At 36.2% G+C, this 57671-nt stretch carries 44 protein-coding genes and 1 tRNA gene (1 of these 45 only partly in view); 30 read left to right on the top strand and 15 right to left on the bottom strand.

The annotated features are described in order from the left end of the window. The 6 genes from ACK4R1_RS03840 to ACK4R1_RS03815 all read right to left on the bottom strand — a co-directional run. Positions 1–440: the 5' portion of a thioredoxin family protein gene (locus tag ACK4R1_RS03840; protein ID WP_409683854.1), read on the bottom strand. 28 nt of this gene lie to the left of the window's left edge; the window shows 440 of its 468 coding nt (coding positions 1–440); its start codon is at positions 438–440; its stop codon lies off the left edge, out of view. A 54-nt stretch (positions 441–494) separates the two neighbouring features. After that, positions 495–2006 carry a peptide MFS transporter gene (locus ACK4R1_RS03835; protein WP_409683852.1) on the bottom strand — a complete coding sequence of 504 codons (1512 nt, stop codon included), beginning with the start codon at positions 2004–2006 and terminating at the stop codon, positions 495–497. Position 2007: 1 nt separating this feature from the next. After that, positions 2008–3666 (bottom strand): peptide MFS transporter, encoded by a 1659-nt coding sequence (locus ACK4R1_RS03830; protein WP_409683850.1) that lies wholly within the window; start codon positions 3664–3666, stop codon positions 2008–2010. Between the two features lie 77 nt (positions 3667–3743). Then, positions 3744–5435 (bottom strand): peptide MFS transporter, encoded by a 1692-nt coding sequence (locus ACK4R1_RS03825; RefSeq protein ID WP_409683848.1) that lies wholly within the window; start codon positions 5433–5435, stop codon positions 3744–3746. A gap of 28 nt (positions 5436–5463) precedes the next feature. Beyond that, a complete protein-coding gene (locus ACK4R1_RS03820; protein ID WP_409683846.1) occupies positions 5464–7632 on the bottom strand; it encodes a S9 family peptidase in 2169 nt (722 codons plus the stop codon). Positions 7633–7969: 337 nt separating this feature from the next. After that, positions 7970–8042 (bottom strand) — tRNA-Phe (locus ACK4R1_RS03815). A 101-nt stretch (positions 8043–8143) separates the two neighbouring features. On the opposite strand from ACK4R1_RS03815, the gene ACK4R1_RS03810 reads away from it, so the two are divergent. The 7 genes from ACK4R1_RS03810 to ACK4R1_RS03780 all read left to right on the top strand — a co-directional run bounded on the left by ACK4R1_RS03810 (position 8144) and on the right by ACK4R1_RS03780 (position 15625). Continuing rightward, entirely contained in the window at positions 8144–8872 is a 729-nt protein-coding gene (locus ACK4R1_RS03810; protein ID WP_409683844.1) for a type III pantothenate kinase, read from the top strand. Next, positions 8869–10128, top strand: a complete 1260-nt coding sequence (locus ACK4R1_RS03805; RefSeq protein WP_409683842.1) for a hypothetical protein — start codon at positions 8869–8871, stop codon at positions 10126–10128. The genes ACK4R1_RS03810 and ACK4R1_RS03805 overlap by 4 nt, the downstream gene beginning before the upstream one ends. An 11-nt stretch (positions 10129–10139) precedes the next feature. Beyond that, positions 10140–11414 (top strand): tetratricopeptide repeat protein, encoded by a 1275-nt coding sequence (locus ACK4R1_RS03800; RefSeq protein ID WP_409683840.1) that lies wholly within the window; start codon positions 10140–10142, stop codon positions 11412–11414. Further along, positions 11414–11965, top strand: a complete 552-nt coding sequence (gene lptC / locus ACK4R1_RS03795; protein ID WP_409683838.1) for an LPS export ABC transporter periplasmic protein LptC — start codon at positions 11414–11416, stop codon at positions 11963–11965. Before ACK4R1_RS03800 ends, lptC begins: the two co-directional genes overlap by 1 nt. A gap of 2 nt (positions 11966–11967) precedes the next feature. After that, entirely contained in the window at positions 11968–12159 is a 192-nt protein-coding gene (locus ACK4R1_RS03790; RefSeq protein WP_409683836.1) for a hypothetical protein, read from the top strand. A 3-nt stretch (positions 12160–12162) separates the two neighbouring features. Then, the gene (locus ACK4R1_RS03785) at positions 12163–13422 is read left to right on the top strand and encodes a hemolysin family protein (protein WP_409683835.1); all 1260 of its coding nucleotides are present in this window, start codon (positions 12163–12165) and stop codon (positions 13420–13422) included. A gap of 109 nt (positions 13423–13531) precedes the next feature. Further along, on the top strand, positions 13532–15625 hold the full coding sequence (locus tag ACK4R1_RS03780; protein ID WP_409683833.1) for a peptidylprolyl isomerase: 2094 nt from the start codon (positions 13532–13534) through the stop codon (positions 15623–15625). A 53-nt stretch (positions 15626–15678) separates the two neighbouring features. Here the strand turns inward: ACK4R1_RS03780 and ACK4R1_RS03775 are convergent, their stop codons facing one another. The 7 genes from ACK4R1_RS03775 to ACK4R1_RS03745 all read right to left on the bottom strand — a co-directional run bounded on the left by ACK4R1_RS03775 (position 15679) and on the right by ACK4R1_RS03745 (position 29524). Beyond that, positions 15679–16593 (bottom strand): GYDIA family GHMP kinase, encoded by a 915-nt coding sequence (locus tag ACK4R1_RS03775; protein ID WP_409683831.1) that lies wholly within the window; start codon positions 16591–16593, stop codon positions 15679–15681. A 2-nt stretch (positions 16594–16595) separates the two neighbouring features. Beyond that, complete coding sequence (locus tag ACK4R1_RS03770; protein ID WP_409683829.1) at positions 16596–17912, bottom strand: hydroxymethylglutaryl-CoA reductase, degradative; 1317 nt, start codon at positions 17910–17912, stop codon at positions 16596–16598. Between the two features lie 78 nt (positions 17913–17990). Beyond that, positions 17991–20762 carry an AsmA family protein gene (locus tag ACK4R1_RS03765; protein WP_409683827.1) on the bottom strand — a complete coding sequence of 924 codons (2772 nt, stop codon included), beginning with the start codon at positions 20760–20762 and terminating at the stop codon, positions 17991–17993. Between the two features lie 120 nt (positions 20763–20882). After that, the gene (locus ACK4R1_RS03760; protein WP_409683825.1) at positions 20883–23756 is read right to left on the bottom strand and encodes an alpha-amylase family glycosyl hydrolase; all 2874 of its coding nucleotides are present in this window, start codon (positions 23754–23756) and stop codon (positions 20883–20885) included. Between the two features lie 58 nt (positions 23757–23814). Beyond that, entirely contained in the window at positions 23815–24933 is a 1119-nt protein-coding gene (locus ACK4R1_RS03755) for a SusE domain-containing protein (RefSeq protein WP_409683823.1), read from the bottom strand. Between the two features lie 19 nt (positions 24934–24952). Continuing rightward, a complete protein-coding gene (locus ACK4R1_RS03750) occupies positions 24953–26575 on the bottom strand; it encodes a RagB/SusD family nutrient uptake outer membrane protein (RefSeq protein WP_409683821.1) in 1623 nt (540 codons plus the stop codon). A gap of 12 nt (positions 26576–26587) precedes the next feature. Then, a complete protein-coding gene (locus ACK4R1_RS03745) occupies positions 26588–29524 on the bottom strand; it encodes a SusC/RagA family TonB-linked outer membrane protein (protein ID WP_409683819.1) in 2937 nt (978 codons plus the stop codon). Between the two features lie 218 nt (positions 29525–29742). Here ACK4R1_RS03745 and ACK4R1_RS03740 point away from each other — a divergent pair, with 218 nt between their 5' ends. The 12 genes from ACK4R1_RS03740 to ACK4R1_RS03685 all read left to right on the top strand — a co-directional run bounded on the left by ACK4R1_RS03740 (position 29743) and on the right by ACK4R1_RS03685 (position 46785). After that, the gene (locus tag ACK4R1_RS03740; protein ID WP_409683817.1) at positions 29743–30762 is read left to right on the top strand and encodes a LacI family DNA-binding transcriptional regulator; all 1020 of its coding nucleotides are present in this window, start codon (positions 29743–29745) and stop codon (positions 30760–30762) included. A gap of 187 nt (positions 30763–30949) precedes the next feature. Next, a complete protein-coding gene (locus ACK4R1_RS03735) occupies positions 30950–32479 on the top strand; it encodes an MFS transporter (protein WP_409683815.1) in 1530 nt (509 codons plus the stop codon). Beyond that, entirely contained in the window at positions 32472–33125 is a 654-nt protein-coding gene (pgmB, locus tag ACK4R1_RS03730) for a beta-phosphoglucomutase (RefSeq protein WP_409683813.1), read from the top strand. The genes ACK4R1_RS03735 and pgmB overlap by 8 nt, the downstream gene beginning before the upstream one ends. A gap of 34 nt (positions 33126–33159) precedes the next feature. Continuing rightward, complete coding sequence (locus tag ACK4R1_RS03725) at positions 33160–35466, top strand: glycoside hydrolase family 65 protein (protein ID WP_409683811.1); 2307 nt, start codon at positions 33160–33162, stop codon at positions 35464–35466. Between the two features lie 83 nt (positions 35467–35549). Beyond that, positions 35550–35957 carry a GxxExxY protein gene (locus ACK4R1_RS03720; protein WP_409683809.1) on the top strand — a complete coding sequence of 136 codons (408 nt, stop codon included), beginning with the start codon at positions 35550–35552 and terminating at the stop codon, positions 35955–35957. Positions 35958–35995: 38 nt separating this feature from the next. Next, entirely contained in the window at positions 35996–37825 is a 1830-nt protein-coding gene (locus ACK4R1_RS03715) for a glycoside hydrolase family 13 protein (RefSeq protein WP_409683807.1), read from the top strand. A gap of 93 nt (positions 37826–37918) precedes the next feature. Continuing rightward, entirely contained in the window at positions 37919–40282 is a 2364-nt protein-coding gene (locus tag ACK4R1_RS03710) for a TIM-barrel domain-containing protein (RefSeq protein ID WP_409683805.1), read from the top strand. A 1-nt stretch (position 40283) separates the two neighbouring features. Then, a complete protein-coding gene (locus ACK4R1_RS03705; protein WP_409683803.1) occupies positions 40284–41945 on the top strand; it encodes an alpha-amylase family glycosyl hydrolase in 1662 nt (553 codons plus the stop codon). 98 nt (positions 41946–42043) lie between these two features. After that, positions 42044–42691: a glycerophosphodiester phosphodiesterase gene (locus tag ACK4R1_RS03700; RefSeq protein ID WP_409683800.1), complete on the top strand. Its 648-nt coding sequence runs from the start codon at positions 42044–42046 to the stop codon at positions 42689–42691. Continuing rightward, positions 42688–43905, top strand: coding sequence for an NAD(P)/FAD-dependent oxidoreductase (locus ACK4R1_RS03695; RefSeq protein WP_409683797.1), 1218 nt, complete (start codon positions 42688–42690; stop codon positions 43903–43905). Before ACK4R1_RS03700 ends, ACK4R1_RS03695 begins: the two co-directional genes overlap by 4 nt. Then, positions 43902–44399 carry a nuclear transport factor 2 family protein gene (locus ACK4R1_RS03690; RefSeq protein ID WP_409683794.1) on the top strand — a complete coding sequence of 166 codons (498 nt, stop codon included), beginning with the start codon at positions 43902–43904 and terminating at the stop codon, positions 44397–44399. Before ACK4R1_RS03695 ends, ACK4R1_RS03690 begins: the two co-directional genes overlap by 4 nt. Positions 44400–44469: 70 nt before the next feature. Continuing rightward, positions 44470–46785, top strand: coding sequence for a T9SS type A sorting domain-containing protein (locus ACK4R1_RS03685; RefSeq protein ID WP_409683792.1), 2316 nt, complete (start codon positions 44470–44472; stop codon positions 46783–46785). Positions 46786–46834: 49 nt separating this feature from the next. Here the strand turns inward: ACK4R1_RS03685 and ACK4R1_RS03680 are convergent, their stop codons facing one another. Then, positions 46835–47311 (bottom strand): TspO/MBR family protein, encoded by a 477-nt coding sequence (locus ACK4R1_RS03680; RefSeq protein WP_409683789.1) that lies wholly within the window; start codon positions 47309–47311, stop codon positions 46835–46837. An 88-nt stretch (positions 47312–47399) separates the two neighbouring features. Between ACK4R1_RS03680 and ACK4R1_RS03675 the strand changes: the two genes are divergently transcribed. From ACK4R1_RS03675 to ACK4R1_RS03650, 6 genes are all read left to right on the top strand, one after another. After that, positions 47400–48497, top strand: coding sequence for a diphosphomevalonate/mevalonate 3,5-bisphosphate decarboxylase family protein (locus ACK4R1_RS03675; protein ID WP_409683786.1), 1098 nt, complete (start codon positions 47400–47402; stop codon positions 48495–48497). Further along, positions 48494–49432, top strand: coding sequence for a mevalonate kinase (locus ACK4R1_RS03670; protein ID WP_409683784.1), 939 nt, complete (start codon positions 48494–48496; stop codon positions 49430–49432). Before ACK4R1_RS03675 ends, ACK4R1_RS03670 begins: the two co-directional genes overlap by 4 nt. Before the next feature lie 10 nt (positions 49433–49442). Beyond that, complete coding sequence (locus ACK4R1_RS03665; RefSeq protein WP_409683781.1) at positions 49443–50369, top strand: geranylgeranylglycerol-phosphate geranylgeranyltransferase; 927 nt, start codon at positions 49443–49445, stop codon at positions 50367–50369. 169 nt (positions 50370–50538) lie between these two features. Then, entirely contained in the window at positions 50539–51438 is a 900-nt protein-coding gene (locus ACK4R1_RS03660) for a pseudouridine synthase (protein ID WP_409683778.1), read from the top strand. A gap of 64 nt (positions 51439–51502) precedes the next feature. Continuing rightward, positions 51503–51865, top strand: coding sequence for a nuclear transport factor 2 family protein (locus ACK4R1_RS03655; protein WP_409683775.1), 363 nt, complete (start codon positions 51503–51505; stop codon positions 51863–51865). 67 nt (positions 51866–51932) lie between these two features. Next, positions 51933–53699 carry a DUF885 domain-containing protein gene (locus tag ACK4R1_RS03650; protein WP_409683772.1) on the top strand — a complete coding sequence of 589 codons (1767 nt, stop codon included), beginning with the start codon at positions 51933–51935 and terminating at the stop codon, positions 53697–53699. A 36-nt stretch (positions 53700–53735) separates the two neighbouring features. On the opposite strand, the gene ACK4R1_RS03645 is transcribed toward ACK4R1_RS03650, so the two are convergent. After that, entirely contained in the window at positions 53736–54500 is a 765-nt protein-coding gene (locus ACK4R1_RS03645) for a hypothetical protein (RefSeq protein WP_409683769.1), read from the bottom strand. 339 nt (positions 54501–54839) lie between these two features. Between ACK4R1_RS03645 and ACK4R1_RS03640 the strand changes: the two genes are divergently transcribed. From ACK4R1_RS03640 to ACK4R1_RS03620, 5 genes are all read left to right on the top strand, one after another. After that, the gene (locus ACK4R1_RS03640) at positions 54840–55244 is read left to right on the top strand and encodes a hypothetical protein (RefSeq protein WP_409683766.1); all 405 of its coding nucleotides are present in this window, start codon (positions 54840–54842) and stop codon (positions 55242–55244) included. Next, a complete protein-coding gene (locus ACK4R1_RS03635; protein WP_409683763.1) occupies positions 55241–55624 on the top strand; it encodes a hypothetical protein in 384 nt (127 codons plus the stop codon). Before ACK4R1_RS03640 ends, ACK4R1_RS03635 begins: the two co-directional genes overlap by 4 nt. A gap of 3 nt (positions 55625–55627) precedes the next feature. After that, positions 55628–56044, top strand: coding sequence for a protein-export chaperone SecB (locus ACK4R1_RS03630; RefSeq protein ID WP_409683760.1), 417 nt, complete (start codon positions 55628–55630; stop codon positions 56042–56044). Between the two features lie 165 nt (positions 56045–56209). Next, the gene (locus ACK4R1_RS03625) at positions 56210–56461 is read left to right on the top strand and encodes a hypothetical protein (protein ID WP_409683757.1); all 252 of its coding nucleotides are present in this window, start codon (positions 56210–56212) and stop codon (positions 56459–56461) included. A 1-nt stretch (position 56462) separates the two neighbouring features. Next, a complete protein-coding gene (locus ACK4R1_RS03620; protein WP_409683754.1) occupies positions 56463–57455 on the top strand; it encodes a hypothetical protein in 993 nt (330 codons plus the stop codon). Positions 57456–57671 lie beyond the last annotated feature (216 nt).

Genomic DNA, 57671 nt, shown 5'->3' with positions numbered 1-57671 from the left:
TTAGCACCTTCCAACCAAGGCGTAGGCCCACCGGCAACATAACCTGTACTTCCTAATTGTTCTAAATTGATTTTGCCATCTTTTTTAGTAGCATTTACAAACCAAACTGTTGGGTATCCTCTAACGCCTAACGCTTGTTGTAATTCCATGTTTTGCTTTTGGATTTCCGGTTGTTGTGGTGTTCTTCTTGGAAAATCCAACTCTACTAAAACTACATTGTCTTTCGCCCATTTAGCAAATTCGGGAGTTTTTAAAACTTCTTTTTGCAAGCGAATACACCAACCGCACCAGTCACTTCCGGTAAAAAACAACATCAACGGTTTTTTAGATTTTTTTGAAATTTCCATGGCTTTATTGATATCAGTTTGCCAGGTTAACTCTTGTGCTTGTATCGTTAATGACCCTAAAACAAGGAATAACGTAAGGATTGCTTTTTTCATGTGTTATTATTTTTTTTTACAAATATATACAAAAACAGTACCAAGAACTGTCGGTTATTTTACATCTTGCATTAATTTTTTAACTAATGGAGAAATTAAAATCAGCAATAAACCAGCAATTAAAGCATAGATTGCCAATTGTTCATAGCCATCAGCATAAACATTTAGTTTTTCTAAATTCGTGGCATTCTCGGAAGCTTCAGCAATGTTAGCGCCTAATAAACCGGCAAAGTACTGACCGTATGCGCTGGCCAAAAACCACATTCCCATAATTACCGCTTGTAGTTTTTGAGGTGATAATTTGGTCATTGCACTCATCCCGATTGGTGACAAACACAATTCTCCAAAAGTGATTACAAACCAACCGAAGGTGAAAAGACCTAATGAGGTTCTTCCACCAAAATCAGCAAAAAATTTGGTGTAATAAAACACCCAAAAACCTCCGGCAAGGAATAAGAACCCTAGACCAAATTTTACTACGGTATTAGGTTCAATTTTTCGTTTTGCCATCCATAACCAAACTAAACCAACTAAGGCTGCAAAAGCAATTACAAAAAAGGAGTTTGCAGAATTATTGACACCATTTGGACTTAATTCCAACCCTAATATTTCATTATTCAAGTTATTTGCAGCAAATAAACTCAACGAACCACCACTTTGCTCAAAAAATGCCCAAAAGAAAATAGAGAAAATAATAAATATTAATGCTGCCAAAAGTTTCTTGTTTTCAACTGATGAAAAATTCTTCATTTCATAAAATAAATACAAAATGGATGCTGGCCCGATAATCATCATAAAATAATCGGTATAGATTGTATTGGCAACCATTATGATTATTATGGGAACAATAGCTAACGAGCCTACAAAAGTCAATATTTCGTATAGTCTCTTTTTTGATTTCTCAATATTTAACAAAGGTGACAAACCAATATCACCAAGACTTTTTTGTGTTTGTGTAAACGTAAGTAAACTAATTATCATCACAATAGCTGCAAATCCGAAACCAACATTCCATCGAAGATTTTCCGGGACTATTGATTGCCACAATGAACCTTCAGCAACTGCAATACAAATGTAACCGCCTATCAAAGCGCCAAGATTCACTCCCATATAAAAAAACGAAAATCCTGCATCTCTCCTTGGATCACCATCTTTATACAACTGCCCAACCATTGAAGAAATGTTAGGCTTAAAAAAACCAGTTCCTACAATAGTAAAACCAATTCCGGTAAAAAAGAATTTTTGTGGATCTATTGCCAGAATTACACTTCCAACAATCATTAAAATACCACCCCAAAAAAGCGACTTTCTCAATCCTAAAATTTTATCAGCAAATAATCCACCAATAAATGTAAAGGCATAAACCCAGGCTTGGGTTGCACCGTATTGCAAATTGGCTACTTTTTCATTCATCCCAAGATGACCAACCATAAATACTACCAACATACCTCGCATTCCGTAAAAACAAAATCGTTCCCACATTTCGGAGAAGAATAAATACCATAGTTGCTTCGGATATTTTCCTTTAAAATCTTGAATTTGCGCTGCGGTCTGATTGGTTTCCATATTAGTTTATCCCTTTTTCTTGCATTACTTTATTCAATTTCTTCACTAAAGCAAACATCAGCAAAGTAGCAAACATCAGCAAACCGAAATTTACCCAGAAAAAGTCGGCTTTATCATCGTAAGTATCCCACATACTGGCCAAAACACCACTTAATTTGTTTCCGATAGAAGTGGATAAAAACCAACCGCCCATCATTAATGCAGTAATGTTTTTTGGGGACAATTTAGAAACTACTGACAATCCCATGGGACTTAAGAACAATTCTCCAATGGTGATTACTCCATAATTAGCCACCAACCACCAAACAGAAACTTTCTCGCTTCCGTTGTTGCCGATATGAACTGCTGCCACCATGACTAAAACTGATAAAGCGGAAATTAATAATCCGAAAGCGATTTTAGTTGGTGTACTAGGTTCTTTTTTTCTGCTGCGCAAATAAGTAAAAAAAGCTACGATTAATGGGGTTAAAATAATGACCCATCCCGGATTGATAGACTGACTTAAATTGGTTGCCCAAATACTGATTTTATTTCCTTCTTCGGGTTTCTTTTCTTCTTTTACGTTTCTGAAATAGATTGGATAATCAACAACCTTTTTTACTTCGCCATTTTCTTTTTGCAGACGGAATCCGGCGTCATATAATTCTGTTGAATCTTTCTTGTATTCGACTTCTTTCGACAATTTGAGGCCATTGAAAACTGTTTGTGTTGTTCCGGTTATTTCTCTGTCCGTATAACGATCTGCCCAAGTATTTAGCGCTGAACCGTTCAATTTGAATACTGCCCAAAACAAGATTACTACGGCAAAAATGGCCAACAAAGCCCCGATAGGTCTTTTGTCTTCGGCTTTGGCTTTGAAATATAAACTTCCGTAAAAGAATATCACCGGAATACAAGCGAAGATAAACGCATCAGTACTATCCGAACCAAAAATATAACTGTTAGGATTGGCATCAGAAGTTACTCCTTTTAAAAACCAACCGATTACTCCGAAAATAACCGATGGTACTAAAATAAAAAGTACAATTTTATAGAATGGCATATCGCCTTCTTGGATTCCTTTTTTTTCTGTTTTATCACCGTAATGTTTAGTTCCCATTAAGAAAACAACAACACCAATAAGCATTCCGACACCGGCAGCCATAAAAGCGTATTGCCAACCTAATAAGATTTGTAAAGCAGCGCCAAAGAAATTACAGATAAAAGCTCCGACATTGATTCCCATATAGAAAATATTATAGCCTTCGTCCTTCTTGTCCTTGTATTGCTCATCGTTGTAGAAGTTTCCTAAGAGTGTGGAAATATTGGGCTTAAAGAATCCGTTACCCAAAATAACCAAAGTCATGGCTATGTAAAGCATTGTAATATCATGAATTCCCATCAACATATAACCGGTACCCATCATTAATCCGCCAATGACAATTGATTTTTTGTATCCAAAATACCTATCGGCTACCAATCCGCCTATGAATGGTGTTAAGAACACTAAAGCGATGAAAGTACCATACAAATCGGACGCTTCTTTCTCGGTCATGGCAAATCCGGCCTCGACATCTTTGAGATAAAGCGTAAAAATTCCAATCATTAAATAGTACCCGAATCGTTCCCACATTTCGGATAAAAACAAATAAGGCAATGCTTTAGGATGACTTTTCCACATAATTTTTGATTTAAAAAAACAAACCTACAAGGATTTCTTGTAGGTTTGAAAGATATAAAAATATTTTTAATTGGTGATTATCTCACACCGTGCATCATTTTTTTGATTACTGGTGTCAATAAAAACAAGATGATTGAAGCAATTCCACAAAGCACTACAAACACCATAAAGAATTCATATAAACTTGTAATTTCAAATCCTGCAAATGAAGGATAATGGTCTGTAATTTGGTTGTCTGCCAACAATTTAGTTTGCTCTGCTGTTGGCACAACAGACTTGTCTAAAACACCTTGTAAATCAATTCCTAACTCAGACGCTTTTTTAAATTTGTCTCCTGTTGCCGGAAGAATTGAGCCTAAAGTTCCGGACAAAGCATATCCAGCAGCACTAGAAATAAAGAATACACCATACGCTAAAGAAGCAAAACGCTTTGGAGCTAATTTACCAACCAAAGACAATCCGATTGGAGACAAACACAACTCAGCAAACGTTTGAATCAAATACAATAGAATTAACCATTTGATGGCTAGCAAACCTGAGTTTCCTAAATCCTTTACATTATTGGCGATGATAAAATAACTAACTGCAATTAAAAGCAAACCTATTGATTGTTTAACTGTAGAAAGCGGCTCACTATTTCTTGCTCTCAACTTGTCCCAAAGCACACTGAATGGGAAAGCAAAGATTACCACAAATAAACCATTAAAAATTTGCACCATTGATGGTGGCATATTCCAACCAAAAATATTTCTGTCGGTTTGGTTGTCGGCAATAAATGTCAATGATGAACCTGCTTGTTCAAATGCAGCCCAAAAGAAAATAATAAAGAATGACATGATATAAATTACCCAAATACGCTGGGTTTCCACTTTTGTCAATGTACTATCTAACAATATTAAAGTAGCGAGTGAAACTCCACTAGCATAAATGAATGGGTAAATGTAAATTTTCACTACATTTTCTCCTTCTGTAAAATAGTTAAAAATAAAGAATACAACCGCAAAAACTGCCAATGCTGTAATTATAGATTTCATAGAGAAAACTGCTTTTTGCGATTCCCCTTCTTCGTAATCTCCTGCATCATGTCCTGACGGCTTTCCTCCAATTGGCTTGCCTTCCGGGGTAACTACATATTTATTTTTCAAGAAGAAGAAAATAGCCGTTCCAATAATCATCGCCATAGATGCTGCCAAAAATCCCCATTTAAAAGCATGTACATCTCTGATTCCGCCAGGATCTTTTACATCTCCAATTAGCGGACAAATAAACTGGCCCAAAAATGCTCCAATATTGATTCCCATATAGAAAATAGTAAAGGCTGTATCTAATTTTGATTTTTCTTGCTTTGGGTACAAACTTCCTACCATTGAGGAAATGTTTGGTTTGAAAAACCCATTACCAAAAACAATTACCCCTAAAGCTGTCCACATTAAAGTATTAGCTAAACCTAAATTGGTACTAAAAACGCTGGCACTGAAAAACAACATCAGTTGTCCAATCGCCATCATGGCACCTCCTAGCATGATACAATTTCTATTTCCGAAAAAACGATCAGAAATAAAGCCTCCTAACATTGGCGTCAAATAACAAAGTCCAAGAAATCCTCCATAAATAATAGAAGCTTCCTCTTCTTTCATCATCAATGAATTCACCATAAACAAGGTTAGAATCGCTCGCATTCCGTAGAAGTTGAATCTTTCCCACATCTCGGTTCCGAAAAGCACCCAAAGCCCTTTAGGATGTCCTGTTTTTACTGTAGTTTCACTCATAATATTGGTTTTAGTTTGTATTGGTTAGTTATAAATTCTCTTTGATAAAATTCGTCATTTTGTTGTACAATTGGATTCTGGTTTTGCCTCCGTAAATGCCATGGTTTTTGTCGGGATAAATCGCCCAATCAAATTGTTTGTTGGCTTGCACTAATGCTTCAATCATTTGCATGGTATTTTGAACGTGTACATTGTCATCGGCTGTTCCATGGATTAAAAGGAATTTACCTTTTAGTTTACTTACGTGATTAATGGGTGAATTGTCATCATAACCACTAGCATTTTCTTGTGGTGTTTGCATATACCTTTCCGTATAAATACTGTCATAGAATCTCCAATTGGTTACCGGAGCAACGGCTATTGCCATTTTGAAAACATCCGCGCCTTTGAAAAGACAATTACTGCTCATAAATCCGCCATAAGACCAGCCAAAGATACCGATTCTGGTTTTATCTACATAAGCATAATTTCCGATTACTTTTGCCGCATCGATTTGGTCTTCTACTTCAAATTTACCCAATTCTTTTTGCGTACATTTTTTGAAAGCTGCGCCTTTAAAACCGGTACCTCTTCCGTCAACACAAGCTACAATATAACCTTGTTGAGACAGCATCATAAACCAATAATCATTAGCATTTAACCATTGATTAGCGACTTGTTGTGAACCCGGACCGGAATATTGGAACATAAAAACGGGATATTTTTTAGTAGCATCAAAATCTTTAGGTTTGATCATCCAAGCATTTAACTTGTGTCCTTTTTCGGTGGTTAATTCGAAGAATTCTTTGTTAGGTAAATCGTATTTTTTAAGTTTTTCGGCTAAAGCATTGTTGTCAACAATGGATTGAATTTGTTTTCCGTCTTTAGAACTGTTCAAGGTATAAGCCGTTGGCTGGGTCGCACTTGAATAGGTATTGATAAAATACTCAAAATTCGGACTAAAAGTTGCGGCATTCGTTCCGACTTGTTGCGATAATTTCACTTTATTTTTTCCGTCTAAACCAATTCGGTAAACATCTCTACCGATTGAACCGTTCTCTACCGATTGATAGAAAACCGATTTCGTTTTTTCGTCAAAACCATAATAAGCTGTCACTTCCCAATTGCCTTTGGTCACTTGGTTTTTCAACTTACCGGTTTTGTCATATAAATAAATGTGATTGTATCCGTCTTTTTCTGAGGTCCAAATAAAACTGTTATCTTTTAAGAAGGTTAAATTGTCGGTCACATCAACATAGGCTTTGTCTTTTTCGTTCAAAACCACTTTGGCTGTTCCGGTCGTTCCATCAATAAAAAGCAAGTCTAAATTATCTTGGTGGCGATTTAACACTTGGGCCGAAAGCACATTGGCATCATTGGTCCATTTCATTCGGGCGATGTAAAAATCATTGTAATTTCCTAAACTGATGTTTTTTGAAGCAGTCGAAGTCACATCATAAATATGTAAAGAAACCAAAGCATTTTTTTCTCCGGCCTTAGGATATTTGAAAGTTTCGACCGTTGGATATAAATCTTTTTTAAAAACATTCATGGAAAACTCGGGTACTGCGCTTTCATCAAATCGGATGTAAGCTAATTTTTTGCCATCGGCACTCCAATCATAAGCTCTAACGAAGGCGAACTCTTCTTCATAAACCCAATCGGTAATTCCGTTGATGACACTGTTTTTCTTTCCGTCTGAAGTCACCTGAGTAACATTTGCGGAAGCAATATCGTAAATAAAAAGGTTGTTTGTTTTGGCGAAACCTATTTTTGTACCGTCAGGAGAAAAAGTTGGTTCTTGCGCTTGTTCCAAGACTTTGGTTAATTTTTTAGTCTCTAAATTATAAAGAAAATAATCTGCAGTAAAAGAGTGACGGAAGATTGGATTGGTATTATTGGCAATCAACAATTGTTTTTCGTCTTTACTAAAAACATAGCTGTCAATCCCGTTGGCTAATGCTGTAAAGTTTTTAGTGTCAATTAAGGTATTTACTTTTTTTAGCGTAGCAAAATCATATAAATCGATTTGCATGGTTCTCGTGGTTCTGTCAAAATTCAGCACTGTATACTGGTTGGTGTTTTTCATGGCGATGAGTTCGTCCATGCCTTGTGCTCTGAATGCTCCTGTGTAAATTTCTTCTACACTTATTTTTTGTTGTGCCGATAGCGAAAAGCTCGTTAATAAGAACAGTACAACTGCTTGTTTTAATTTCATTGTAAGGATTGATTATAAAAGAGGTCAATTTTAGTGAAAAAATTAGAAACTACCTCATATTTTTATGTTAAATGCAGTTCAAGAAGTTTTTTTGACTTGCAGAATAACTGAAAACAAAAAACCCCGATAATTTCTTATCGAGGTTTTATCGTGGTATCTCCAGCCCCGAAGCTTCGGGGGAAACAGAGACACATGGATTTCTAAACACAAAAAACCCCGATAATTTCTTATCGAGGTTTTATCGTGGTATCTCCAGCCCCGAAGCTTCGGGGGAAACAGAGACACATGGATTTCTAAACACAAAAAACCCCGATAATTTCTTATCGAGGTTTTGTTGTGGTATCTCCAGGAATCGAACCAGGGACACATGGATTTTCAGTCCATTGCTCTACCAACTGAGCTAAGATACCTTGCTTTGTTGCGGGTGCAAATATAGAACGATTTTTAATTTATCCAAAACAAATAATAAAAAAAATCTATTCGTAACTTAGCCTCATTAAAAAATACTCGTATGCTATTAGCCATAGATGTTGGAAATACCCGAATCAAAGCTGCTGTATTTGAAGACAATACTCTTTTAGAAGCGATTGCTTTCTATAAAAAAGAATTGATAGAAAAAATTGAATTTATTTTAGAAAAACATTCAGAAATTAAGTCAATTGTCATCGCTTCGGTTGGAAATATAGACAAATCTGTCTTTCTTACTTTTGAAAAAAAGGTTTCCATTTACTTTATTTCTCATGAAAGTCAGTTTCCGTTTGATAACTTATATACTACGCCAAAAACCCTTGGTATCGACCGATTGATCTTAGCCACCGGTGCCACTTTACAATTTCCCAATCAGAATCGTTTAATTATTGATGTAGGCACTTGCATTACTTATGATTTTGTAGATGAATACAATCAATACTTGGGTGGTGCTATTTCTCCGGGTATTCGTTTGCGGTATGAATCATTACATCAATTCACAGCAAAATTGCCTCTATTAACCAAAACTTACCCTGAATATGTCATCGGAAATTCCACCGAAGAATCCATACACTCAGGGATAGTCAATGGTATAACACTTGAAATTGATGGTTTTATCAATCAATATAGAGCCCAATACGCTAAATTTATCATAATTTTAACGGGTGGCGATGCAGAATTTTTGGCTAAACGATTAAAAAATACCATATTTGCCAATTCAAATTTTCTACTGGAAAGTTTGAACCAAACTTTTCAATACAATCAAAAATGATTAAAAAAATTATAGTAAGCCTTTGTTTACTTGTTTCATTGTCTGCCTTAGCCCAAGAAGGAACTTCATCACCGTACTCTTTTTACGGAATTGGCGATATCAAATTTAAAGGAACCGTTGATACCCGTTCCATGGGTGGTGTTTCTGTTTTCCCGGACAGTATTCATTTAAATCTTCAAAATCCGGCACAATTTGCCAGTCTTAAACTAACTGTTTTTGGCATTGGAGGAACTCACGCCAATACCAAGTCAAAAACAGAAACCCAAGAAGCAAAAGCACGAAGAACCGCTTTTGATTACTTGGCGATTGGAATACCGGTCGGAAAATTAGGCTTTGGATTTGGTTTGATTCCTTATTCTTCTGTTGGATACAAAATCGAAACTTTATCAAATGATGCAAGTCCTCTTTATTCAAGATATAACGGAATTGGTGGTGTAAATAAAGTGTTTTTAGGTGCCGGTTATAAATTAACCAAAAAAATCAACATCGGTGCCGATATCCAATACAATTTTGGCACTATAGAAACCGAGAATTTACGTTATCAGACAGGAGCAAATTTTATTCAATATGGAACAAGAGAAACAAACATTTCAGGCATAAAAGGATTCAATGTGAATTTTGGTGCTACCTACCAAACAAAATTAAACGCAAAACAAACTTTTTTCAGTAGCCTAACCTACACACCGGAGTCTGAACTAAATCTCAACAATTCCAGAAGTATAGATTTAATACAATTTTCAAGTGGCGACAGAATAATACCTATAGAAACTCTTGAAGTTCCTGTCGATGACACTACTATCAAATTACCTTCAAAATTAGCATTCGGCTCTGGTTTCGGAGAAGTAAAAAAATGGTTGATTGGTGGAGAAGTAACTTTTTTAAACACCAGTGTAACTTCAAATCGATTTACAGATATTGAAGGCGCTTCTTTCGAAAACGCTACCAGATATAGCTTAGGTGGCTATTTTATTCCTAACTTTAACTCCTATTCAAGTTATTTCAAAAGGATTACCTACCGTGCCGGATTGCGTTATGAAAATACCGGCTTGGTTATTCAAGGCAAATCCATTACTGATACTGCTGTAAATCTTGGTTTCGGACTTCCATTAGGCGGTACTTTTTCCAAAATCAACATCGGGTTGGAAATGGGCAAAAGAGGTACAACTTATTACAACTTGGTAGAAGAAAACTATTTTAATATCAGTGTTGGTTTATCGCTAAGCGACCGGTGGTTTGTGAAACGGAAAATTGACTAAAATTATTCATTATGAAAGCATTTTTTTCTCTGATTGCTATCTTGTTTATTACAATTAGCAATGCTCAAAAGTTTGACTGTTCATCCACAATAACAACCTACCAAGAATTTTTTAAGGTTAGGAACATTACGGATGCTTTTGACTCTTGGAGCCAAGTGAGAAAAAATTGTCCCAAACAAAGCGAAGTCGTTTATCAAGACGGTATCTTAATTCTTCAATATAAAATTGACAATGCTGCAAATGCAGAAGAAAAAGAAACTTTGGTGCGTGACTTGATGAAATTGTATGACCAATACAATAAAAACTTCCCTGAAACCACAACCGATTTCGAAGTCAGAAAAGCCATGGCTTTACATGATAATAAAATTGAAGCAACCAACGAGGTTTTAAGTTTACTCGACAGTGGTTTTTCCAAAGCCTCAAGCAATATCACCAATGCTAATGCCATTTACACTTACTTTAGTTTGTGCCATGAAAAATACAAAGCCGGCGACCCTAAGTTCAGTTCAGAATTTGTTTTGGACAAATACACTCTAGTTAACGCAATGCTTTCTAATTTACAAAATTCTAATTCAGATAAAGCCAATGATTACAAAACAGCGCAACGCGGTATTAACGCTTTGGCTAAAGACTTAGCAACCTGCGATAATTTGGCCATGTATTATGAAAAAAAATACGAACTAAACAAAGACAATAACGATTGGATTGTGAGTGCTTTAACAAACCTTGGCGATAAGTGCAGTGCTAAACCGATTTTCAATACCATGGCGCAAAACTTATATGCCGCAAAAGCTACTGCCAAATCAGCTCACTTTATGGCTGTAGCAACCTTAAAGCAAAAGAAATTCGATGAGTCTATACAGTTTTACCAAGAGTCAGCCGAACTGGAAACCAATCCGCTTGAAAAAGCAAAAATTTACTACACCTTAGGCACGGGTTTATTGTTTGGCGACAAAGCCAAATCCAAAGAAAGTCTAATCAAATCATTACAAGCCAATCCGTCAATGGGAAGAGCTTACTTGTTTTTAGCTGAACTTTACACCAATGGCGCAGAAGAATGCGGAAAGACAGATTTTGAAAAAAAGGCCATCCACTATTTAGCACTACAAACGGCAAAAAAAGCTATATTGTCAGAACCAAAAATGAAAGCTGCCGCGGATAAAATAGTAGAAAAACTAGCTTCAAAAGCGCCTACGCAAGCCGAAATCAACAAAGAAAAAATGAATGGCAAATCATTAACCATAGGATGTTGGATTAATGAAACCATCACTTTCCCGGCAAAATAATGAAACACACTATTAAAAATAGTATTCCAATTTTAGCAGTATTGTTTTGCTTACTGATTGTTTCTTGTGAAAGTAATTTCAGAGAGGTTCAAAAAATGAGCGTTTCCGAATTTACACCAAGTGGCGATGCTGATTCTATCAACTTAAAATATACTGATTCCGGCAGAATTACCGCCAATTTAATCAGTCCGAAAATGCTCGATTATGCAACAGTAGCCTTTCCTTATACCGAATTCCCTAAAGGCATGCATTTGACCTTATTCGATAAAAACGGAAGGCAAACCCTAATCGATGCCAATTATGCCGTTTCATATAAAACGACAAATATCATCGATTTACAAGGCGACGTAAAAATAGCTACCCAAAACGGCGAGTTATTAGAAACCGAACAATTGTATTACGACCAAAAAAACGAATGGTTTTTTACCGAAAAAAAGTTTAAATTTACTTCACTAAAAGGGGTTTCTTATGGTGAAGGAATCGATTTTAGTAAAGACTTTAAAAAAGTAAATTCCCAAAAAATATCCGGACAAGTCCAATCATCAGAATAACTATGAACTATTTAAGATTTACCCAATACGCTTATTTGCTTGCTGCAGTTCTTTTTGCCGTTGACGCTTTTATCAGTTGGCAAGACAATGAAAATTTCATTATCAGCGCCCTTTTTGCTGCAGTTTGTGTGTTTACCTTTTTCTTCAGAAGAAGATTTGCCCGAAAATTTGCTGAGCGCAATAAAAAACCATAATTCATGGAAATCGGAATCATCATCTTAAGTTTGATACTTTCCGCATTTTTTTCCGGGATGGAAATAGCCTTTGTTTCTTCGAATAAAATTTATCTTGAAATTGAAAAAAAACAAGATAATTTTATTTCTAAAATCCTTACCAAACTAACCGAAAAACCTTCAAAGTTTATTGCCAGCATGCTTGTAGGCAACAATATCGCTATGGTTATTTACGGATTTTTCATGGGCGACTTGTTGATGCGTTGGTTCATCACTTTAGGATATCAGTTCTCCGATTTAACCAATTTGTTATTACAAACCCTTATTTCGACTTTGATTGTTTTAATGACTTCAGAGTTTTTACCCAAAGTTTTTTTTCAAATTTACGCCAATAGTTTCCTGAAGTTTTTTGCCTTGCCGGCCTATTTCTTCTACTGGTTGTTTTACTACATTTCTTCCTTTATGATTTGGATTTCAGATTATGTTTTGAAGAAATTTTTTAAAACTGAAGGAGATCAAATTACGCTTTCCTTCAGCAAAATAGAATTGGGCAATTATATTTCGGAACAAATGAATGCTGTTCAAGACCATGAAACTGTAGATTCTGAAATACAAATTTTTCAAAATGCCCTAGAATTTTCCGGAGTAAAAGCTCGTGATGTGATGACACCAAGAACCGAATTAGTCGCTGTTGACTTATACAGTTCGGTCGTTGATTTAAGAGAACTTTTCATAGAAACAGGCTATTCAAAAATCTTAGTTTATATCAACACGTTGGATGATATCGTGGGGTATGTGCATTCCTTCGAACTTTTTAGAAAACCAAGAACCATCAAATCGGTAATGATTCCGGTAGAATTTGTCCCTGAAACCATTTTCATCAAAGACGTGCTGAATTTGCTTACGAAAAAACGAAAAAGCGTAGCCGTAGTTTTAGACGAATACGGCGGAACTTCGGGGATTATAACTATTGAAGACATCGTAGAAGAACTTTTTGGCGAAATTGAAGACGAACACGATTCAGACGAAGCTTTGGTTGAAGAGCAACTGGACCAAGTTACTTATATGTTTTCCACTAGGTTAGATGTAGAATACCTGAATGAAACATACAAATTAAACATACCCGAAAGTGATTCTTATGGCACTTTAGGCGGATTCATAGTAGATTTTTCCAAAGAAATTCCGCAAAAAGGAGACCAAATCACCATCGAAAACTTCCAATTTACCATTGAAGAAGCCACAAATAAGAAAATTGAATTGGTCAAAATGACACTATTCGATTAGTTTCTGTAAAAAAAATTGAAAAATAGTTGAAATTATAACTAAGTGAGTATTATTATTTCACAGATAATTGTATTTTCGCAAACTGAATTAAAAATTAACAAGATTAGAAATGGCAATTTTATCAAAAATTAGAAATCGCTCAGGGTTACTATTAATACTTATAGGTTTTGCATTATTGGCTTTTGTCGTGCAGGATTTATTCAGCAATGGATTCAAAAGCATCTCTAAAGACGTGGGAAGCATTAATGGAAAAGATATTGCTTACGAAGACTTTAGAACCAAGGTAGCAAACGTTGAAAAAAACGGACAAAATGGCCAACAAATGACTACTCTGCAAGCTTCAAACCAAGTTTGGAACCAAGAAGTAAGCATTGCTTTACTTACGGCTGAATTTGAAAAGTTAGGTTTGCGCGTGGGTGAAAAACACATCGTTGAAGTATTCAAAGCCGATCCTAACATTGGACAAAACCCAATGTTTTTAGATGCTACCGGAAAATTTGACGTGAAAAAATTCAAAGATTACTTCAAATCTAATCCTGAAGGAATTCAAATCTTGAAACAAAGAGAAGAAGATGCTGAATTAAATGCCAAATACCAAATTTACAATTCGTTGGTTAAAGGTGGTTTATACACTACTGAAGCTGAAGGTAAATTCAAATATGAAGCTGAAATGAACAAAGTGACTTTTGATTTTGTTGCCGTTCCTTTCTCAAGTATTAAAGATAGTGACGTTAAAATTACTGACGAAGAGATTTTAGCTTACATGAAAACCAAAGAGAAAAAATTCAAATCAGAAGAAACTCGTGAATTGGATTATGTTCTTATCCAAGAAAAACCATCTGCTGAAGACGAAGCAGAAGTTAAAAACAAAATCAATTCATTATTGACCAGTCGTATTGAATTCAAAAACGGCAAAAACGATACAATTCCTAGTTTCCAATCGGCTAAAAACGTGGCTGACTTTGTAAACCAAAATTCTGATATTCCTTTTGACTCAACTTATATCGCCAAACAAGATTTACCGGCAGAACACGCTGATAAATTATTTGCATTGGCAACAGGTGAAGTTTACGGACCTTATATGTTTAGCAACTACTATTGTATTTCTAAAGCTTTAGGAAGAAAAGCTGGTGCTAAATCAAAAGCAAGTCACATCTTAATCAGTTGGGAAGGTACTCAAGTACCTAACAAAAAAGAAAAAAGAACCAAAGAAGAGGCCAAAGCCAAAGCAGAAGGTTTATTGGCACAAGCACAAGCCAATCCATCGATGTTCATGATTTTAGCAATGTCTAATTCTGATGATTCATCCGCACAACAAGGTGGTGATTTGGGTTATTTCGGTCCAGGCCAAATGGTAAAACCATTTAATGATTTCGTGTTCAATAATCCGGTTGGAAAAATTGGTTTAGTAGAAACTGAATTCGGTTACCACATTATCAACGTTACCGATAAACAAGATGCTATCAGATTAGCTACTATTGCAGAAAAAATTGAGCCATCTGAAGCTACTAATGACAAAATTTACACACAAGCTACTAAGTTTGAAATGGATGCTGCCAATAAAGATTTTGCTACTCTAGCCAAAGAAGCAAAATTAACGGTTAATCCATCTGTAAGAGTAAAACCAATCGATGATAACTTTGGTCAAATCAGTAACCAAAGACAGATTGTGAAATGGGCTTTTGCACGTGACACTAACATTAATGATGTTAAACGTTTTGAAATAACAAATGTTGGTCACGTAATTGCCAAATTGAAAAAAGTAACTGAAAAAGGCTTAATGTCTGTTGAAGAAGCCAGACCACAAGTGGAAGGTCTTTTGAAAAACAAAAAGAAAGCTGAAATGATCAAAGCAAAAATGACCGGAAGTTCATTGGCTGCTATCGCTGCTTCAAATAAAGTAACGGTGATGACTGCCGTTGATTTAACCCTTGAAAATGCGGCCGTTCCGGGTGCCGGATTTGAACCAAAAGTAGTAGGAACCGCTTTCTCTTCAAAAGCAGGCCAGATTTCAAAAACTATCGATGGTAATTCAGGTGTTTATGTTTTGGTAACTAAAACTGTTGCTAAAGCGCCAGCACTTCCAAAATATACCGACTATGTGAATAAGTTAAAACCACAAGTTGTTGGAAATGCCGGAAGATTTATGCAAGCGTTGAAAAATGATGCAGACATCCAAGACAACAGAGCTGATTTTTACTAGTAGTAAATTACAACCATAAAAAAACCCTGAAGCTTAAACTTCAGGGTTTTTTATTATAATATCATTTCATCGTAAGGAATGACAATCTCAAAACCTCTTTCTTTAAAATACTCGGTTGGATCTTCTTTTGAAATACTCATCACAAAATCGCCGCCCCAAGCACCAAGACTTTTGACTACGCCATTGAAGTCGTTAAAGAGCGCTTCTTTTACGGTTGCCAATTCTAAAATATTACTCAACTCAATTTCATGTTGTGCCAAAGCCAAAGCGAATGTTTTGGGTTCAATTGCAGCAACAACCGACCTGGTAATTTCATTAATCACCGGAATCGTTTTTCGAATATCAACTTGGTTGCTGTAATAAGACGCAATCGCATTTTTGCTGTTTTGCTTTTTATTCAAATAGACAAAGAAAATTTTATCCGTAAAATCAGGATTGAAATCTACAATTTCCACGACCGGTTTATCATCGACAATTTGGTATAAAATTCCGGAATCATTTTGAGCGCAGGCGATATCGTAACCGCTACCGCCAAAACTTCTTTTCAGCAGCTCAAAAGCATCAATTTGTAACCACTGAGCAATATTATTGATTAAGGTTGAAGACGTCCCTAAACCCCATAATTTGGGAAAAGTAAGTTCGGTAGTAATTTTATAACCTTTTGATGCTGTAATGAATTCTGAATTCATCAAATAGGCTTCGTGCAAAATTTCAATTAAAGTATTTTTAACACTTTTGGCATCGTCATGGCGTTCCTTTCTAACAATTGATGAAAATGGAATATAGTCTTCAAACCAAATGCTTTTATCGCTGTCATAACTCGTCCATTCGATGATGTTATTGTCAGCTTCTTCAATGATTAAATTTTGACCGTATTTCGTAGGTAACGCAAAAGCTTTGGCACCATCAAGTACTACATATTCTCCTGTGATGAGTAATTTCCCGTTGCTGTAAAAGGTTTTTTTCAAGACTATTTTCTTAAATTTTCAATCAATTCCACTACGGCAGCATGCGTCACGGTATTTTTTTCGAAATGTTTGGCAATGGCTTTTCGTTCTTCTGCGGTGGCTTCAAATTGGTTTAGGATATTATTCAAATGCATTTTCATGTGGCCTTCTTGAATTCCGGTTGTTGTTAAAGAACGAAGTGCCGCGAAATTTTGCGCCAATCCGGTAACGGCAACCACTTGCATCAATTCTTTTGCCGAAGGTTTGCCTAAGATTTCCAAAGCCATTTTAACCAATGGATGTAACGAAGTCAATCCACCAACGGTTCCTAAAGCCAAAGGAATTTCCATCCAAAAAGTAAAAATACCATTCTCGATTTTAGCATGTGACAAACTCGAATATTGTCCGGTTCTTGAAGCATAAGCATGAACTCCGGCTTCAACGGCACGGAAATCATTTCCGGTGGACAAAACTACCGCATCAACACCGTTCATGATACCTTTGTTGTGCGTTACGGCACGATAAGGTTCTATCTCGGCAATGCGAACAGCTTGCACAAATTTCTCGGCAAACTCTTCTGGATTTTCTATTTTTTTTTCTGCTAAATCTTCTACTTTACAGGAAACTTCGGCACGAACAATACAATTCGGAACATAGTTAGACAAAATGCTCATCACGACAGTAATGTTCTTTTCGGCTTCGTTAAAATTGGTATAGTCTTGTGCTGTTTCTTTTAACGTTTTCGCCAATTGTTCTAAACACGAATTGATGAAATTCGCGCCCATACTGTCTTTGGTTTCAAAAGTTGCATGCAATTGGTAATAATTATCTAGTTCGGATGTTTTATCTCTGAGTTCCAATCCTAAAATTCCGCCACCACGCTTTTGCATGTTTTTAGTAATGTTTTCGGTAGAATCGATTAAAGTTGGTTTTATGAAATTGAAAAAGGTTTGCAACTTAGCCGTATCGCCTTTGAATAAAAAGTGAACTTGCCCAATCTTTTCTGTATTTAAAACAGTGGCTTTGAACCCGCCGCGAGTACTCCAAAACTTAGCTGATTTGGCAGCTGCCGCAACCACCGAACTTTCTTCAATTACCATTGGCACTGAATAATATTTCCCATTGATGAGAAAATTTGGCGCAATACCCATGGGCAAATAGAAATTGGAAATCGTGTTTTCTATGAACTCATCATGCAATTGTTGCAATTGGGCATCGTTGTTCCAATATTGTTTGATGGTAGTAATCGCTTCCGTTGGATTACTGAAATATTCTTTGGCAATCCAATTGATTTTTTCTTCTTTAGACAATTTGGAAAAACCGGCAACTGCATTATTCATAGACAATAAAAAGAGTTAATTAGCTACAAAGATAAGTCATAGCGATTGAATTTGTTACCCAAAAAAACTTTGAAATTATTATGGTTTAGCTTCTGCTGAAATGGGTTGCGGCACATCGCCTTCGTATTCCGTTTCTTGTAAGTCTTCGGTTTGCTTTCCTAGTTTGACTTTCGGGTTATCTTGAGTTCCGGTGACTTTAATCGGAATTCCGATGATACCGAATGGCGGTAAACCCAAACGCATTTTGATATTCAAATTCCCGTCAAAACTGGTTTGCCCTTCAATTCTTGGGCGGAAACCGGCGACTTTGAATTTGAAACGTTCAATATTGATGATGTTATTTTTTATCTTGGTTTTGATATCAACTTGAGAAACATCCGGATTTTTGATAGCGTCTTTGCCTGTTTTTTGACTTACGGCACCAAACATTTTGAATCCTTTCATTTTGACTTTCTTTACCGATAAAACTCCGTTTCCGGTTAATGATGGATAAATCGGTTGCATATTCGCATCGAGAATTCCGGCCACTTTATAATCTAAGGAAACAATTCCTTCGGCACTTTCGGCAGCGGATGCCATTTCTTTGAACATTTTTACTTCGTTGTAGGCACGTTTGATGTCGAATTCTTTGGCTAAGATTTTAAAATCGAAAAACGCTTTCTCTGTAGATTGACTTCCGTAAACCAAATCCATTTTAACATTGGCACCAATCAAATCAAAACCCGATTGTTTTAGTTCCAATTGACCTTTGCTGATTTTCATGTTGCCTTTCAACTTATCAATCGCTAATCCATCAAAATTGATTTTATCAGCCGTAGCATTGAATTGTAAATCGAAATTAGACGGAATGACTACCACTCCGGCTGGCGTTGCATTGGCTTCGGTATTTTCTATAGTATCTGCAACTGTTGTTGTTTGCGCCATGAATTCATCGACATTGATATAATCCGAATGCAATTGGAAATTCCCTTTTAAAATGGCTTTATCGGTCAATACAAAATCGATTACGTTTTGCAAATAACCATTCATTTTAAAATCGGATTGACCATAAGCGGCGATGAAATCATTGAAATTCATTTTGTCTTGATTGAATTTAAATGTGCCTTCTTTGATAACAAACGGTTTTGGCAAATATTCTGAAGTAGTTTTAATGTTTTTCAGCATCAAAGTTCCTTTGTTTTGCAACTTGGCATATCTGCCATTCATAGCGTCATCTTGAGAACCTTTGAAAGAGACATCGGCATTGACATAACCTTTTACATCGAGTCCTTTTTGGGAGAAGACTTGGTAGATTTTACCTAAATCCAACTCGCCTTTGGCTTTGATATCGTAGTTGATATTTTCGAAATTTTGCAACTTGGCATTGACAAAAATGGGTTTACCTTCAAACTCAAAAGACGCCGGAGTAATAGTAATTTTCAAATCATCGAGCGACCCTTTTTGGTCGAAAATAGTCGCAACTACATTAATATTCTGAATCGGATTTGGATAATAATCGGTTTTTACGTAACCGTTTTTGAAATTGATTTTACCATCGGTTACCGGAATTTTACCATTCTTTTTGTCGTAAACACCGTTGGATTTGATGTCTAGATTTAAGACACCTCGCAAATCCATATTCTCCAATCCGAAGGCTTTGTCCATTTGGGCTAAATCGATTTTGGAGTTGATTCTTGCGCTAATATTGGGTTTGGACAAACCTTCTGATTTGATAATCGCTTTTACATAATCTTTATCGACATTGAAGAAAATAGAATCGATGTTGACTCTCAGTTGTTCGGTGTCTAACGAAGGTAATTTGGTGTCAAAATTCAAGAAGATATTTGAGACCGGAAATGGTGCATCTTTGTATTCAATTAAACCATCACGGATTTTCATATTGAAAGCCACGTCGGGTTTTTGGTTTTTGGAAGCGATGTATTTTCCTTTTAAGGTAAATAATAAATCGGTGCTTCCTTTGACTTTGGTTTTATCCAACCAAGTGACATAAGCCGGTGGCAATGCAGTAAAAAAATCATTAAGCTTACTGTCTTCGGATTTGATATTGAAATCCATATCATAACCATTACTGAGAAAGTCGAACTTACCGTTGAATTCTACCGGAAGCTTGTTGATTTTCAAGTTGTTTTGTTGGAATACGAACGCTAAGGAATTGGTGTTGATTTTGGTAATCAAATCGGCTTTGACTTTCTTGTCTTTTAAATACTGTTCGCCGTCGTAAGCAAAATCAAAATCGGCTATTTTGGCTTCAGTATAAATATCAAAAACGGCTTTATCTAAATCACCATTTCCAATGTAATTAAAGCCTTTAGCATCGATTAAAATTTTAGTCGATTTGTCGTCATAAACCAAATGACTGTCTTCGATGGCAATTCTATCCAAGCGAAGTGAAGTTTCACTTTCAGCTTCTTTTTTATTTGTTTCTTCTTCGGCTATGTAGACGTTGTAATTGGCTTCTCCTTTGGCGTTGACTTTTACATTGATTAAGGCTTCTGAAACATAAATTTGATCGATGGTAACTTTACTATCAAAAATCAAAGATTTCAAGTTGATTCCGAAAGACACATCATTGGCTGAAATTAGCGTTTCATTTTGATAAGGTGAGGAACCTTTTAGCGAGAAATCGGTTAAGGTTAAAGTCAGTGACGGAAAGTGATTGAAGAACGACAGATTAGCTTCTTTAAAATTCAATTCGCCGTTTAGTTTTTTATTGGCGAAGGCTTTAACCTCTTCTGCAATTTTTCCGGGAAAAAGAATAGGCATCAAAAACATCAACAGGATGATTGACCCAAAGGTAATTCCGGTAATCTTTAAAATCCTGACTATGATTGACTTTGATGGCTTTTTCATGGGTCAAAAATACAAAGGGGAAAAGAGACAAAAAAATTTAAGGGGAAAATTTTTATAAAAAACAAAAGCCACGCTATAAAAACGTGGCTTCTGCAAAATAATTATATAACTAATCTAACCTTATTGTTTGATGACTTTCATGGTTTTTGAATTGCTATTTAGATCGATTGCTTTCACTAAATAAACACCATTATTTAAGTCATTGATATCGAATTGGTAATCTTCTGAAGAAATATTTTCAAATGACTTAACCAACTGACCGGTGATTGAGTAAACATCCACCTTAGAAACTTGGCCTTTAATGTTGAAGCTTCCTGAAGTTGGATTTGGATACAATCCTAATGCTTGATTGACAATTTCGTTTGTATTTAAAGAACTTTGTTGGTTTCCAAAGATTCTATATCCACCAGGTTCAATTGAAACACTTTGGCTTGTACTTGATACATTAAATACCGAATTATCCATCAAATTAAACCAATTTCCTGTAAAAGGGAAACCACCTGCTGTAATGTAAGTATTGTCTGAAAAATTCGTTAAAACAAAAACATAGCTCAAGGAAGAAGATGGTGAAGTTGATGTCCAAACGTCTAAACGAGGTCTTCCGGTTTGACTAAAATTCCATGCGTGTTGTCCGTTTTGGAATACCTCTTCGGTAATTCTCAAATCAATTTGTTTGGCCCATTGATTATAAACATTAGCTCTGGCTTCATTGCCTAGCCAATTTTCTGTCCATTGAGGTTGTGGTTTTGTATCTAATTTACAATCCGGTGCAGAAAAAGACACAACGCCATTACTACAAGTCCATAATGATTTATCCCAACCTAAATCGCCAAAGTGCCAAATCATTTTTGGCCCAGGCACCATAAAAAACACAGAACCCATTGCCGGAAGTCTTTGTAATACTTTTGCTAAATTTCCTTGGGTTTGACCAGCTTCGGTAAGTGCTTTGTACACTACTCTTTCTTCGTCATGACTTTCTGCATATCCAACGAAACGATAGTTATTGGCGTCGGTAACGGCACTAAGATCGGCGGAATTTCCTTTTAACAAATTAGCATAAGGGTCAGTCATTTTTCTCCACTGCATGATTCCTTTAGTATCACCATTTCTTTGATAATTGGCCCATTCTATTTCTTCTGCAGCAGAACCACCGGTCCCTAAATGTTCAAAAATCACTAAGGAGTTTGGATCAGCAGCCCATTGATTGTCTGCATACCATTTCATTTTGGCAACTCTATCGGTTCTGTAGCCATTGGTACAAGCTTCGTCATTGGAAGTACATTGGTTGGTAAAACCTTTTGTCAAATCCCAACGATAACCGTCTATTTTAAATTCGTTAATCCAATATTGAATAGTTCTTAGGGCGTAAGTATTGGTCATATTTCCACCCGGACCAGTTTCTCTAAAATGATTTAAATCGCTCCCTACATTATAACTGTGTAAAGCAACTTGATTTATGTATGGGTTTTCTGTTGTAGTTCTGGGACCAGTTCCATTAGCCCAACCATCATTATCAGTATCTAACATCCACATTCTTTCTAATGGTGAACGGCCAAAAACGTGGTTTAATGCTAAATCCAAAACAACAGCGATTCCATTTTGGTGGCACAAATCAATGAATTCTTTCAGTTTTACCGGTGGCCCATATCGCTTGTCTAATGCCATGTGGAAAACGGTATTGTAACCCCAACTCATATTCCCTTCAAATTCCATTACAGGCATTAATTTAATGGCATTAATGTTCAAGTTTTTGAAGTAATCTATTTTATTGATTAAGTCTTGGTAGGTTCTGTTGGCATCAAAATCCCTTACCAGTACTTCATAAAAAACCAAATCTTTTTTGTTTGGTTTCACAAAATTAAGGGTAGCACTACTCCAATTGTAAGCAAATAAGTTGTTTCCGGTTTGTAACACAGTTACTTCCCTTTCTTGATTTGGTGCTATAGTATTGTACTCCGGTAAGCCAGGAAAAACCCCTAGAGAGATTATCTCTCCATCATCAAAAGGTGATAAAACTAGTGTAGAAAATGGATCTGCTGTTTTTACAATAGCCGGTGAATTGACAGGACGATTGGTTTGGTCACAAACCCAATATTGATAAGCATAAATTTGGCCCGGTGTTAAACCCGTTAATTCTAGCCAATATTTACCTGTTGCGCTATCACGCTTCATAACGTAAGAATTATTGGGTTGCCAGTTATTAAAACTTCCAGCTACATAAACAAAATCTTTGAAAGGTGCCGTTAGAACTAAGGTCGCTTTTGTGGAATCAGAACTGTTGTAATTTATTCCATCAACAAGTCCAGCCGGTAATGCTTGAGCGGTAGGTGTAGCAACAATAATGGCACTAAATCGGGTTGTAAAAGTCGTATTCCCTTGGATAATTTGTAAAGTGTATGATTGATTCGAAGTTATTCCAGTATGTGTAAAAGAATAATTTGATGTGTTTTGCGAATTGATAGTTGTACCGTTGGCTATTAAATTATAAGTTGCCGAACCATTGGTATTGCTAGCTGTGATTGCAAGGCTACCCCCACTAGCTACAAAGTTGTTACTGTTAAAAGCCGGAGCCGTAAGTGTATATTGAAAAGCCCCAACAGGAATAAATAAATCAGCGGTTTGCTGAGAGGCATCTTCACTTCTAAAAACAACACAAATTTGTGTAATTGAATTGGCTGTAGACACACCAAAGTATGTAAATAAGTCAGGACTAATAGTCAAACTGTAAGTGTTGGCTGTAACTTGAGTCATTTGAGGTTGAATATTATTGCCCCAAACACTGCTGCCCTTAATATTTTGCCATTGCACTCCATTAACGGTTACACCAATGTAGGCATAAATTGTTCCTGTATAACTGGCTAATGGTGTACCTGTTTTATTAAAAGTAATGGTTGCTGCTTGATCTGCTAATACAGGTGATGGATTTGTAGTAATCTGAGAAAACGAAAGTAAACTACAAAAAAAGGCTAAAACAATAATAAATTTCTTTTTCATGATTTTATTTTTAAAAAACACAGACCAATTTACATTGGTCTGTGTTAATTTATTTATTTTAATTCAAAGTAATTGTCTTTGCAACTGTGTCTACTTTTAAAACTCTAAGACCAGTTGAGCCAACATATCTAAAATTACTATCTCCATCTAAAGCATTAATCAACTCAGGTGAAATAGTATATCCCTCGCCAACATAATACGGATAGTTACGGCTTCCTAAATCCCAGCTATCTCCTCCATTGTTCCCTAAGAACACTCTAAAAGATTCTCCGCTGGTTAAGGTTAAGATTGATTCATAAACACCCGCTTTAACTAATGGGAATTCCGTTTCATTATTTCCTGCCCATGACCATCCACCAGGTGTTGCAGCACCAACCAACCATAATGAATTTGCGGAAGTAGTACCTTGTGCGACAGAAATGAATTTCTGATTTTCATCAATTTTTATTCTGTGTGTTCCCGGGTTTCCAGTAAATCTGAAATTTGAATCGCCATCCATGGCATTCTCTAAAACTGAACTAATTTTATATCCATCATTTGCATAATAAGGATAATTTCTACCTGAACCCCAATTCCCTTCTTCAGTAAAGAATCTAAAGGTATCATTAGCAAAAGTTACAGTTGCCATTAAAACGTTATCATCACAAATTAAGCTCACTGGCGAATCCCAGTTCCAGCCAGCGGCAGGCAAACCTGCTCCAACAGCGAACTGACCTAAACAACCATAACAAGTTACCGTATAAGTCAAAACACTTGAATAAGCTGGTTCAAATCCTACGCCAACAGTAGCTTTAATTCTAATATCAACTGGACTAGCAACAAAAGGTGTGGCACCAGCTGTAAGACAAGCCAAGTTGAATTGAGCCGTTTGAATAGTTGCAAATCTATTAGACGTAGTTGTTAAAACTTGAGGATTAGAAAAATCAGACCCTGCAGGAGCTAACTCAACTGTGTAAGTAACTTCAGTTGGAGTGCCAAAATCCATTGCGCTCCATGTCAATGAAATCCCAGGATTTGAAGGTGTAGCGTCATTTAAAATTATTGATTCTCCGTTTAAAGGGGTAATAATTGAGAATGTCCCTTCAGGAGATATAAATTTTAAATCTTGTTCATCTTCACAAGATGTAAGACCTAAGAATGCAATTGCTGCGATTAAATATTTAAATTTATTTTTCATTTTGAATTATTTTTTGTTATTAATAACCAGGGTTTTGTGTTAAATTAGTATTAGAAGATAATGTTGAAGGGTGTAATGGAAAAACATTAAAGTGAGCAGGAATTGCAATTCCGTTAGAACCATTCCCTTTCCAAGCCCAATTATAATTTCCTCCTGTGTATTTATTAAATCTTATCAAATCTTGTCTTCTGTGCGCTTCCCAGTGTAACTCCCTAGTTCTTTCATCTAAGATAAAGTCTAGTGTTACCTGTCCTTGGGTTACATTGGCAAAATTACCTCCGTTAGCTCTTTCTCTCAAAGCATTGATATAAGTCATGGATTGGGAAGAAGCATTGGTAGTAGAGCTTCCATTTGTAGCGCCATCATTTCTCATTTGTGCTTCTGCATACATTAAATACACATCTCCTAATCTAAACAATGGAAAATCTGTATTAACAAATGTTGTGTTAGATCCTGGAATCCCTGTAGAACTTATATTAGAGTATTTAGCTAAGATATAACCTTGACTTTGGCTTGTAACATTGGTTATCTCTAGAGATCTTGGCCCTCCGCCAGATATCGTTTTTCGGGCATCATATTCAAAGTCTACACCGTTAAATTTTTCAACAAACTGTTTTCTTAAACGAATTGCTCCTCCCCATCCACCGGCACCTACGCCTAACGAAAGACCGTTTTGCTCAAGTGAACCAACAGAACCATTTACCATTACTGTAGTAGGCCCGTAGTTTTGTGTCAAAATACCATCTGATTGAATGGCAAAAATCATTTCGGTTGAAGTATCATTATCTGCTTTGAAGTTATCTAAATAGTTATTTTCTAAAACATATCCTCCAGCTATAAGGGCACTACACTGTGTCATACAGTCTGCATATTTATTTTGTCCTATATACACTTCTGCATTCAAATAAATTTTAGCTAAAATCATTCTGGCCATTCCTTGATCCAATCTACCTTGTTGATTGGTTCTTGGCGCTTTCAATGATGGCAAAACCTCTAATAATTCGTTTTCAATGTAAGCAAATAATTGCTGTCTATTATACTGCTGTCCGGTAACACCTACTGCATCATTTTCAGTGTTGAATGCCGCTTTTCCAAACAAATCCATTAGGTGATAGTAAGCTAAAGCTCTCAAAACTCTCACTTCATTTCTATAATCCTGAATTTCAGCTTGCTCTGTTGCGCTGATACCTCTTGAATTCAATTTATCAGGAGTAGATTGTCTTAAAAACTCATTTACAAGCGCTACTTGTAACATTCCTCTACTAAACATTCCTCTAAAAAATGGGTTTGTTGGATCCCAAATATTTCTTTGTAGTTCTCTTACTCCTATATCATTTCCTCCTTCATAAGACCAAATTGCTTCATCAGTTGTTAAGGTATTTAGATACCAAACAACCCTACCATACTGGCTAAAACCAGCATCAATACCCCCTAAATTAGAAGATTCAGCTCCGTTTGTACCTGTTAATGATAAATTACCATATACACCAGCTAAAGCACTTTTGTAGGCATCTGGCTGAGAATAAAACTCGTCAGCATCCAATCGCAAGGGATCACTTGGAGTTACATCTAAATCATCAGTACAACTAATATATAGTGACGAAATGATCAGAAAGGTTAAAAATTTACTTAATTTTTTCATATTTACAATTTTTTAAAATTTAACGTTTGCACCAAATAATATTTGACGTTGTCTAGGGTAAATTGTTTGATCGTTTCCACCTGAGAATTCAGGATCTAAACCTGAATATTCAGTTATAATGAATGGATTTTGTACACCGGTAAACAATCTTAATGTTGCTTTACCATCAAGCCATTTTTGAAAAGTATACCCTAATGTAGCATAGTCCATTCTTAAGAAAGAACCATTTTCAACAAACATATCTGATAAAATTTGTCCGTTGGCTCTGGTATTAAAATCATAATCTAAAACTGATGCCGGTAAATTCTGAAGCTCACCGTTCAATAATTGGTCATAATAAGAAGAGCGTGATTTAACCACATTTAAAATTCTATTGCCTAAACTGGCTCTCAAATTAAACCCTAAATCAAAATTTTTGTAACTTACATTAGTAGAAAAACCCAATAATAAATCCGGATCTGTGTTTTTATAGATGTAACGGTCACTCGTATTTACAACTCCATCGCCGTTTAAATCTGCGAAAGCGCCTTCAATTGGTCTGCCATCTAAACTATACAATTGTTTATAAACAAAGAATGAGTTTGGCGTAAATCCTTCTTGCATTATTTGTGATTCTGTTCCAATCCCAATATTACCAACATAAATTGGCACACCTCCAGCAATTTCATCAATTCTTCTCTCAAATTTAGAAGCATTGAAGTTTACACTCCAATTTACGTTATCCCCTCTAATAACATCATAATTTACATTCAATTCAAACCCTTTCACACTCATACTTCCAATGTTTTGAGGTCCTTCGTTCGTGAAATTACTTCCATCAGCAAATGGAGCATTTTGGAACAAGTCTTTGGATTGTTTGTAAAAGAAATCTAAACTACCGTTTAATCTATTACCATTAAATCCATAATCCAATCCAAGGTTATAGGTTGACGTCTCTTCCCACTTCAAACTTGGATTATAACCTCCAGGTTGAGCTACCGGAAAATAATTGTTGTCAATTGAATATTGGGTATTTTGGTTTCCTAGGAAATATTGTGGTAAGTAAAATAAGCCCGCTCCAATATCTTGCTGACCAGTAACTCCCCAACCAGCTTTTAACTTTAACTCACTTAGTAATGAACTACCGGCAAAAAATTCTTCTTTAAGTTTCCATGCAATAGAGGCCGCCGGGAAATTACCCCATCGGTTTAATTCTCCAAAACGAGAAGTCCCGTCTCTTCTGTAACTTAATGTTAGATAATATTTATCTTTATAGGTAATATTAGTTCTACCTATAAAACCAATATATACAATATCATCGCTAACCGTAAATTGAGGTTCGTCATCAGGGTTGTTTAAATTTCGAGTAGTATAACCAAAGCCTTCAAATTTTTGATACGAATAGCCTGCAGTTAAATCAAATCTTAAATCATTTAATGTTTTTGCATAAATAAAATAAGTGTCCAAAAGTTTGTTAGTACTTTCTCCGTCTGAATAACTGTTGTTTCCTATAAATTGATTCAGTCTGATTGGTGAAGTTCTTGCGGTGTTAGGAGTTATATTTCTACTAAATCCTGTATCCCTGTCATATCCTAAATTAGTTACCCATCTCAACTCAGGGAAAAAGTGAAACTTATAATCGATCTCAAAATTTCCGAAAAGCTTATAGTTCTCACTTGTATTATTGGTTTGTAAAAGCTGCGCCACCGGATTTGCTGTTGCAATTGGAGCAAAATCGGTTAAGTTATCACCATCTCTAAACTCAAAGAAACCATCAAATGGAGAGCTAGCATCATAAACCGGCTGTGTAGGATCCATTAACAAAGCAGCACCCTCTACTCCGGGCGCATTTCTCCTTTTTGACTCTGTGTAATTAACAGACACTCTCGTTTTTAAATGATTATCAAAAAAACTTGGACTCATGTTTAACGAAACACTAGTTCTGTTTAGTTTGTCCGTCAACCTTAATCCTTCTTGATAAGTATTACCAATAGTCAATCTGGTTGGAATTCTTTTAAACAAATTTCCTTTTAATGACAAACTATTATCTACGTAATCAGTTCTTCTGTAAATTTCTTCTTGCCAATCCGTGTTAGCATTTCCTAATTTATTTCTTATAGACTCATTAAAGACCGCATTGGGTTCACTCGGATCAAGCACAGGATAAACAAAATTTACTGCTTCTCTAAATTGATCTGCAGAAAGCACGTCAATTTTGTTCATTTTTTTTCCGCTTCCATATTGGAAATTATATTCTACCTCCAGTTCTTTTCCTCCTTTTTTAGTAGTAATGATAATCACACCATTTGACGCTCTAGAACCATAAATAGCTGTGGCCGATGCATCTTTTAATATGGTAAAACTTTCTACATCATTAGGATTTAAAGTAGCCAAAACTCTTGAATCCATTGGCAAACCATCTAACACAACTAATGGATCATTATTAGCTAACAATGAAGAACCTCCACGAATTCTAATCGTTGGTACAGAACCCGGTGAACCACCATTAGTATTGATAGCTACACCGGCCACTTTTCCTGTTAATAAGTTATCAACGGTAACATTAGCGCCTTTGTTAAAATCTTTTGATGAGATGACTGTCACCGAACCTGTTGCATCTTTTTTCTTAACAGTTCCGTAACCAACTTGAACTACAACTTCTTGTAATTGGTTGGCACTTTCATCTAAGCTTACATTGATAGATTTTTGTCCGTTGAAAGAAACCGTTTTAGAATCGTAACCAATAAACGAAAAGACGACTTTGTCTCCGTTTTTTAAGCCGCCTAACTGGAATTTCCCGTCAAAATCTGTGGTGGTGCTACTGTTTGCACCTTGAACAATTACATTTACGCCTGGCAAGGGTTGGTTTGATTTACTATCAAGAACAACTCCACTTAAAGAACTCTGTGCAAGAGCGCCAAAAGGCAGTAACAGGAATAAAAATAACAACTTTTTGTAAATTGTTTTCATACGTTTTGTTTAGGTTAAAAAATTTAATTTTGTGCTTGTAATTTTACTTCGAATGTTAAATTTATGCAAAATTTTCAATCTTAAGAACAAACGCTTGTTAAAACTCCACCGAAAACGTTTTCGTGTTGAAAACTTTTATGTTATTGCATTATTTTAAGCCTAAAATTAAAAGAATAAAAAATAACTTATATCTTTATTCAGAAATCATTATTTACCACATGAAAAGAAAAGTAACACTTAAACAAATTGCCAGAGAGCTTGATGTCTCTATTTCCACCGTTTCGAAATCCTTAAGAAACAGCCTGGAAATAAGCGAAGATACCCGACAAAAAGTACAGGCATTTGCCAAATTATACAACTATAAGCCCAACAATATTGCCCTAAGTTTAAAGAACAAAAAAACCAAGACTATTTGTATTATTATTCCCGAAATTATTCACCATTTTTTTGCTACGGTTATTAGTGGAGTCGAAAATGTAGCCAATGAAAATGGCTATAATGTTTTGGTATGTCTTTCTGACGAATCATTTGACAAAGAGGTAATCAATATGGAAATGTTGGCGAACGGAAGTATCGACGGCTTCATCATGTCATTATCAAAAGAAACCCAACAAAAGAAAGATTTTCACCACATAGTCGAAGTCATCAATCAAGGAATGCCGGTAGTAATGTTCGACAGAATTACCAATGAAATTCTGTGCGACAAAGTAATCATCGATGATAATTTAGCAGCCTTTAACGCAACCCAACATTTAATCGACAAAGGCTTTAAAAAAATTGCCCTGATTTCAACAGTTGATTATGTTAGCGTTGGAAAACTTAGAACCGAAGGCTATATAAAAGCCTTAAAGAACAACGACATCAAAGTCGATGAAAACCTGATCTTAAAAATCGAAGATACCGAAAACTTTGAAGACAGCATAGCTAATCTTTTGACTAATAATGATATTGATGCCGTTTTTGCTGTAAATGAATTATTCGCCGTAACCGCTATCAAAGAAGCCAATAAGTTAGGCAAAAAAGTACCGGAAGATATTTCAATTATTGGATTTACAGATGGAATTATTTCAAAATATTCTTCCCCTAGTATTACAACCGTAAGTCAAAATGGCGTGAAAATGGGTGGCAAAGCTGCTAAAATGCTGATTGAAAGACTTGAAGCTGAAGAAGAAGACGAAGAACAGTACAGAACCGAAGTAATCGAGACAGAATTAGTAGAAAGAGAATCCACTAAATAAAAGGGTTTTTATCAACAAATAACGTTTTCGTAACCTGTTGATGTTATTTTTTTTTTCGAGGACTGTCTCAATATAAATTCTTTCTTATCTTTACCCTAATTATCAAAGCTTGTACTTTACTTCGAAAATAGATTAAAGTTTTGATAAGCAAAGCGCTTATCGTTTTAAAAATCAACAAATTACGATAATGGAAAAGCGTAAATTAAGTTTCTGGGAAATTTGGAACATGAGTTTCGGTTTCTTGGGGATACAATTTGGTTTTGCCTTGCAAAACGCAAACACTTCAAGAATTTTTGACACCTTAGGCGCAGAAGTTGATAAAATAGGACTTTATTGGCTAGCCGCACCGTTAACCGGTCTCATTGTTCAACCCATTGTGGGTTATTTTTCAGACAGAACTTGGACTCGATTAGGCAGAAGAAGGCCTTACTTTCTAGTCGGCGCCATTTTGTCTTCAATTGCACTGATTTTTATGCCAAATTCCCCAACCCTTTGGATTGCCATCGGTACTCTATGGATTATGGATTCTTCTATCAACATTTCGATGGAGCCATTCAGAGCTTTTGTAGGTGATAATTTATCCGAAAAACAACGTACACTGGGCTTTGCTATGCAAAGTTTCTTTATCGGACTTGGTGCTGTTGTAGGTTCTGCATTGCCTTATGTCTTTACCAATTGGTTTAATATCGAAAACACAGCTCCTGAAGGCATAGTGCCACCATCTGTAAAATGGTCATTCTATGTTGGCGGAATTGTATTTCTTCTTGCCGTAATTTGGACCGTAGTAAAATCGAAAGAATATACTCCGGAAGAATTGGAAGCCTTTGAAAACGCCAAAAAAGACAATTCAAAAACTAATGAAAGCACTAACGAAGAAGGCTGTACTAAAAAAAGACAATTTAACATCGGTTTGGTTTTATCCATCATTGGATTAATCTTATCTTATTTTGTTCACGACATTAATACCAAAAGCGAAAACAGCCACAAAGAGCTATATATCCTTTCCATTGGTATTCTTGTAGCCGGAGTTTTGTTTGCTTTGGTTTCTCAACTGAGAAAAAACAAAGTTCGAAACGGCTTTACCATTATCATTACTGATTTATTAAACATGCCAAAAACTATGAAACAACTGGCTTGGGTACAATTTTTCTCGTGGTTTGCTTTATTTGCCATGTGGATTTATACTACCAAAGCCGTAACAGGTCATGTTTTTGGGACCAATGACACAACCTCAAAAGTGTACAATGATGCAGCCGACTGGGTTTCTGTAATGTTTACTGTTTACAATGGTGTTGCTGCAGCAGTTGCCTTTTTATTACCGGTTTTGGCCAAAAGAACCAGTAATAAATTCACCCATATGCTGGCTCTGATTGCCGGAGGATTGGGATTAATTTCTGTTTATTTTCTATCAGATAAAGTTGGTTTATTAATCGCTATGGTCGGTGTGGGTATTGCTTGGGCAAGTATCTTATCTATTCCTTACGCGATGCTTTCGGGTTCATTGCCTTCAAGCAAAATGGGTTATTACATGGGCGTTTTTAACTTCTTTATTGTAATCCCTCAAATCGTTGCTGGAACCATTTTAGGTTTCTTGGTCAACACTTTTTTTAATGACGAACCCATTTATGCTTTAATAATTGGTGGACTTTCAATGATATTGGCAGGTTTATTAACCTTGACCGTATCGACAAACAAAAAGATTGATATTAATGAGTAAAAAAGCATTTATTTTCGACCTAGACGGCGTAATCGTTGACACTGCCAAATACCATTTTTTAGCGTGGCAAAAATTAGCTCAAGAATTAGGAATCGAATTTACACCCGAACACAACGAAGAATTAAAAGGCGTTAGCCGCGTTCGTTCTCTTGACATTATTCTGGCGCTTGGCAATGTTCAAGCCTCGCAAGAAGACAAAAACAAATGGCTAATCCAAAAAAATGAAGAGTATTTATCCTATCTCGTTGATATGGATGAAAGCGAATTACTTCCCGGAGTAATCAACGTGCTCGAATTTATTAAAGAAAAAAAACAACTGATTGCCTTAGGTTCGGCCAGTAAAAACGCCCGACCTATTTTAGAAAAAACAGGCATTTTACACTTTTTTGACGCCATTGTTGACGGCAACGATGTGGCCAATGCCAAACCCGATCCGGAAGTTTTTCTAAGAGCGGCGAAATTGGTCAAAGCCAACAACAAAAACTGTATCGTTTTTGAAGACAGCGTAGCCGGAATTCAAGCCGCCAATATCGCCAACATGATTAGCGTTGGTATTGGCGACGCTGAAATATTGCACGAAGCAAAATACAATTTTAAAGATTTTACGTTTATGGACCTTTCTTTTATAGAAGCGCTCCTCGACTAAAATTGAATGATAAAAGGACAATAAAAAAATTACAATGAACCAAGATTATATCAAACCAGATAACTGGTCGATTATTGAAGAAGGATTTGATTTAGACAGAGTAAAATCCTCGGAAAGTTTATTCAGTATCGGAAACGGTGCCATGGGACAACGTGCCAATTTTGAAGAATTCTATTCAGGAAAAACCTTCCAAGGAAGTTACATCGCCGGCATTTATTATCCCGATAAAACCAAAGTGGGTTGGTGGAAAAACGGCTATCCGGAGTATTTCGCTAAAGTGTTAAACGCTCCGGTTTGGATTGGCATTTTAATCGAAATCAATGGAGAAACTTTGGATTTAGCTGCCTGTAAAGTCACTAATTTCAAACGCGAACTCAATATGAAAGAAGGTTGGTACCATCGTTCTTTCTCAGCCACTTTGAACAACGGAATCGAAATCGATGTTAACGTTAGAAGATTCTTGTCTTTGGATTTAGATGAATTGGGCGTAATCAAATACGAAATCACTCCGAAAAATCAAGACGCCACTATCGTTTTCAAACCTTATTTAGACGCCGGAGTTCACAACGAAGACGCCAACTGGGAAGAGAAATTTTGGGAACCATTGGAAACCCAACATCAAAACAATGAGGCTTTTGTAGTAGCGCGTACTTTCAAAACCCATTTTGAAGTGGCGACTTACATGCACAACAGCATCTTTATCAATAACGAAAATCAAAACGCCGAACCAACCTTTGTAGACACTACTTCGGACAAAGTAATTTTTACTTACGAACAACTGGTTTCCAAAGGCCAAACCATAGCGTTCCAAAAACTAGGCGGTTACACCGTTTCAATGAATCACAATTCCAAAGATTTGATTCCGGCGGCGCAAAGTGTTATCGCCAAAGGATTAGCCTTAGGTTATGATACTTTATTACAAAACCAAATCGATGCCTGGGCCAAAATCTGGGAAATGAGCGACATTACCATTGAAGGCGATGTAAAAGCCCAACAAGGTATTCGTTTCAATATTTTCCAATTGAACCAAACCTATCTAGGCAAAGATTCTCGCTTAAATATCGGTCCGAAAGGTTTCACCGGAGAAAAATACGGCGGCTCGACTTATTGGGATACCGAAGCCTATTGCATTCCGTTTTACATGGCTACGAAAGACCAACAAGTAGCGCGAAATCTTTTGGCGTACCGTTACAACCAATTAGACAAAGCCATCGAAAATGCCGAAAAATTAGGTTTCAAAAACGGCGCTGCTCTTTATCCGATGGTAACCATGAATGGTGAAGAATGTCACAACGAATGGGAAATCACCTTCGAAGAAATCCATAGAAATGGCGCGATTGCTTTTGCGATTTTCAACTATTATAGATTTACCGGTGATTACAGTTACATTCCTGAAAAAGGATTGGAAGTTTTAATCGGTATTGCCCGTTTCTGGCACCAAAGAGCAACTTTCTCAACCTACAGAAATCAGTACGTTATTTTGGGCGTAACCGGTCCGAATGAATACGAAAACAACGTCAATAATAACTTCTATACTAATTATATTGCCAAATGGTGTATCGATTATACCATCGAACAAGTTGAAAAAGTAAAACAAGAATACAACTCAGATTATAACAGAATCATGAGTAAAGTCAACTTAGATGATGCCGAAATCCTGCATTGGAAAAAAGTAGCGGATCACATGTATTTTCCTTATTCGGAAGAACACGGCGTTTACTTACAACAAGACGGTTTCTTGGACAAAGAATTGGTCAAAGTGCATGATTTAGACAAAAGCCAAAGACCAATCAACCAAAAATGGTCTTGGGACAGAATCCTGCGTTCGCCTTACATCAAACAAGCTGATACTTTACAAGGTTTTTACTTCTTTGAAGATCATTTCAGCAGAGAACAACTCGAAAAACATTTCGACTTTTACGAACCGTTTACCGTTCACGAAAGTTCATTATCACCTTGTGTTCACTCGATTCAAGCCGCAGTTTTAGGTCGAATGGAACAGGCGTATACATTCTATTTAAGAACTTCTCGTTTAGACTTAGACGATTACAACAAAGAAGTGGAAGAAGGTTTACATATCACCTCAATGGCCGGAACGTGGATGAGTATCGTGGAAGGTTTTGGCGGTATGCGTGTAAAAAACAATACCTTACATTTCGAGCCAAGAATTCCAAAAGATTGGAATGGTTATTCATTCAAAATCAATTTCAGAAACCAAATTTTAAAAGTTTCTGTTCACCAAAATGAAACCAACTTTACCCTAGAAGGCGAAACCGCGATTTCGGTTTTCGTAAATGGCAAAGAAGTTTTGGTAGAACCGAATAGTTTGGTAACCGTATAATTTTTAACATTAAGAAGTTTAGAGAAGTTAAGGTTTTCATTAAGTTTTATTGATACGCCTTAACTTCTTTTTTTATAAATAAAATGACTAAGAAAGAAGTAACACAATTAAGTTATGATATTGTAGGCTGTGCTATAACAGTTCACAAAACTCTTGGTCCGGGATTACTAGAAAGTGTTTATGAAAAATGTCTTAAAGAAGAATTGGAGTTTCAAGGATTCAAAGTGGAAACACAACAAAAAGTAAAACTTGAATACAGAAATGTTCAAATAGAAACAGAATTAAGACTTGATTTATTAGTTAATGATACTATTATAGTTGAAATAAAATCTATTGAAAATCTGCTCCCTGTTCATGAAGCCCAACTCTTAACCTATATGAGTTTATTAGAAAAACCTCAAGGATTACTAATAAATTTTTATACAGACAACATAACCAAATCTGTAAAACCTTTAGTAAACGAATACTTTAAAAACCTTAATGAAACTTAATGCAAAAACTTAACTTCTTAATGGTAAAACCTAACAACATGAAAAAAATACTCTTCTCTTTCTTGATTTCTGTTTCGGCTTTCGCCCAAATTGACAAAGTTGAACCGCCATTTTGGTGGAATGACATGAATCTTTCTGATGTACAGATTATGTTCTACGGGAAAAATATTGCCCAAAATGAAGTCACCGTTTCCAACGGCATCATCATCAAAGGCATTCAAAAAACCGAAAACCCGAATTATGTTTTTGTAACAATTGAAACCAAAAATGTTCCGGCCCAGGATTTTGTCTTTACTTTCAAAAACGGCAAAAAATCTTTTACCCAAAACTATTCGCTCAAAGCCAGAAGAGCAAACTCTCGCTTCCGCAAAAGTTACGATAGCTCTGATGTCATCTATCTTTTAATGCCGGACCGATTTGCCAATGGAAACCCAAACAACGACAACAATCCAGCCTTAACCGAAAAAATGGATCGCTCCAAAGACAACGGCAGACACGGCGGCGATATCGAAGGCATCATCAAAAACTTAGATTATATCCAATCGCTTGGCGCGACGGCCGTTTGGCCAACACCACTTTGTGAAGACAATGACGAAAGAGGTTCATATCACACTTACGGTCAATCCGATGTGTATAAAATTGACGCACGTTTCGGAACTAATGAAGATTATGTTAGAATGAGTGCCGAATTGCACAAACGCGGCATGAAAAACATCATGGATTATGTAACCAATCACTGGGGTTGGCAACATTGGATGTACAAAGATTTACCTACGCGCGACTGGGTTCACCAATTCCCGGAATTCACCAATTCTAATTACAGAATGACCACGCAATTTGACCCCAATGCTTCCGCTCGCGATGCCCAATATTGTATGGACGGTTGGTTCGTAAAATCGATGCCCGATTTAAATCAATCCAATCCGTTAGTTTTAAATTACCTGACTCAAAACGCCATTTGGTGGATTGAATACGCCGATTTAGATGGTTTCCGTGTCGATACTTATTCTTATAATGACAAAGTCGGCATCGCCAAATGGACCAAAGCCATCACTGATGAATATCCGCATTTCAATATCGTAGGTGAAGTTTGGATGCAAGACCAAGCCCAAATGGCCTATTGGCAAAAAGACAGTAAAATTGGCGCCATTCAAAGCTACAATTCCTATTTGCCTTCGGTGATGGATTTCACTTTATACAATGCTTTAGAAAAAGTGTTCAACGAAGACAAAGGCGAATGGGACAAAGGAATGATTAGAATCTATGACAATTTTGCCAATGACTTTTTATATCCCAACATCGACAACATCTTAATTTTTGCCGAAAACCACGACACCAATCGCATCAATCAAGCCTATAAAAACGATTTCAAAAAATACCAAATGGCCATGACTATATTGGCAACCGTTAGAGGAATTCCGCAGTTGTATTACGGTTCCGAAATTGCCATGGCCGGCGACAAAGGCAAAGGCGATGGCGACATTCGTCACGATTTCCCGGGCGGCTGGAATGGCGATACCAACAACGCTTTCACCAAAGCCGGAAGAACCGAAGAGCAAAACAAGTTCTACGATTTCACCGCCAAAATATTCAATTGGAGAAAAACCAAAGACGTGATTCATTTCGGAAAAACAACGCATTATGTTCCAGAAAACAACGTTTATGTTTATTTCCGTTATAACGAAAAAGAAAGCGTGATGGTAATTGTCAATAACAGTAACGAAAAACAAACTTTCAAAACCAACAGATTTCAAGAAAACTTAAACCATTACAAATCCGGAAAAGACGTGTTAAGTAACGCTTCTTTTGATTTGAAAAATGATATTTCTATTGAAGGAAAATCGGTTTTAGTATTGGAATTGAAATAATTTAAACCATTAAGAAGTTAAGAATGAATTAAGTTTCATTAAGTCTTAACTAACCTTAATGCAAGACCTTAACTTCTTAATGTTAAAAAGAAAATGAAGAAACTTTTTCTATTATTACTAATTACCTCTATATCATTTGCCCAAAATGCCAATAGAAATTACCTTTCCCACAGTTGGAAAAACAATCTCTTGGAAGTCAAAACCAATGATGGAACCTATCGCATCAAAGCGTACTCGAATAAAATAGTCGAAACGTCTTTCATTCCAAACAGCGAAGTATTCAATCCGAATTCACATGCCGTCATCAAAACACAAGAGAAAATCAACGCCACGGTTTCTAAAACAGACAGTTCAATCTCTTTAGTCACCAACAACATTACAGTAGTCATCAATAAATCACCTTTCCGAATCACTTATTCCAACAAAGGCAAAGTTTTATTGTCGGAAAAAAACGGCTACATCAAAAAGGACAGCACTGAAGTTTTACAGTTCAACCTAGACAACTCCGAAGTATTATTCGGTGGCGGAGCACGCGCTTTAGGCATGAACCGTCGCGGTAATCGCTTGGCTTTGTACAACCGAGCACATTATGGTTACGAAACCCGGGCCGAGTTGATGAACTTTTGTATTCCTTTAGTTTTGTCTTCCAAATTATACGCCGTGCATTTTGACAACGCAGCGATTGGTCATTTGGATTTAGACAGCAAGAAGAACAACACTTTAGAATACGAAACAATTTCGGGCCGAAAAACCTATCAAGTTATTGTAGGTGATACTTGGGAAGATTTGGTGGCCAATTATACCGATTTAACCGGAAAACAACCGATGCCGGCGCGCTGGACATTAGGTAATTTCTCTAGTCGATTTGGTTATCATACCCAAGAAGAAGTCGAAAAAACGATTAACCGTTTCAACTCCGACGGCATTCCGGTTGATGCGATTATCCTCGACTTGTATTGGTTTGGCAAAACCGTTCAAGGCACAATGGGCAATCTCGAATGGGACAAAGACCAATTCCCTAATCCCGAAAAAATGATAGCTGATTTAAAGGCAAAAGGCGTCAAAACAATTCTAATCACCGAACCATTTATATTAACAACCTCATCGAAATGGAAAGAAGCCGTCGATAAAAAAATATTGGTTACCGATAAATCAGGCAAACCTGCGACTTGGGATTTCTATTTCGGAAACACTAGTGTAGTAGATATTTTCAAACCCGAAGGCAACCAATGGTTTTGGAATGTTTACAAAAGATTAATCAACCAAGGCGTCGGCGGCATGTGGGGCGATTTGGGTGAACCCGAAGTCTTTCCATCCAAAGCCATGACTGCTGCCGGAAAAGCGGATGAAGTCCATAACATTTACGGGCACAATTGGGCCAAGTTAATCGCTGATGGTTATAAAAGAGATTTTCCAAACCAAAGACCATTCATCCTGATGCGCGCCGGTTATTCGGGCTCGCAACGATTCGGAATGATGCCTTGGAGTGGCGATGTATCCAGAAGTTGGGGCGGTTTGCAATCACAAATGGAAATCGCGATGCAAATGGGTATGCAAGGTATGGCTTATATGCACTCGGATTTAGGCGGATTTGCCGGAGATTATTTCGACAACGAATTGTATTTGCGTTGGTTGCAATACGGTGTTTTCAATCCTATTTTCCGTCCGCATGCGCAAGAAGATGTGGCTTCGGAAGTGGCTTATAAAGATGTTCACACCAAAGCCAAAGCCAAAAAAGCAGTGGAATTGCGTTACCAATTGATGCCTTACAATTATACTTTGGCATTCGACAACAACCAAAAAGGAACACCGTTAATGCGTCCGTTATTCTTTGAAGAACCAACCAATGAAAAGTTATTGAACGAAAAGGAAAGCTACCTTTGGGGTAATGCCTTTTTGGTAAAACCAATAACCAAATCAGGCGTAACTTCTACGGAAGTCTATTTCCCGAAAAGCAACAATTGGTTTGACTTTTATACGGGTAAAAAATACAATGCAGGTTCAACTGAAACCGTAAAAGTAGAAGAAACTGCTATCCCAACTTTCGTTCGTGGCGGTAGTTTTGTTCCGATGATTGAAACGATTCAGAATACTTCAAAATATTCGGTGGACAACTTCAATTTGCATTTCTATTTTGACGAAACAGTGAAAACTTCCACCGGAAAATTATACAACGACAACGGTGAAACGCCTCAAGCTTTTGAAAAAGGTCAATACGAAATATTGAATTTCAACAGCAATAACAATGGCAAAGAATTGGTACTGAAATTAACCTCAACTGTTGGCAAAAATTATTTGTCATCTGACAAAACAGTTTCAGTATTGATTCACAACATCAAGGCCAAACGCATTTTGGTTAACGGACAAGAAATGGTTTTCAAAACCTTTAACGAACCTTTACAAATTCCGGTTGAATGGAAAAAAGGAACAACTTCTGAAATTAAAATTGAATACTAATATGAAAAATATACTGCTTACGCTATCGGCTTCACTCCTATTAATTGGTTGTAATTGTACCAAAGAAGCGGCTTCAAAACAACCACCATCATCTCAAACACCTTTCGTTTGGGAAAGTGCGAATGTCTATTTCCTTTTAATCGATAGGTTCCAAAACGGCAATCCCGAAAACGATAAAATCATCAACCGCAACAAACCAACTAGCGTTTTGCGTGGCTTTGAAGGTGGCGATATTCGCGGCGTAATTCAAAAGCTAGAGGAAGGTTATTTTACTAATCTTGGAATCAATGCCATTTGGATGACACCGGTCGTGGAGCAAATTCACGGTTCAGTCGATGAAGGCACCGGAAACACTTATGGTTTTCACGGTTATTGGACGAAAGATTGGACAGCAGTCGACCCAAGTTACGGCACCAAAGAAGACTTAAAAGAATTAGTCGAAAAAGCCCATGCGAAAGGTATCCGAATTATGCTAGATGCAGTAATCAATCACACCGGTCCGGTAACTGAACTTGACCCGGTTTATCCAAGCGATTGGGTTCGTACTTCGCCTAAATGTACTTATCAATCTTACGACACTTACATCAACTGTACTTTGGTAGAAAATCTTCCGGATGTAAAAACCGAAAGCAACGAAAACGTGGCTTTACCACCAATGTTAGTCGAAAAATGGAAAAAAGAAGGTCGTTACGAACAAGAAGTAGCCGAACTTGATGCTTTCTTCAAAAAAACAGGTTATCCGCGAGCACCGAAATATTACATTATGAAATGGCTTTCGGATTATATCACCGATTACGGCATTGACGGTTACAGAGTTGACACCGTGAAACATACCAAAGAAGATATTTGGGCCGATTTCAAAAAAGTTTGCGACCAAGCCTTTGCCGATTTCAAAAAGAACAATCCGTCAAAAGTGTTAGACAACAATGGTTTCTTCACGGTTGGTGAAGTCTACGGTTACAATATCGGGGCGAAAAGATTATACGATTTCGGAGATAAAAAAGTCGATTATTATGCAAATGGTTTTACGGGCTTAATCAATTTCGATTTTAGAAATGAAGCCAAAATGAACTATGAAGAGTTGTTCTCCAAATATTCAAATATCTTGCAAAACGATTTAAAAGGCAACACAGTAATGAACTACGTAACGTCACATGACGACGGTTATCCTTTCGACAAAAAACGCGAAAAGATTTTCGAAGCCGGAACCAAATTGTTATTGGCACCGGGAATTTCACAAGTGTATTACGGAGATGAAATTGCTCGTCCACTCGAAATCGAAGGCACGCAAGGCGATGCTACGTTGCGTTCGTTTATGAATTGGGGAGATTTATCATTTGACCGAATCAAAAACCAATTGTTGATGCATTACAGCCTCTTGGGAACCTTTAGAAATAACCATCCTGCAGTTGGCGCCGGTGTTCACCAAATGATTTCGCAATCGCCGTATGTTTTCAGCAGAACTTACAGCAAAGGTAGTTTCAATGACCAAGTAGTCGTTGGTTTAGATTTGCCAAAAGGACCAAAAGAAATCTCAGTCGGAACTGTATTTGCCAATGGCACTAAAGTCAGAGATGCTTATTCGAATTTATCCGTTGTTGTAGAAAATGGCAAAGTGACTTTGGATACCAATTTTACTATTGTTTTACTAGAGAAATTGTAATCAGAAAAATTTACCATTAAGAAGTTAAGGGAAATTAAGATTTCCATTAAGGCTTAACTGAACTTAATGAAAACCTTACTATCTTAATGTTAAAAACCATGCTCAAAATCGGTCATCGCGGTGCGAAAGGTCATTTACCCGAAAACACTTTGGCTTCCTTCCAAAAAGCTATCGATTTGGGCGTTGACATGATCGAACTTGATGTACAGTTGAGTTTGGATAAAATACCGATGGTTATTCACGATGAAACCGTTGACCGAACAACTTCGAATAGTGGTTTGGTGACCGATTTTAGCGCCAAAGAATTGCAAAAATTAGGTATTCCAACTTTGGCAGCCGTATTCGAATTGGTTCACAATCGATGCGAGATTAATGTGGAAATCAAAGCGTTTTCGGCTACGCAAAGCGTTTTAGATTTGATAACAAAAAATACTTTCGACCAAAATAAAATATTGATTTCCAGTTTTGACTGGAATGCTTTGCAGGAAGTGCGTTTTCACGATGACAACATTCGGATTGGTGTTTTAACCGAAACTGATTTAGACTTAGCACTGGCTTTCGCCAAATTCATCAAAGCCGAAACAATTCATCCTCATTACCACTTACTAACCCCTGAAAAAGTTCAAAAAATAAAAGAAAAAGGATTTAAAGTTTTTGCATGGACGATAAATGAACCTGAAGATATTACCTTTGTGCAATCATTGGAAGTTGACGGTATCATCACCGATTTCCCGGAAAGACTATGAACTCAAACTATGACATTATCATCGTAGGCGGCGGTGCAGCTGGTTTTTTTACAGCCATCAACATCGTTGAAAACAATCCAGAACTGAAAGTCGCTATTTTAGAACGCGGCAAAACGGTGTTGGAAAAAGTGCGCATTTCCGGCGGCGGAAGATGTAATGTTACTCACGCTTGTTTTGTGCCGAATGATTTGGTCAAATTTTATCCGCGTGGCGAAAAAGAATTGCGTGGTCCGTTTCACCAATTTTGTTCGGGCGACACGATTGAATGGTTTGAAAAACACGGCGTCGAATTGAAAATTGAAGACGATGGCCGAATGTTCCCGACTTCAGATTCCTCGCAAACAATAATCGACTGTTTTTTGGGCTTGACCCAGAAATTAAAAATCGATGTCCTAACCGGTCAAAGCGTGCAATCGCTCTTTCATGCCGATAATTATTGGAAAGTGGAAACGAATCATGAAACCTTTTCTTGTCAAAAATTGGTCATGACTACCGGTAGCAATCCGAAAATTTGGGAATTGCTCGAAAGCATGAATCATACTATAATTCCACCAGTTCCTTCGCTCTTTACTTTCAATATAAAAGATGCTCGAATCAAAGATTTAATGGGCCTTTCGGCTTTCGCTAGTGTAAAAGTCAAAGGCACAAAACTGGAAGCATCCGGACCATTATTGATTACACATTGGGGAATGTCGGGTCCGGGAATTTTAAGACTTTCGGCTTGGGGTGCGATTATTTTGGCGGAAAAAAAATACCAGTTTATAATCGAAATCAATTGGCTTAATGATGTGACTTTTGACGAAGCGATGGAAACTTTGAAAGAACTCAAACAGGAACATGCCAAGAAAGTCGTGAGTAAAAAATCGCCTTTCGAGTTTCCTAACCGACTTTGGGAAAGTTTGGTTTTGGCTTCGGGCATAGATAATGAAATGAAATGGGCCGATTTGACTAAAATACAATTGACTAATTTGGCGAACCAACTCACCAACGGACAATTTCAAGTGAATGGCAAAAGTACTTTTAAGGAAGAGTTTGTAACGGCTGGCGGAGTCGACTTAAGAGAAATCAATTTCAAAACGATGGAAAGCAAGTTGCATGAAAACTTATTTTTTGCAGGCGAAATTGTCAATATTGATGCGATTACCGGTGGTTTTAACTTCCAAAATGCTTGGACGAGCGGGTTTATTGCAGCTAATTCAATTATCGCATCATGAAAAAAACAATCACTTTTTCTGTACTATTTTCAGCTATTCTCTTACTGGGAAGTTGTAGTACTTCAAAGCCAAATAGTTTTCAACTGACTAAAAACTACCAACCGGATAATCTCGAATTATATCAGGCAATTGTAAAACAAGACAGTTCGTTTTTTGACGCTTATAATAATTGCGATACTAAATTTGAAACTTACGCCGATTTCTATTCAGAGGATATCGAATTTTACCATGACCAAGGCGGTTTATCCAATTCGAAAAAAGACATCCTAGAAGGCACTAAAAAACACATCTGCGGTAAAGTGACTCGGACGCTCGTTCCGGGCAGCATAGAAGTTTATCCGATTAAAGATTATGGTGCTATTGAAATTGGGTTGCACTCCTTCAGTAACAATACCAATCCGCCAGATGAACCTAAAAAAGTGAGTCGGTTTACCATTTTTTGGAGACAAATCAACGGGAAATGGAAGATTGCTAAAGTGGTGAGCTTGCATTAAAAAAATTCTTATATTTTTTTTCATAGTTAATTCAAAATCAGCTAAATTTGGATTGTAAAATTGCTGACCCATGAAAAAACTATTACTCCTTTTACTGTTTACTATCAGTGTAAATGCACAAATTGCACAACCAACTCCTTATCTTTTATGTGACGAACCACCAATGATTGGTTTCGAAACTTTTGATTTGACCACAAAAATTCCCGAGATATTAAACGGGCTCAACCCAACGGAAAATACAGTTTTGTTTTACCCATCTTCTCAAGACGCTTTAAACAACACCAATGCCATTCTCAATCCGGGTTCTTATGTAAATGTCTCTCAATTTATAATGACTTTAGGGGTAAGAGTTACCAATAATTTAGGAGAACACAGTTATGTTACTTTAACCATTGAAGTGCTTCCTATTCCTATTGCCAATCCGGCCATATTGCAGTTTTGTGATCCGACTGAGTTGGCGATTTACAATTTAAATGATGCGATTGGTCAATTAATTCCCGGCAGTGCTGGATTTACCGTTACCTTTTATGAAACACAGATTGATGCTCAAATGGGTGCTAATCCTGTTGGAGATGGTGGCTATATTCCTTTGATTAATCCCGGAACGCAAACATTATTTGCTAGAGTTGAAAATACTCAGTCCGGTTGCTTTACGGTAACTACCTTAACATTGAATACACAAAATTGTGCTCCGACTTGTCCTGCACCTACTAATTTGGCGGCTATGATGTCGACAAGTACTTCAACAACTTTTTCCTGGACAAGCGGTGGTGCAAATACTTTGTGGCAAGTGATTATTTTACCTTTGGGATCACCCGATCCGTTACCTAACGCTAATGGCATTTTTGTTCAAACAAATCCGTATACTGTTACAGGGTTAAATTCAAACACTTGTTATGCTTTTTATGTGAGATCCATTTGTGCGAATGCACCCGTTACCGGAGACAACAGTCCTTGGGCTGGACCATTGACTTTTTGCACTATAGATTGTACCAATAACGGATTGTGTCCGGAAAGTTTAAATTTGGTTGCTTTTTTAGACAGCAATAACAATGGCGTAAAAGATTTAGGCGAAATAGATTTCAACGATGGACAATTTGAATACCAAATCAATAATTCAGGAACACCACTCTATGGTTATCCCAATGCTGGTAATTTCTATATTTTTGATAGTAATCCTACCAACACCTATGATTTATCCTTTGTAGTTAATTCTAATTACACATCTTATTTTAATTCGGGTTCCAATTACACCAACATCACTCTTCCAACAGGAAGCGGAAGCAATGTTTACTATTTCCCAATCACACAACTTCAAGTACTAAACGATTTGGAAGTCCAGTTAATCCCAAGTGGAGCTCCAAGACCCGGATTTACTTATTTTAATACCATTTCGTATAAAAATAAAGGAACCCAAACCATTAACTCAGGAATGGTTTCTTTTACTAAAAGTCCTGTTGTTTCGATTGTCAATATTTCACAAAGTGGCACAAACAGTACTGCCTCAGGTTTTAATTATACGTTTAGCAATTTGGCACCAAATGAACAACGTTACATTTATGTTCAAATGCAGGTCCCAACGATTCCTACGGTTAGTTTAGGAGATGTTTTAACGAATTCGGCAGCGATAGAACCGATTGCTGCTGATCATTTTCCAAACAACAACAATGCTAGTTTATCCCAAATTATTATAGGTTCCTATGACCCGAATGACAAAGCAGAATCCCATGGCGGCCAAATCGTTTTTGAAGATTTCACGGCCAATGATTATTTGTATTACACCATTCGTTTCGAAAATACCGGAACAGCTAATGCTGAGTTTATCCGAGTGGAAGATGTGCTTCATGCCGACTTGAATGAAAATACTTTTGAGATGCTTAACGCAAGTCATACAGTAAACACAAGACGCGAAGGGAATCAATTGACTTGGCATTTCTTCGACATCAATTTACCACCAAGTAGTATCAACATCAATGATGGCCATGGTTATGTTTATTTCAGAATCAAACCCAAAGCCGGTTATGCTATTGGCGATATCATTCCGAACACTGCATCGATTTTCTTTGATTACAATCCGCCGATTGTGACCAATACTTTTAACACGGAATTTGTGGAAACTTTGGGTACTGACACTTTTGAAGCCAACACTATTCTTATGTATCCTAATCCAGCAAGCCAACTGCTTACCGTTAGTGTAACCAATGCAGCCGAAAACCTGAAAGAAATTATCTTCTACGACATTATTGGGAAAAGAATAAAAACAATTTCTTCCTTGTCTGACCATCAAACAATAATTGACTTATCCGATTTGTCAAAAGGCGTTTATTTATTAGAAATCAACACCGGAAACAACTTCAAAACCATCAAGAAATTGGTAGTTCAATAATTGAATAGTCTTAAAATAAAAATCCCGTCTTTTACTGAGACGGGATTTTTTATCTATTCAACCACCAAATACAGGCATTGAGCACAGTAGCAAAACTCACCCAAGCCAGATACGGGATAAACAACATTCCGGCGACTTTGTCAATTATTTTAAACTGTGTATAAGTTTCAAATATCACTAACAAAAGTAAAATAATTTCAATCAAAGCCAATAGCGGATTGTGCAATCCAAAAAACAAATAAGACCAAAGCGCATTCAACCCCAATTGGTACATAAAAAACCTAAACGCCTTTTTCACATTTTCTTCATCAGTTTCCATTCGGTTCCAAATCATACCGCCGGCAACACCCATCATAATGTAAAGCATTGTCCAAACCGGGGCAAAAATCCAATTTGGCGGATTAAAAACTGGCTTGACCAATGTTGGATACCAAGTCGTTATACTTTCACGTGTAACTACTCCGGATAAATACCCAACAACCAAACACGTGGCCACAACGAGCACTATTCTTAAAATCTTTTGCATGTTAAATTTGTTTAAATATTGTTCAAATATACTAAACAAAACAATGTCCTTTTTATAAAAAATGTATCTTTGTCCAAATTACAAACCTATGTTTTCCGAAAAGGATTTTATTTCGAAACCATTTTCCACAATAATCGAAGAAGGAAATTTTCAATGGAGCGCACCCAGCAATATCGCTTTAGTAAAATATTGGGGCAAAAAAGAAAACCAAATCCCCGCCAATCCGTCTATCAGTTTTACTTTAAACCATTGTAAAACGATTACGAAATTGGCTTTCGCCAAAAAACAAAACGACAATAATTTCTCTTTCGATTTGCTTTTCGAAGGAAAAACCAAAGACGATTTCAAACCAAAAATCCAAAAGTTTTTAGAACGCATCGAAATCTATTGTCCTTACTTAAAAGACTATCATTTCACCATCGATACTGAAAATACTTTTCCACACAGTTCCGGAATTGCGTCTTCCGCTTCAGGAATGGCGGCTTTGGCAATGAATATCATGTCTTTGGAAAAAGCACTATCCCGAAACTTCGGGACTGAAATGACAGACCATTTCTTTAACCAAAAAGCCTCATTCTTAGCCCGATTAGGTTCAGGAAGCGCATGCCGAAGTATCAAAGGAAGTGTTGTTGTTTGGGGAAATCATGCTGAAGTCAATGGCAGTTCTGATTTATTCGGAGTGGAATTTTCATCTAAGATTCACGACAATTTCAAGAATTACCAAGATACCATTCTACTAGTGGATAAAGGCGAAAAGCAGGTTTCAAGTACGGTGGGACACGATTTAATGCACAACCATCCTTTCGCCGAACAACGTTTTGCGCAAGCGCATGAGAATTTGTCCGCCATCAAAAAAGTTCTAGAAAATGGTGATTTAACCGAATTCATCAAGATAGTCGAAAGCGAAGCCTTAACCCTTCACGCCATGATGATGACGTCGATTCCTTATTTTATCCTAATGAAACCCAATACGTTGGAAATCATCAATAAAATCTGGAAGTTCAGAAACGAAACGAATATTCCCATATGTTTTACCCTAGATGCCGGAGCCAACGTGCATATTTTGTATCCCGAAAACGTTAGAGTTGACGTGATGCAATTTATTACTACAGAATTAGTTGGCTATTGTCAAAATGGTAACTATATTTGTGATGCAATTGGAACAGGAGCAATTAAATTTATATGAAAGGACCATTATTTTACTCAAAGATTCTTCTCTTCGGAGAATACGGAATTATAAAGGATTCTAAAGGTTTATCCATTCCTTATAACTTTTACAACGGCGCTTTGAAAGTGGACGAAAATCCATCCGAAGAAGCGATCAAATCTAACACGAGTTTACGCCGTTTTGTAACCTATTTGGAGCAACTCCAAAAAGACCAACCCGAATTAGTGACTTTCAACTTAGACCTTTTAAAAACCGATGTAGAACGCGGTATGTATTTCGATTCCAGTATTCCGCAAGGATATGGTGTTGGTAGTAGCGGTGCTTTGGTTGCTGCGATTTATGACAAATATGCCAACGACAAAATCACAGTTCTCGAGAATTTAACCCGCGAAAAACTATTACAACTTAAAGCGATTTTTTCTCAAATGGAATCATTCTTCCACGGAAAAAGTTCGGGTCTTGATCCATTAAATAGCTATTTGAGCATTCCGATTCTAATCAATTCCAAAGACAATATCGAAGCCACCGGCATTCCGTCTCAAAGTGCGACCGGAAAAGGCGCTGTGTTTTTGTTAGACTCCGGAATCGTTGGCGAAACCGCTCCAATGGTCAACATCTTTATGGAAAACCTAAAAGAAGAAGGCTTCCGCAAAATGTTAAAATCGCAATTCATCAAATACACCGACGCTTGTGTAGAAAATTTCCTTGGCGGCGATATGAAAGCTTTATTTGCCAATACTAAACAATTGTCTAAAGTAGTCTTAAACAATTTCAAACCGATGATTCCGGAACAATTTCACGGTCTTTGGCAAAAAGGAATTGACACCAATGATTACTATCTAAAGCTTTGTGGTTCTGGTGGCGGAGGCTATATTCTAGGCTTCACCGAAGATTTAGAAAAGGCAAAACAATCCCTGAAAGATTACAAATTGGAAGTGGTTTACCAATTTTAATCTCTTTTAAATGTTAAGCCGAAAAACCAAACACACTTTACTGAAAGTCATCAGCATGTTTTCGGTGGTTCGCGGTTATAACATTCCGGTTATTGCCTTAGCTCAATATTTATCGGCCATATTCATTTTGGCTCCCGAAAAAAGAGCGCTCGATGTCCTACTCGATTTCAACTTGTTCATCATCGTTTTAGTTTCAAGTTTGACGATTGCTTCCGGTTATATCATCAACAATTTTTATGACAGTAAAAAAGATTTAATTAATCGCCCCAACAAATCTCAATTGGATAGATTAGTCAGTCAAAAAACCAAACTGCAGGTTTATTTTTCAGTAAACTTTATCGTTTTCTTGTTGGCTTTCTTAGTTTCTTTTCGTGCCGTTTTGTTCTTTTCCGCATACATTTTCCTAATTTGGTTCTATTCGCATAAACTCAAAAAAATTACTATCGTCGGCAATTTAACCGCATCATTCCTAGCCGTTTTACCATTTTTCGCCATTCTTTTATACTATAAAAACCTTTATCCGCAGATTTTTGCACACGCAACCTTTCTGTTTTTATTGATTCTCATTCGTGAAATGATCAAAGATTTAGAAAACATCAAAGGCGATATAGCCAACGATTATCAAACTGTTCCGGTGCTTTTCGGCGAAGCATTTTCTAAAAAAATCATCACGCTGTTGACCGTTTCAACCATCATTCCCATCTATTATTTAGTCGAAGTTTTCGAAGTCGGTTACATGGATATCTACTTCTACGTCAGCATGATTGTCCTGATTTTCTTCCTGCAAAAACTTTGGAAATCTGATTCCAAACCCGATTACCTAAAACTCCACAACATCCTGAAATTCCTAGTAGTTTCGGGCGTATTTTGCATCGTACTCATCGATCCGTCGGTATTAATTCACGGCAAAAAGATGGTGGAAACGATTGTTCGTTAGGAGCGAAACTTAAGAGCAATTGCTAAACCTTGTTCCCGTTTTCCATTACAATCTCTACGAGGATTTTTCCCGAAACTTCGGGACAACCGGGGCTAAAATCAAACCATAGCATTTTAATCGGCGGTATAAGCCATTGAAATACGTATCTTTGCCATAAATTACAGAATTTATGAACAAGAATGAAGGCAATAACAAAAGAGGTGGTTCACGTCCGAACAGTTCGAGACCAAGCTCTAATAAGCCTAAACCAGCCATGCAAAAAAGAGCGCAAGGCCCGAAAAAAGTAAAACCAACCACTGGTGATGCCGCGCCAAAAAAAGCAGTTAAACCCGTAAATAATGTCCCGAAACCTTTAAAATCGGATGACATTCGTTTGAATAAATACATCTCCAACTCAGGCGTTTGCTCCCGTCGTGATGCCGATATTTACATCCAATCCGGAAATGTGAAAGTGAATAATATCGTCATAACCGAAATGGGTTACAAAGTAAAACCGGGCGATGTAGTCAACTTTGACGGCGCAACTTTAACACCGGAACGCAAAGAATACATTTTGCTCAATAAGCCTAAAAACTTTACCACTTCCAACGAGGACAATGACGATTACAGAAATGTATTGGAACTGGTTCGCGGTGCCACCAACGCCAAAATCCAACCGATTGGAAGAATGGACAAAAACACTACGGGATTGTTGATTTTTACCAACGATACGGATATGGTTAGAAAATTCAGCTTACCGAATCAAAAATCTGCTAAAATCTACCAAGTTTCTCTAGACAAGAATTTAAAATTTGAAGATTTAGAAAAAATTTCTAACGGCGTAACTTTAGACGGACATAAATTATACGTTGATGAAATCTCATACATCGAAGGCGAACCTAAAACTGAAATCGGTTTGAAGTTGAGAACCCCAAACGTAAAAGTAGTTCGTGCTATTTTTGAAAGTTTCAAATACGATGTCTTGAAAATAGACCGTGTGGCTTTTGCCGGTTTGACCAAAAAGAATTTACCGCGTGGCAATTGGCGTTTCCTAACAGAACAGGAAATCATCAATTTGAAAAACGTATAAAAAATTATCATACATTTACCATTACAAAAGCCTCAATTAATTGAGGCTTTTTATTTCCAATCCTATGTCAGCAGAAAAAAACCTCTCAATTGCCCATCTTTGGTTTGAAGCGTTCAACGCACACAACCTTGAAAAACTTCTATCCTTATACGATGACGAAGCAGAACATTTCAGCCCCAAACTAAAAATCCGTCATCCTGAAACCAATGGTTTGGTCACCGGAAAAGATGCCTTGCGCACTTGGTGGCAAGACGCTTTTGATAGATTACCAACCTTAAACTACAAAGTAACGTCACTCACATCCAATTCCGATCGCGTTTTTATGGAATACATTCGAACGGTGGAAAATGAAGACAATATGTTAGTCGCTGAAGTCCTGGAAATCAAAGAAAATAAAATCATCGCTTCAAGAGTATATCACGGATAATTTATCATTCTGTTAACAAAACCATTCACCAAAAACCAATAGTTTTACCTCAACTAAACCACTAAACATGAGAAACTTATATTCATTTTCTGCAGTGTTTTTATCGGCACTTCTTTTTGTAAGCTGTAAATCTGATGAGAAACAAGGCGACATCAATGCTATTACCAAAAGCTATTTTGATTACAAAAATGCGTTAAACCCTTTAGAAGCTACTCAAAATGGTCAAAGCCAATTCAATGACCAACTGGTTTTCGAAATGACCGATTCCCACCGAAAAAAGCAAGCGGAATTTTTCGCCAAATACGAAAAAGAACTAGCTAGTGTTGATACCACTTCATTATCAGAAGAAGAAAAGAACAGTTTCGACATCATCGCTTGGGAAGTTTCCATTGGAAAAGATTTGCTTAAACAAAATGCCAATTTAACACCCATTCATCAATTTTGGGGAACACATTTAACCATGGGACAATTCGCCAGTGGAGAAAGTGCCCAACCGTTTAAAACCGAAAAAGACTATCAAAATTTCCTAAAAAGAATGGATGCCTATTCCGTGTGGATTGACTCGGCGATGGTGTATATGAAAAAAGGAATTCAAGAAAAAGTAGTCTTACCAAAAGCTTTGGCAGAAAAAATAATTCCGCAATTTCAAGATGTAATCACACCTAATGTGGAAGACAATTTATTCTATTCGAGCTGCAAAAAATTCCCGGCGGATTTTACGCAAGAGCAAAAAGACCAATTTTCTAAAGCTTATGCCGACTTAATCAACACCAAACTTACACCACAATTTCAAAAGTTCATTGCTTTTATGAAATCCGACTATGTTCCGGCTTGCCGAACCACTAGTGGAATTAGTAGTTTGAAAGGCGGAAATGACTTGTATAAAATCTATGTAAAACAATGGACAACCACCACCAAAACACCTGAAGAAATTCACGAATTAGGTTTAAAAGAAGTAGCGCGCATCAAAGCGGAAATGGAGAAAGTGAAAGCGCAAGTAGGCTTCAAAGGCACCATTATCGAGTTTTTTGATCATGTGAGAAACAAACCCGAATTAAAACCTTTTAAAACCCCGGAAGAAGTAATTGCTAATTTTGAAAGAGTACACAAAATCATTGAACCTAATGTAAACAAATTTTTCTCTTTGCAACCCAAAACCGCTTTCCGAATCAAAAGAACGGAAGCCTTCAGAGAAAATACTGCCAGTGCCGAATATTCTCAAGGTGCAGCCGATGGTAGCAGACCGGGCACATTTTACGTTCCGATTCCTGATGTAGCCAATTACAATTATTATGGCGATGAGGATTTGTTTTTACACGAAGCGATTCCCGGACACCATTTCCAGATTTCATTACAACAAGAAAACGAACTTTTACCTGATTTTAGAAAGTTCAATTGGTTTGGCGCTTATGGCGAAGGTTGGGCTTTATACACGGAGAGTTTAGGAAAAGAATTGGGATTGTACAAAGATCCGTATCAATATTTTGGGATGTTAGGCAATGAAATGCATCGTGCGATTCGTTTAGTGGTTGATACCGGCATCCATGCTAAAGGTTGGACTCGAGAACAAGCCATCAAATATTCTTTAGAAAACGAAGCTGAAAGTGAAGCCAGTATCATCGCCGAAATCGAACGTTATATGGCCATTCCCGGACAAGCCTTGTCTTATAAAATAGGGCAATTGAAAATTTTGGAATTGCGTCAAAAAGCACAAGACAAAATGGGAGATAAATTTGATATTAAAGTCTTCCACCAAAAAGTACTGGAATCAGGTGTAATGCCATTAGCGCTTTTAGAAAAGAAAATCAATAATTGGATTTCCTCCGGAAAATAAGCTGAAAAAAAGTCCCGATTGAATCGGGACTTTTTATTAATTACTAATACTATTTTCGAGATTATTGAAATCAATCGTATTGCCGTTGACATCAAAAAATTCATAGTTGTATTTTAACTTTCCATCGACTTCATCAATCTTGATAAACATTTGGTAAAAGCCTTGACTCCATTCTACAATCACATGGTATTGATAATCAGCAACGCCAAAACTTGCAGGCAAATTACTGGTGTAAAGGAGTTTTTTTGATTTTAAATTAAGGGTATTGACTTCAATGTTTTCATATTCACCCATTTCCGCATCATTTACCTTTTTCCCTAAATAATCAACACTGGCAACTGCTTTGGCCATTTTCTTTTTCTCCTTGCCTTTATTATAATCATCTTTAATGGAAAAGATTACGTCTTTTAAGGAACTTTTACCGGCATTGACTAAGGAGAATTTGATTTGGTGATGGTACATTAATTTGTGTACTTTCTTAGAACCTTCTTCTGAAGTATTTCCTTCGCTTAAATCATTATCCACAATTTCTATAATAGGAATATTTTGTCCGGCGGATAAAGTAAAAGTATCAAATCTTAAGGTTTTTATCTTTTGTTCAGCTTCGTCAACAATTTTGTCTTTTTCAACAATTTCTGCGTTCAAAACCTCAATTTGCTTGATGGCTTCATCCAATTGCTTTTGTTTTTCTGCCGAAATGGAATGGGAACTATTTTTATATAGCAAATAACCCGACAGTGCTAATAAAACAAATCCAAAAATTCCCAGTACCACAGTTATCATAAGCTTTTTCCCTTTCATTAGAATAAAAGATTTTACATCAAATTAGGATTGATGCTGTAAAAATAATCGAATTTTCAAAAATTAAAACACTCAGAAACAATAAACTGTAAACATATTATTAACTAAATCATAACAATAAAAAAAGCCCCAACTTTCGTTAGAGCTTTCTGTGCGTATGATTTTTGGAAAGAAAAAAATAAAATTTATAAGGTAAATATGATTTCTTCGTCTAAATATGTAGTTAATCGATTTTTTTGCTGAACGATTTCCAAAACTTTATATATTTGATTGTGTTAAATACCTTAACAGATTGCATCTTATCAATAGGAATGTACATAACTTTGCAAAAGATAAGTATTGAGTAATTTATTTCAAAAATCAAAGTTTAATATAGATGCCGCTGAGGAGTTAATTAAAAAATCCTTGCACGCACCTAGTGTTCATTGTTCGTACTACGCTTGTTTCCAATTTTTAAAATTTACTTTAAAGAATTTTCAAAATTTAACATATGACTATATTGAATCCGAATGTAGAATATATCCTGGCGGCACACATGGATACATTATTGATAACTGTCTAAATGAATTCAGAAAAAAAGTAGACTTTAGTAAATTCAAAGATATAAAGAGAGAACTAAAAGATCTAAAAGATTTTCGTATTGATTCTGACTACTATGATAAGGAAATTATAATCGATGAAAGTGAAAAATGTTTAGCACTCAGTAAAAATATAATATCAGAAATTAAAAAAAATTTAAAATGATAAATTCAGTTAAATTTTTGGAACAAAAATTAAAAGAATTATTTCTTCAATTTCCAAAATCTAACATCAGATATGAATTCCGTTCTAATAGGAATTCACACTTGGTTGAGATAACTCCATTGAGTTTTTATGTTAATGAAAAATACAAAATTGCAGAAACCAAAATAGAGGATGAGTTTGAAAATTTATATCCTAATGAAAACATTTTATTTATTTCTGAAAACTCACTTAATAAAATATCAAATGCAAATTTTGAGTTAATCAGTGAATTCAAAGGCGCGATTTGTCTATTAGGAGAAGTATCATCCCTACCAGCGTATAATTTTATAAATATTTTTCCGGAATATGCCGGTGAAAACAACTATGCTTTAGCAGCTTAAAAAATGGCATTATCAAAATTTCAATTCCAAGGATATAAAATACTTAAGTCTGTTATAGAATTAAATGAAGAATCCATTAATGAAAATCAAGGATTAAGTCTGTCTTTTAAGACTTCAGGAGTTGTAAAAAAAGCTGAGAATAGCTTTAAACTGAAACTTGGAGTTAAAATAAATAACTCAAATAACACTGTAAATATTGAAATAGATGCTATAGGGAATTTTATATTCGAACCTGCAGAAGACAATAACGACATAAGTTCATTTTTTTACAACAATGCATCAGCTCTTTTATTCCCTTATCTCCGCGCATATATTTCGACTCTGACAAATCTATCAGGATTAAAACCAATTACTTTGCCCACTATGAATTTGTCTAATTTAAGTGATGAACTAAAACAAAATACAGTTTTCTTGGATTAGAATGTTTATTAAGGTTTAACAGGACTATTAGAACATTAAAATTAAAAGACAACTTAAGTGTCTTGCAATCATAAAATAAAAATGCCAGATTATATTTAACAAATAATTTTATCAACTGCTTTCATCAATTTTGTATTTTTATAAAATAACAACAACAGCAATATCATGTCTAATCCATTTCTTATAATCTTAGAGACTATCAAAAATTTATTCCACGGAATAAAAGAAAATTTTGATAACGGTGTGCAACCCGGTCAATTATTGGGTAAGGAAGCCATCGATTTGTTGTCTGATGATAAAACAAGACATGAATTTATTGAATTTATTTCAGACAAAAATAATGTTGAACAAAAAGAAAGAACAAAGACATTTGAGAAAAAAAATGGTGAAAAGGTAACGATAATTACATATTCATAATATGGAAAGTGTTCTTCACACACTTTTAATTATAATTTTTGTTTTAATTCCTGGATTTATCTTTAGGAGAGCCTATTTTCAAGGCGGATTTTCCAAACAATTTGATTCAAAGTCTTGGTCACACTCAATTTTTTACAGCATTATATTTGGATTAGCTATAGAGATTGTTTCAATATTGGTTTATGCTGAATTTTTTGAAAAAATAAATGGCGATACGGTTTCTGAATTTTACCAATATGTCTCTAAAAATAAAATTCCTGTATGGATTTTTGATATTAAAGTTATATACAATATCTTGACATTTTTCGCAATTCTATTAACAACTTCTTTAATTTCAGGTATGGGTTGTTATCATTTAGTCCGAAAATTAAAGTTAGATAGAAAATTTAAAGCATTAAGATTTAGCAATCATTGGCATTACTATTTTACAGGGGAGATTAAAGATTTTAGAGAGTTCAGACACATTAAAGGTGAGTTCCAATGTTCAAATGTTGATGCATTAGTAAATACTGAAGACGGGAAAAATATTTTATATTCCGGTTTACTAACTGAGCATACACTTTGCTCAAATGGAGATTTAGAAGCAATTTATTTGACTTATCCTAAAAGGTATGACAAAGAAAAGAAGGAATGGAAACTAATTCCTAGCGATGTGTTAATAATACCATACAGTAAAGTATTAAATTTAAATATAAGATTTAGCTTTATAAAAGTAAAACCATTTCCTTGGATTGCAATTGTCTTTATAATTGGAGTAGTTTTTATTTGGTGGGACTTCTTTAATTTATTATCCGCTTACAATTTTATATCAAGACTATTTCTTAAATTATTAAATCAAATCGAATGGTTATTCTTTATTGTTCTTTATGACTACATTTTCATAAACACAAGTGAATATGAAGAAAGTAAAAGAAAAGAAAGTATTAAATCAATGTGGCCAGCTACTCTCATACTTGCATTAATTCTTTTGGCAGTATATTATTTTACTTATTAAATAGATATAAAATAATTTTCGATAACATTTTCAAAAAAATAAAAACCCTTAAACTAATGTTCTTAAGGGTTTTCCTTTGAAATGCGGATAATTGGACATCCCAATGAACGGGATATTCCGAAGCTTCGGAACTCGTCCTATGCCACAAAAAAAGTCCGAAACTTTCATTTCGGACTTTCTGTGCGGGTAAGTAGGACTTCCCGATGAGTCGGGATA

The sequence above is a fragment of the Flavobacterium sp. genome, assembly GCF_046293665.1.
Lineage (GTDB): Bacteria > Bacteroidota > Bacteroidia > Flavobacteriales > Flavobacteriaceae > Flavobacterium.
This window is presented reverse-complemented; position numbering and strand designations above follow the sequence as displayed.

Excerpts from the sequence above, each read along its gene's own strand:
- ACK4R1_RS03765 (WP_409683827.1), bottom strand. The coding sequence starts at position 20,762 with ATGAAAAAGCCATCAAAGTCAATCATAGTCAGGATTTTAAAGATTACC.
- ACK4R1_RS03675 (WP_409683786.1), top strand. The coding sequence starts at position 47,400 with ATGTTTTCCGAAAAGGATTTTATTTCGAAACCATTTTCCACAATAATC.
- ACK4R1_RS03735 (WP_409683815.1), top strand. The coding sequence starts at position 30,950 with ATGGAAAAGCGTAAATTAAGTTTCTGGGAAATTTGGAACATGAGTTTC.
- ACK4R1_RS03755 (WP_409683823.1), bottom strand. The coding sequence starts at position 24,933 with ATGAAAAATAAATTTAAATATTTAATCGCAGCAATTGCATTCTTAGGT.
- ACK4R1_RS03670 (WP_409683784.1), top strand. The coding sequence starts at position 48,494 with ATGAAAGGACCATTATTTTACTCAAAGATTCTTCTCTTCGGAGAATAC.
- ACK4R1_RS03810 (WP_409683844.1), top strand. The coding sequence starts at position 8,144 with ATGCTATTAGCCATAGATGTTGGAAATACCCGAATCAAAGCTGCTGTA.
- ACK4R1_RS03690 (WP_409683794.1), top strand. The coding sequence starts at position 43,902 with ATGAAAAAAACAATCACTTTTTCTGTACTATTTTCAGCTATTCTCTTA.
- ACK4R1_RS03800 (WP_409683840.1), top strand. The coding sequence starts at position 10,140 with ATGAAAGCATTTTTTTCTCTGATTGCTATCTTGTTTATTACAATTAGC.
- ACK4R1_RS03790 (WP_409683836.1), top strand. The coding sequence starts at position 11,968 with ATGAACTATTTAAGATTTACCCAATACGCTTATTTGCTTGCTGCAGTT.
- ACK4R1_RS03745 (WP_409683819.1), bottom strand. The coding sequence starts at position 29,524 with ATGAAAACAATTTACAAAAAGTTGTTATTTTTATTCCTGTTACTGCCT.
- pgmB (WP_409683813.1), top strand. The coding sequence starts at position 32,472 with ATGAGTAAAAAAGCATTTATTTTCGACCTAGACGGCGTAATCGTTGAC.
- ACK4R1_RS03625 (WP_409683757.1), top strand. The coding sequence starts at position 56,210 with ATGTCTAATCCATTTCTTATAATCTTAGAGACTATCAAAAATTTATTC.
- lptC (WP_409683838.1), top strand. The coding sequence starts at position 11,414 with ATGAAACACACTATTAAAAATAGTATTCCAATTTTAGCAGTATTGTTT.
- ACK4R1_RS03645 (WP_409683769.1), bottom strand. The coding sequence starts at position 54,500 with ATGAAAGGGAAAAAGCTTATGATAACTGTGGTACTGGGAATTTTTGGA.
- ACK4R1_RS03830 (WP_409683850.1), bottom strand. The coding sequence starts at position 3,666 with ATGTGGAAAAGTCATCCTAAAGCATTGCCTTATTTGTTTTTATCCGAA.
- ACK4R1_RS03785 (WP_409683835.1), top strand. The coding sequence starts at position 12,163 with ATGGAAATCGGAATCATCATCTTAAGTTTGATACTTTCCGCATTTTTT.
- ACK4R1_RS03695 (WP_409683797.1), top strand. The coding sequence starts at position 42,688 with ATGAACTCAAACTATGACATTATCATCGTAGGCGGCGGTGCAGCTGGT.
- ACK4R1_RS03750 (WP_409683821.1), bottom strand. The coding sequence starts at position 26,575 with ATGAAAAAATTAAGTAAATTTTTAACCTTTCTGATCATTTCGTCACTA.
- ACK4R1_RS03635 (WP_409683763.1), top strand. The coding sequence starts at position 55,241 with ATGATAAATTCAGTTAAATTTTTGGAACAAAAATTAAAAGAATTATTT.
- ACK4R1_RS03665 (WP_409683781.1), top strand. The coding sequence starts at position 49,443 with ATGTTAAGCCGAAAAACCAAACACACTTTACTGAAAGTCATCAGCATG.
- ACK4R1_RS03705 (WP_409683803.1), top strand. The coding sequence starts at position 40,284 with ATGAAAAATATACTGCTTACGCTATCGGCTTCACTCCTATTAATTGGT.
- ACK4R1_RS03820 (WP_409683846.1), bottom strand. The coding sequence starts at position 7,632 with ATGAAATTAAAACAAGCAGTTGTACTGTTCTTATTAACGAGCTTTTCG.
- ACK4R1_RS03620 (WP_409683754.1), top strand. The coding sequence starts at position 56,463 with ATGGAAAGTGTTCTTCACACACTTTTAATTATAATTTTTGTTTTAATT.
- ACK4R1_RS03835 (WP_409683852.1), bottom strand. The coding sequence starts at position 2,006 with ATGGAAACCAATCAGACCGCAGCGCAAATTCAAGATTTTAAAGGAAAA.
- ACK4R1_RS03725 (WP_409683811.1), top strand. The coding sequence starts at position 33,160 with ATGAACCAAGATTATATCAAACCAGATAACTGGTCGATTATTGAAGAA.
- ACK4R1_RS03760 (WP_409683825.1), bottom strand. The coding sequence starts at position 23,756 with ATGAAAAAGAAATTTATTATTGTTTTAGCCTTTTTTTGTAGTTTACTT.
- ACK4R1_RS03710 (WP_409683805.1), top strand. The coding sequence starts at position 37,919 with ATGAAGAAACTTTTTCTATTATTACTAATTACCTCTATATCATTTGCC.
- ACK4R1_RS03805 (WP_409683842.1), top strand. The coding sequence starts at position 8,869 with ATGATTAAAAAAATTATAGTAAGCCTTTGTTTACTTGTTTCATTGTCT.
- ACK4R1_RS03770 (WP_409683829.1), bottom strand. The coding sequence starts at position 17,912 with ATGAATAATGCAGTTGCCGGTTTTTCCAAATTGTCTAAAGAAGAAAAA.
- ACK4R1_RS03780 (WP_409683833.1), top strand. The coding sequence starts at position 13,532 with ATGGCAATTTTATCAAAAATTAGAAATCGCTCAGGGTTACTATTAATA.
- ACK4R1_RS03825 (WP_409683848.1), bottom strand. The coding sequence starts at position 5,435 with ATGAGTGAAACTACAGTAAAAACAGGACATCCTAAAGGGCTTTGGGTG.
- ACK4R1_RS03715 (WP_409683807.1), top strand. The coding sequence starts at position 35,996 with ATGAAAAAAATACTCTTCTCTTTCTTGATTTCTGTTTCGGCTTTCGCC.
- ACK4R1_RS03720 (WP_409683809.1), top strand. The coding sequence starts at position 35,550 with ATGACTAAGAAAGAAGTAACACAATTAAGTTATGATATTGTAGGCTGT.
- ACK4R1_RS03685 (WP_409683792.1), top strand. The coding sequence starts at position 44,470 with ATGAAAAAACTATTACTCCTTTTACTGTTTACTATCAGTGTAAATGCA.
- ACK4R1_RS03630 (WP_409683760.1), top strand. The coding sequence starts at position 55,628 with ATGGCATTATCAAAATTTCAATTCCAAGGATATAAAATACTTAAGTCT.
- ACK4R1_RS03740 (WP_409683817.1), top strand. The coding sequence starts at position 29,743 with ATGAAAAGAAAAGTAACACTTAAACAAATTGCCAGAGAGCTTGATGTC.
- ACK4R1_RS03700 (WP_409683800.1), top strand. The coding sequence starts at position 42,044 with ATGCTCAAAATCGGTCATCGCGGTGCGAAAGGTCATTTACCCGAAAAC.
- ACK4R1_RS03655 (WP_409683775.1), top strand. The coding sequence starts at position 51,503 with ATGTCAGCAGAAAAAAACCTCTCAATTGCCCATCTTTGGTTTGAAGCG.
- ACK4R1_RS03680 (WP_409683789.1), bottom strand. The coding sequence starts at position 47,311 with ATGCAAAAGATTTTAAGAATAGTGCTCGTTGTGGCCACGTGTTTGGTT.
- ACK4R1_RS03660 (WP_409683778.1), top strand. The coding sequence starts at position 50,539 with ATGAACAAGAATGAAGGCAATAACAAAAGAGGTGGTTCACGTCCGAAC.
- ACK4R1_RS03650 (WP_409683772.1), top strand. The coding sequence starts at position 51,933 with ATGAGAAACTTATATTCATTTTCTGCAGTGTTTTTATCGGCACTTCTT.